This window comes from Caballeronia glathei, assembly GCF_000698595.1.
GTDB classification, from domain to species: Bacteria; Pseudomonadota; Gammaproteobacteria; order Burkholderiales; family Burkholderiaceae; genus Caballeronia; species Caballeronia glathei.
On the sequence record NZ_JFHC01000045.1, the window covers coordinates 1 to 57,529 of the forward strand.

Genomic DNA, 57,529 nt, shown 5'->3' on the forward strand with positions numbered 1-57,529 from the left:
CCAACTTTGAGGGGTCAGTTCATTGCGCCTGACGGGCTTTTTTGTCGTTCATCGATCGGCGCCTCCGAACGTCACAATGCGAGTGCCTCCGCATGACCGCGCACTGTCGTCGACCGACGCGCCGCGCGCGTGTCCGCTCGTGAAGGATTGCATCGTGCCGCGATGCGCGGCCGAAGATGCTCGCAAATGTCGCGGCGGCGCCCCGCGTCGAGCGGATTGCTGACGCGAATCGTGAGCGGCGCGGCGTCGTCCGCAGCTTCGATCGTGCGCGCGCTTGCGTGCAGGGACGGGAACGGCGGCAGACCTTCCCGGATCACCACGTTCGGCACCCCCGGAAATGCGACAGGTCGATTTGGTCGAGCCCGTGCGTGTCGATTGATCTGTGCATTGCAACGCGCCCTTGGTTCGCGGCAGGTCCGGTTCTTCGAGCCGGCTTTCTGTCGATCAAGCATCGTGTATGGCAGGCGCATGGATCATGTGCGCGCGAGCGGCGGCGCGCGCCGCGCGTCATGTATCAGCGAAAGATCTCCTCGCGACGACGCTGATTTTTTTGAGGTTCGTTAGAAGCTTGTCATCTGCGAGCAAGGCGCTGCAGAATTTCCGGTCGCGTGTACCGGCGTTTCTTCCGCCATCTGCACCGGTGCAGAAAAAAGGTCCGGCACGCCGGACCTTTCGCACAAGCGCCCAGAAGCCGCTTTTAGTTGGCGGCAGCGAAGCGCGTCTTGACGAGCGCCTTCCATTCGGTCCGCGCCTCGACCCATTGCGCGAGCGACAGCAGCGCCGCATCGCCGTGGGCGGCTCCCACCAGTTGCGCGCCGAGCGGCAGGCCCGCGGGGCCGAAGCCGGCCGGCACGGTGACGGCCGGCACGCCGAGCAACGTCCACGGCGCGCAGAACGACGCGTCGCCGGTATAGTCCAGGCCGCGCGGCGCTTCGCCCGTTGCGGGTGCGACGAGCAGCGCGTCGAGCCCCATCGTTTCCGTGAGCCAGCGATTGAAGCGGCGCGCCATGCGCAATTGCAGCTGCCGCGTCTGCGCATAGAGAGTGGCGGGCACGTTGCGCCCCTCTTCCACGAGCGAGCGCATCGCGACGCTCACCAGGTCCGGCGAGCGCTCCGCCAGGTCGCCATGCGTGACCGCCGCCTCCACGGCCATCAGCGTCAAGGCGTGGTTCGCGGCTTCCGCCAGTTCCGCATCGAGATCGACTTCGACGATCTCCGCGCCTTCACTCGCGAGCCGCGCCGCGAGCCGGTCGAGGGCGAGCTGCTGCGCTTCGTCGATGGCGCCTCCCACCTGCTTCGACAGCACGCCGATCCGCCGCGCGCCCGGCCTGCCTGCCGACGGTTCGGCGTTCAGCGCGTGCGGATCGCCCGCGTCGGTTCCGGACACGAGCCCGAGCACGTGCACGGCATCGGCGACATTCGTCGTGAAGAGGCCCACGTGATCGAGCGACCACGCGAGCGGCAACACGCCCGTTCGCGCAATCGTGCCGTAGCTCGGCTTGAAGCCGACGACACCGCAATACGCCGCCGGGCGGATCACCGACCCCTGGGTCTGCGTGCCGAGCGCGAGCGGCACGATGCCCGCGGCCACCGCCGCCGCCGAGCCGCTCGACGAGCCGCCCGGCGTATGCTCCGGGTTCCACGGGTTGACGGTCGGGCCGGGATGGCGCCACGCGAACTCCGTCGTGACGGTCTTGCCGAGAATCGACGCGCCCGCGGCGCGCAGCCGGGCGACGACCCACGCGTCGCGCTCGGGGCGCCGCCCCTTGTACGCACGCGAGTTGAATTCGGTGGGCATGTCGGCGGTGTCGATGATGTCCTTCACGGCTACCGCCACGCCGGCGAGCGGCGCGGCAGGATTGGCGGCGTTCACGGCAGGCGTGTCGGGCAGATGCACGAATGCCTGCAAGGCCGCTTGCGACGCATGCGCCGCATCGAAGGACCGGCGCACGCTCTGCTCCACCGTAAGCTCGCCGGAAGCGATGTCACTGCGGATCTGACTGATGTTCGTTGAATGGCTGGGTGCGTTCATGAGTTTGTATTCCACTTGATTCACTTTGCTGCGAGTGCGGGCTGGATGTACTTGCGAACGATGAAGGTATCGTATTTCGGCTGCTGCTTCAGGTTCCCCAGCGCGATCTGCGTGTCCATCGCCACGGTGAGCGCCTTCGGCGTGATGTCGACGCTCTTCGGATACACACCTTCGGTCAGCATGCGCTTGACCGCGGCGTCGACCACGGCTGCGTCGAGCGTCGGAAACTCCTTGCGGGCGATCGCGGCCGTTTCGGCGGGATTCGTCTGCATGTAGACGAGCGCCTTTTGCAGGCCGGCCACGAAGCGCGCCGCCGAGTCAGGGTCCACGCTGCGCTTGGCCGAGATCGACGAGAACGCATATTCGCCGTAAAGCTTCGGAAAGCCGACCACGACCTTCATCCCTTTCGCGACCGCCTGATCGAGACCGGGCTCGTACATCACGGCGATCTTCGACTGCCCCGCGACGAGCGGCCCGATCTCGGAGCCGAGCGGCACCTGGACGAGCTTCACGTCCGACGGCGACATGCCGTTCTCCTTGAGCAGCTTGAAGAAGAGCGACGTGCTCGTGGTCGGCATCTGGCCCGCGACGACGGTCTGGTTCTTCACGTCTGCGATGCCCGTGAACTTCACGTCCGGCGCGGTGGCGATCCACACCGCCGCACCGTTCACCACGTTCGCGATCACATCGACATCTGCGCCCTTCTCCGCCGCCACCGCCGTCCACTCGGGACCGTGCAGCGAGAACTCGGCGCTTCCCGAGAGCACTGCCGAAAGCGCGGCGCTCGGACTGCCCGCGGTCTGCTTCGTCACGTCGAGCCCTTCCTTCGTGAAGAATCCGCCGTCGAGCGCGACGTACAGCGGCAGATAGAGCATCGACTGGAACGCCTGTGAGATCGTCACCTTCTTGTCGGCGGCGTGGGCCGGCCCGCTTGCGAAAACCATCGTGAAAGAAATTGCGGCCGTGACGGCGGCCAGTCGTTTTCGAACGGTCATTGTCATCGTCGTGTCCTGGAGTATGGGGTTGAGTTGGAGTCGTTTTGTTCAGACGCGCAGCGTCGGCGCATTGGAAGCCTGCCGCCACGGCAGCAGCCGGCGCTCGATCAGGTCGATCAGGAAATACAGCGCGAAGCCGATCGCCATCAGCACGAAGAGCCCGGCCCACACGGTGTTGAGATCGTAGAGGCTCGACGCCGTGAAAATCATGTGGCCGAGCCCCTTCTCGGACGAGATGAACTCGCCCACCACCGCGCCGACGAGGCCGAAGCCCACGTTGATGCGAAACGTCGAGATCACGTAAGGCAGCGTGAACGGCACGACGACCTTCAGGAACACGTCGTTCTTGTTCGCGCCGAGCGTGACGAGCAGCGCCTGGAGATCGGGGTCGGCGTCCTTGGCCGCTTCGTACGCCGCGATCAGCGCGACGATCGCCGTGAGCGAGATGGCGAGCGCGACCTTCGATATCAGCCCGGTGCCGAACCAGAGGATCACGATTGGCGCGAAGGCGATCTTCGGCACGCTGTTGATCGCGACGATGAACGGCTCGATCAGCCGCGCGACGAACGGCGAATACCAGAGGCCGAGGCCGCAGACCGATCCGACCGCCGTGCCGAACACGAAGCCGAGAATGGCCTCGAAGAGCGTGTAGCCGGTATCGACGAAGAGCTCGCCGGATTGCGCCGAACGCACGAGCGCCTCGTAGATCTTCACCGGCGAGCCGACGAGAAAGTTCGACACCCAGCCCGCGCGCGCCGCGCCTTCCCAGATCGCGAAGAACGCGATCACCGCGGCGAGCTGAAGCGTGGTGCGGCCCCAGCCGCTGTCGAACATGGGTTTGCGGTGCCTGGGCTTCGCGCCGTCGCGCGCGCCGGATTTATCGACGGAGAGGGATTGCGCCATGTTCACGCCACCTCCGTCTGAATGTCGAGTTCGCCGCACAGCGCGTGAAAGTAACCCGCGAAGTTCGGATCGCTGCGGGCGCCGATCGGGGTGCGCGCGTTGATGTCGATGTCGTAGATCTTCTTGACGTGCGACGGCCGCCCGCCGAGCACCACCACGCGCTTGGAGAGGGCGACGGCCTCGTCGATGTCGTGCGTGACGAGCACGACCGTCTTGTTGAACGTCTCGACGGCCTCCATCAGCACGCCTTCGAGATAGAGCCGCGTCTGGTAGTCGAGCGCCGAGAAGGGCTCGTCGAGCAGGATGATGTCCGGGTCGTTGATGAGCGTGCGGATCAGCGCGACGCGCTGGCGCATGCCGCCCGACAGCATGCGCGGGTAGGCGTTCTCGAAGCCCGCGAGGCCGTAGGTGTTCAGATACTCCATCGCCATGTCGCGCGCCTCGCCGAGCGGCATCTTCGCGAGCTCGGGCCCGATCAGCACGTTCTGCAGCACCGTGCGCCACGGCAGCAGGAGGTCGCGCTGCATCATGTAGCCCACCTTGCCGCGCAGGCCGTCCACGCGCTCGCCGCGATACTCGATCTCGCCCTCGTCGGGTTCCAGGAGGCCTGCGATCACGTTGAAGACAGTCGTCTTGCCGCACCCCGACGGACCGATGATGCTCACGAAGTCGCGCTCGTAGATGTCGAACGACAGGCCGCCGAGCACATCGACGCGGCCCGTCTTCACCGGGAACGACTTGCGGATGTCGCGTAACGCTAGTTGTACTGCCATGCACATACCTCGGTACTGGTTGACTTGTGAAAGACTGCTGCCGCGCGCAACATGCCGCGGCATTGCTGCTAAAGCTGCACGCCGCGCGTGAGCGCGCCATCGACGACGAAGTTCGTGCCGCTCACGAAGCTCGCCGCCGGACTCGCGATGAACGCGACCGCATTGGCGATCTCCTGCGGCCGCGCCATCCGCCCGCTCGGATTGAGCGCAAGCGCGTCCGCGAAGAGCTTCGGGTTCGTGTGTTCGATGTGGTCCCACACGCCGCCTTCGAAATACACGTTGCCCGGCGAGACCGTGTTCGCGCGAATGCCCTTGCCCGCGAGCTGATGCGCGAGACCCTGCATGTAGTGCACGAGCGCCGCCTTGAAGGTGCCGTACGGCCCCGCGGCGAAGTCGATCTCGCGGCCGGACACGCTCGATATCGCCACGATCGACGCGGCCTTGCTGGCTTCGAGAAACGGCAGCGCGGCATCGACCAGATTGACCGTGCCCATCAGGTCGGTTTCGAATTCCTTGCGCCACGACTCGGCGTCGTTGCCGATCGACAGCGCACTTACGTTCGCCACCACGATGTCGAGCCCGGAGAGGCTCGCGGCCACGTCGCGGGTCCACGCCTTGAGCTGCTCGCCGTTGGCGACATCGACCGGCGCGCCGAGCGCCTTTGCCGTGCCGCCCGAATGCGCGACGAGGTCCGCGACCGTCTGCTCGACCGCCGCGCCGTCCCGCGCGCAGATCGCCACATGCGCGCCTTCCGCCGCCAGCGTGCGCGCGATCGCGAGGCCGATGCCCTTGGTCCCGCCCGTGACGATCGCCTTCAGTCCCTTCAGTTGCAGATCCATGATCGAGTCTCCTCAGGAAGCCGTTGCGAGATACTTCTTGCTGATCGCCGCGCCCACCGAATATTTCGGATCGACGAAATTGCCGAGCCGCACCTGGCCGCACTGGCTGAGCATCATGTAGGCGTCCCAGCGGTCAAAGCCATATTCCTTTTCGAGCCAGCGCACCAGTTCGTTGTAGGCGATGCGCGTCGCGTCCTCGAGCGGGCGCGCGCTGCCGATCGTCATCAGCAGCGCCTCGGTCTCGAGGCGCGGCCAGGCGATCTGCCAGCCCTTGATCAGGTCGACGTGAATCGTGGTCGTGCTCGCGAACTCCACGGCGGTGCCGCAAACTTCGCCGTCGCCCTGGCACGCGTGCGCGTCGCCGATGAAGAGCCGCCCGCCCGGCGAGCGGACCGGCAGGTACGTGATGCTGCCCGGGCCCATGTCGGGCACGTCCATGTTGCCGCCGTGGTTGTCGGGCGTGAGCGAGTTGATCGAGTCGATTTCCGGCGAAAGGCTCAGCGTGCCGATGTGCGGCTTGTAGGGCAGCGTGACGCGGCGGCTCCAGTAGACACCCTCTTCGTCCAGGTCTATCTTGCGGGTGATCTCCGGCAGCGGTTCGTTGAGCGTCGCGGTGTAATCCGTTCCGGTCAGCGCGCCGAAGCGCGGAATCAGGCAGCAGGTGCCGCGCGGATTGTCGCCGCGCGGACGCATCGACTCGATGTACACCGCCACCACGTCCCCCTTTTCCGCGCCGTCGATCATGATCGGACCGTTCTGCGGATTCAGGAACGGCACCTGCAGCTTCTGGCTCGGCAGGTCCTGCTCGGTGCGTATCTTTCCTTCGAATGCATCGCGCGTATCGACGATCACGCGGTCGCCTGGCGCGATGCTCATCACCGGGTCCGAATACGGGCCCATCGTGTAGTGAAACTTGCCCTGACGCGCTTCCGACAGTTCGTGCGTCTCCCCCACACGTCCGCGTGCGACGCCGCGCGTGTGCATGATCGATTGTTCAAGCCAGTTCATTTGCGGTCCCTTTGAAGTACGCGTTGGTCGAATTCGATGCGCCCGGTGACGCCGGTTCGCGCATCACACTGAAATCAGCTCCCTGACGCCGTTCGCCTCCATCTCGTCGCCGCGCCCCGACGAGACGACCTGTCCCCGGACCAGGACGACGTAATCGTCGGCCACGGCCTGCGCGAAATCGAAAAACTGCTCGACGAGCAGGATCGAGAGCGACCCCTTCAGCGAGCGGATCACCGCCTCGATCTCCTTGACGATCGACGGCTGAATGCCTTCGGTTGGCTCGTCGAGCACGAGCAGCTTCGGGTTGGTGAGCAGCGCGCGCCCGATGGCGAGTTGCTGCTGCTGGCCGCCGGAGAGGTTGCCCGCGATGCGCCGGCGCATGGTCTTGAGAACGGGAAAGGTGTGGAAGACGTCGTCGAACGAGAACTGCCTGGCGCTTGCGGCGCCGTTCGCTTCGCCCGCGAACGCGCCGATGCGCAGGTTCTCCTCCACGCTCAGGAGCGGAAAGATGTCGCGGCCCTGCGGGACGTAGCCGAGGCCCGCGCGCACGCGCTTGTGCGACGGCGCATGCGTGAGGTCATGGCCCGCGAGCCCGATCACGCCGGTCTTCACCGGCAGCAGGCCGACGAGGCACTTCAGGAGCGTCGTCTTGCCGACGCCGTTGCGTCCGAGCACGACCGTGCACGCGCCTTCGCTCACCGTCAGCGAGACATCGCGCAGCGTGTGGCTGCTGCCGTAGAACTGGTTGAGTCCGGAGATCGTCAGCATGCTCATCTCCCGAGGTACACCTGAATGACGCGAGGATCGTTGCGGACATGGTCCATCGATCCCTCTCCAAGCAGTTGCCCTTCGTGCAGCACGCTCACGAGATCGGCTATCTCGCCGACGAAATCCATGTCGTGCTCGATCACCACGACCGCGCGTTGCGGCGAGCGCAGGCGCGCGATCAGCTCCACCGTGCGCTCCGTCTCGTGGTCGGTCATGCCGGCCACCGGCTCGTCGAGCAGCAGCACGTGCGGATCGGCCACGAGCAGCATGCCGATCTCGAGCCATTGCTTCTGTCCGTGCGACAGCGTGCCCGCAATACGCCCGCCCTCGCTTGCGAGGCCGACCATGTCCAGCACTTCGTCGATCCGCTCGTGCTGCGGTGCAGTGAGACGCGAGCGCAGCATGTCTGCATAGCCGCGGCCGTTGCGGATGGCGAGTTCCAGGTTCTCGCGCACGAAGAGCGCTTCGAACACGCTCGGCTTCTGGAACTTGCGGCCAATGCCGAGGCGCGCGATGGAAGGCTCGTCGAGCGTCGCCAGATTGGTGACGCGGTCGAGGAAGACCTCGCCGCTCGCCGGGCGCGTCTTGCCGGTGATCACGTCCATCAGCGTGGTCTTGCCCGCGCCGTTCGGGCCGATAATAGCGCGAATCTCGCCGTAGCGAAGCTCCATCGACAGGTTGGTGATCGCCGCGAAACCGCCGAAGCTCACGGAAAGCCCGCTGATGTAGATGGCCGTGTCGTGCATGACGGAACTCATCGGCTGATGTCTCCGCGTTGGCGGCCCGCGGGCTTCACCGCGCCCCACACGCCGTTGCTGAAGTACACGACGATCACGAGCGTCACGCCCGCGAGAATGAACGGCCAGACGGCCGGGGCCTGCGCGGTGAGCCAGAACTTCAGACCATTCACCAGAATCGCCCCGACGATCGCGCCGATCAGCGTGCCGCGCCCGCCGATCGCCACCCACACCGCAATCTCGACGGAGAGTTGCGGCGACACGATGGAAGGATTCACGATGCCGACCTGCGGCACGTAAAGCATGCCCGCGAGCGCGGCAAGCACCGCCGACACGCACCACGCGATCAGCTTCACCGTATGCGTGCGATAGCCGAGAAAGCGCATGCGCGGTTCGTCGTCGCGAACGGCGATCAGCGCGCGGCCAAAGCTGGAACGCGCGAGAAAGCGTGCCCCGGCGTAGGCGGCGACGAGCAGCAGGCACGAACTCACGGCAAGGCCGATCTGGGTCGGCACGCTCGCGAGCCGGAACCCTGCGATGCGCGTGAAGCCGGTCATGCCGTTGTTGCCGCCGAGGCCCACGTCGTTGATGAAGAGAAGCAGCATCAGCGCGTAGGTCAGCGCCTGCGTGATGATCGAGAGATACACGCCGTTGATGCGCGAGCGGAACGTGACGAAGCCGAATACGCCGGCAACCAGCGCCGAGGCGATGATGGTCGCGACTATCGTGACGTCGAGCCGCGAGAGCAGCTTCCACGCCGCGGGAAAGTCGCTTGCGCCCATGTACTGCATGAAGTCCGGCAGCACGTGCGTTTCGGCATACGCGCCGTTGAGCAGGTAGATGCCCATCAGATAGCCGCCGATGCCGAAGAAGACACCGTGCCCGAGGCTCAGAATGCCCGCGTAGCCCCATACGAGATCGAGCGCGAGCGCGAGCAGCGCGAAGCACATGATCTGGCCGATCAGGTTGATGCCGAAGAGCGAGAGATGCAGCGCGTTCGTCTCGGGCACGACGAAGTACGCGAACGGCATGTAGACCGCGACCAGGATCAGCACCGGCACGAGGCCGGCTTCGAGACGCTCGCCCACCCACTTGCTGGCGAACGCGTGCAGGGTGAAGCGGCTGGCGCGGCTGGAGCCGGGTTCGGGAAGCGTCGTCATGTGCGTGTCTTCAGTGCGAAGAGCCCTTGCGGACGCTTCTGGATGATCAGCACGATGAGCAGCAGCACCGCGACCTTGGCCGCCACCGCACCGTAGAACGGCTCGATGAACTGGTTGATCTCGCCGAGCGCGAGCGACGACACGACCGTGCCCGCGAGACTTCCCGCACCGCCCAGCACGACCACCATGAACGAATCGACGACGAAGCCCGTGCCCATCGACGGATTGACGCTCGCGATCTGCGTGAGCACGACGCCCGCCAGTCCCGCGAGGCCCGCGCCGAAGCCGAACGCGATGCGGTCCACCCGTTCGGCCGCGACGCCGAGGCAACGCGCCATGTCGCGCAGCTGCGTGGTCGCGCGCATCAGGAGGCCGAGCTTCGTGAAGCGCACGATCGAGAACGTCGCGAGGAAGATCAGCAGCGCCAGCGCGATTGCGAACACGCGGTTGTACGTGACGAAGAAGCCGGGCGACACCTGCATGCCGCCGTTCAGAAACCCCGGCGTCACGAACTCCACGTTCTGCGAGCCGAAGAGCAGCTGCACGAGCTTGATCAGCGCGATGCTGACCGCCCATGTGGCAAGCAGCGTCTCGAGCGGGCGGCGATAGAGAAAGCGGATCACGAGGAATTCGAGCAGCATGCCGCACGCCGCGCAGATCACGAAGGCGACAGGGATCGCGACGAAGATGTACGCATCGAAGAAGGCGGGTAGTTGCGCCTGCATGAAGCGCTCGACGAGATACGTCGAGTAGGCGCCGATCATGATGAACTCGCCATGCGCGAGGTTGATGACCCCCATCAGCCCGAACACGATGGACAGGCCGAGCGCGGTGAGCAGCAGCACGCCCGCATAGCTCAGGCCGCTGAACAGGATGGAGAACGCCTTGCCGAAAGCAAGGGACGTATCGATGCCGCGGATCGCATGCTCCACCGCCTGCCGCAGTTCGGGGTCGCGCTTCACCGACTCCTGCGCCGCGAAATCCGCGAGTGTCGTGTGCGCGGTCTCGCTCGGCACTTCGGCTACGGCCTTGACGGCCGCAAGCCGGTCCGCCTTCACCTCGCTGGTGAGCCCGCGCTTCGCCATCGCGACCGTCAGGGCCGCGGCGATCTGCGGGTCGCTTTCATGCCTGATCGCGCGCGAGACGATCGCCGGGTCGAGCAGCGCGAAGAACTTGTCGACCTGCCTCGCGGCGGCCGCACGCGTTTCGCTTTGCGGCGCGAACATGTCGATCTCCGCCGAAGCCACCGCGAGCCTGCGCATCATGACGATGCTCGGCACATAGGGCGACGCGCCCGATGCGGCGGTATCGCTGCTGCCCAGCGGACGGAGGCTCGACGCATCGAGCGGCGGGCTTGCCTGAATGAGCGCATGCCCGTCGGCCGTGCAGACGAGCGCGCCGTCGCGTATCGCGTCGATCATGCGGCGCGACCAGGCGCGCTCCGGCACGTCGGCCGATACGCCCAGCGCGACGATCTGCGCGAGCGCGGCGGCCTTGTCGCCGTCGCTCGCGCAAAACGACGCGATCGCGGATGCGCGGTTCGCCGTCGCGGCGCATGCGATCTGCGCGAAGCCGATCGACGCCAGCACGAAACAGGCGATCGCCAGAAGGAAGTGCCTCGGATGGATCATGGAGTTCGATTCGAATCGAGCCGTATCGACCGGCGCCCGTTCGGGCGCCGGTCCCGCAGCATCACGCCTTGCCGATGAACGGGCTGAAGGGCACGGGCTTCACGATGTCCTTCGACTTCCACAGGATGTCGAAGCCCTGGTTCGCGTTGATCGAGCCGATCATGTCGCCGCGCCACAGATACTGGCTCGACGCATCCATGCTCACCTTGTAGCCTGCCGGATCGATCATCGACTGCCCCGCGAGCGCGTGGCGCACCGGCTCCGTGCCCGTCGACTTCGCTTTCGTCACGGCCTGCGCCCAGAGATTGATGCCGAGGTACGTCGACACCATCGGGTCGATCACCATGTCCGGCCTGTGCTTCAGTCCGTGCGCGCTCACGTAGTTCTTCCAGTCGCTCTTGAACTGGCGGTTCTGCGGCGTATCGACGTTCTGGAAATAGCACCAGCAGCTGAGGTGGCCGACGAGCGGCTTCGTGTCGAGACCTTCCAGATCGCTGTCGACCACGTCGAGCCCGAGGATCGGAATGTCGGTCGCGCGGATACCCTGATTCACCGCTTCCTTGAACATCGCCGGAATGGAATCGCCCACCACGGTCATGACGACGATCGCCTGCCCACCCGGCTGCGCGGCGAACTCCTTGATCTCGCGCACGATGGTCTGGAAGTTCGACTGCCCGAACGGCACGTAGCGCTCGCGCCATGCCGAGTCGGGGATGTTCTTCGTCTTCAGGTAGCCCTTGAGCATCTTGTTGATCGTGCGCGGCCAGACGTAGTCGCTGCCGATCATGTAGAAGCGCTTCGCCTCGCCGCCCTGCGCGCTCATCAGATAGTCGACCGCGGGCAGCACGGAGCTGCTCGGCGGCGAGTTCAGATAGACCACGTTCTTCGACTGCTCCTCGCCTTCGAAGTGAAGGGGATAGAAGAGCAGGCTGTCCTGCGCCTCGACCACCGGCAACACCGACTTGCGCGAGACCGACGTCCAGCAGCCGAAGAGCGCCGCGCACTTGTCACGCAGGATCAGCTGTTTCGAAAGCTGCGCGTACATGGGCCAGTCGGATGCCGGGTCCACCACGACGCCCTGCAACTGTCGTCCGAGCACGCCGCCCTTCGCGTTGATCTGGTCGATCGTCATCAACGCCGTGTCCTTGAGCAGCGACTCGCCGTTCGCCATCGTGCCCGACTGCGAGAACAGCAGGCCGAGCTTGATCGGCTCCCCGCCGCCCGCGGCCAGCGCCGTCCTGGGTAGAGCCGTGCCCGCGGCGGTCACGAGTCCCGAGCCGACCGCCGACAAGAAGGTACGCCTTTTCATTGCTTGACTCCGACATGGATGAGAGAAACGCGAAACAAAAAAAAGCCCGAAACCAGACGCGCTGGATTTCGGGCTTTTTTGGCCGGTGCTGGTCGGGACGCCTTTGTCCCGACCAGCTTAATAAGTGCTGTCGATACCCGCTGTGCACGGCGGATCGGCGAATATCACTAAGCAATGGACGTGCCAATGTTTGGGACGAATGTGCTGCGAGCCCGCGCATCAAGGCGCGAGATGCGTGGTGTGCCTTGTTTAATTTGAACGCTTACACTGCGCTCGACGCGAATGGCATGGCGATCGCGGGACACGCAACGAGGCACACGCGCATGACCTTGCACCTCGCGGCGCACGCGGACAGTGCGCGCATGCACCGCATGCGCTCAGCACGCACAAACACACGACACTCCTCCGGAGTGCCACCTTACGGCTTTGCTCAATGACCAGTGCAGATTCCGGCTGCGCGCCGGGCCCCATCAGGATAGGCGTGCTGTATTCGCGCTCCGGCGTGACATCGGCGGCCGAGCTTACGCAATTGCAGGCGACGATGCTCGCCGCCGAGGAAATCAATCTCGCGGGCGGCGTGCTCGGCCGCGAAGTGGAACTCGTCTGCCTCGATCCGCAGTGTCAGCCGCGGCGCTACGCCGATCTCGCGGAGCAGCTGATCCTCGAGCATCGGGTGCGGATCATCGTGGGCTGCTATATGTCGAGCACGCGCAAGGCGGTGATTCCCATCGTCGAGCGGCACAACGCTCTCCTCTTCTACGCCACGCCGTATGAGGGCTTCGAATACAGCCGCAATGTCATCTATACGGGCGCGGCACCGAATCAGAACACGCTTCCGCTGGCGGGCTTCATGCTCACGCACTACGGCTCGCGGGTCAGCATGATCGGTTCCGACTACGTGTGCCCGTACGAGTCGAACCGCGTGATGAGCGACCTGATACTCGAGCGCGGCGGCGAGAAGGTGGATGAAACCTATCTGCCGCTCGATGCCCGCTGGGAAAGCTATCTGGAAGCCGCGAGGCGCATCAGGCGGCTCGCACCGGACTTCATTTTCTCGACGGTGGTCGGAGAAGGCATTCCGCATCTGTATCGCGCGTTCGCTCATGTCGGGCTCGATCCGTATCGCATGCCGATTGCAAGCCACATGACGAGCGAAGCCGAAATCGCGATCATGGGCGCGGGCGTTGCTGAAGGACACATCACCTCGGCTGCGTATTTCCAGAGCATCGATACCCAGGCGAACCGGCTCGCCGTTGCCCGCTATCAGGCGCGCTTCGGCGGCGATCAGGCGACCAACATGTGCTGGGAAGCCGCCTACTTCCAGATGCATCTGCTCGCGGACGCGATGCGCCGCGTGGCCTCCGACGACCCCACGCTGCTCCTTCGCGTGCTGCCCGGACTGGAGTTCGACGCGCCGCAGGGGCGCGTGCGCATCGACGAGCACAACAATCACACGTACCTGCATCCACTGATCGGGCGGGTGAATGCCGAAGGGCGGTTCGACATCATCGGCCGCGCGCCGGAGCGCGTAAAGGCCGATCCGTATGTCGTCTCGCACCGCACGCCGCGCTGGACCACCGACGCGCGGCCGGACCTCGCGCGCTCCGGAGGTGCACGATGAAACGGCCCGCCGAGACACCGGCGATCCTGCGCGACCTGCGCTCGCTCAAGGTCGTCGTCATTCATCCGCACGACCAGGACGGCGAGGAACTGCTCGCCCAGTTGCAGCGGATCGGCTGCGAGGTGGAGGTGTTCTGGCCGCGCGTCGACTGCCTGCCCGCGGGCACCGGTCTCATCGTGATGGCGGTGCGTCCCGAAACGCTTTCGATGAACTTTCCGTGGCTCGGCGCAAGCTCGTCGCCACCGGTGATTCCCGTCGTGACCTACGAGAATCCGATCACCATCGAGGCCGTGCTTCAGTTGAATGCGTTCACCACGATACCGTCGCCGGTGCGCTCGTTCGGCTTGCTCACCGCAATAGCGGTTGCCCTCACGCAGTTCAAGGCGTCGCGTGCGCGCGACCGCTATATCGACCGGCTCGAGCAGAAGCAGGCCAAGCTGCGCCTGATCCAGCAGGCCAAGCAGATCGTCATGGAAGCGCGCGGCGTATCGGAGGAAGAGGCGTATCAGCTGCTGCGCTCGCAGGCGATGCTCAAGCGCGAGCAGATCGAGACCGTGGCCGGCGAAATCGTCAGGGCGCACGAGACGCTGAGCTTCTAGCGCAGCCGTGCTGCCCGCACGGTCATGTCCCTGACTGTCCGCCCCGCGCCTGTTCGTGCGTTCAGCGCGCGTTCACCGGGATCAGGCGGATGCCCTGATTGATGGCGCAGTTGTAGACGCCACGCGGCGTCGCGGTATCCGACGACCCCGACCGGAACGCGGTCCTCACCGTGACAGCGCCATCCGGCGTGATCTGATAGCGGATGTACTCCGTCACCGGATGATTCTGCGCGTCGAGTGTCGGATGGACGTCGGTGAACGCCACGTACTTATTGTCCGGAATCAGAAACGTTCCGATCCGCGTGCCGCCTCGCAGTTGCGGACCCGGCTTGCCGGTATCGGCCACCGTGCAGCGCCCGAGGTCCACCTGCACGCTGATGTCCTGGCCTTCGGTCAGCGCGCTCTCGAGTTGCGCATAGCCGCTGATGGACTGCGCCGCCGCTTGCGCCGGCATGGCGGCGCACAGGCATGACAACGCGACGGCGAGCGTGCCCGCGAAAAGGGTTCCACTCGGACGGCTTGCCGCCGTGCGATTCTGCTGCGCTGATGATCGTTCTGCCATTGCATGCTCCGGGCGATTGTCATTCGTTGGAAAGCCGAAAAGAGGCTTTCGGTTGAACACCCTGGCATGCCGGTTTATTCCTCATGCGAATCGATCCGGGCGATCGCATGTACAACGCAGCCTGTGACGCACGCACGCGTCAGGCGAGGTCCTCGTCGCGCTGGTTGACGAAGACGAGCACCCCGAGGACGGCGCAATAGAACCTGAATGCCGCCTCCTGTCCGTTCCATGTCTTCGACTGCCACATCGCGAACCACTCGCCGCCCACCACCATGAAGCCGAAGAACCAGACGATGAAGCCGACGCCGCACCCCGCGATCACGAAGCGCTTGGCGGCGTTGAATGCGGCGCCGTCCGAGCGCAATGCGCGGCACATCGCAACGGAGCCGATCACGAGCAGCACGCAGGTGACGCCCTCGCCGGCGACGATCAGCGCGTAGGCTGCGCTCCATGCGGTGTGATTCGTCGTCGCCCGATACATCAGGGCGTTGGCCGGAAAGGTCGTGTCCATGCTCAGCACGTGCTGCACGAACGCGTAGTTGGAAGCGGGGTCGGCGATGTTGTCGAACGTCACGATGAACGCGAACGCCGCGAGCACGAGCGCCAGCGCGATCTTCGTCTGCCGAACCATCATGGATGAAAGGCAAGCCCCGCGAGGAGCATCGAAGCCCAGGCGTCCTCGCCGTGAGGCGCTTCGATCACAGGTGTGCCTTCGGCCACCAGCGGCTCCTGCGGAGCCAGCGGAAGCGTTTCCGCCGGCGCGAACAGCAGGGCGACGACTTCGGGCGTCGCGTAACCGTGCAGCGCCACGAACGACATCGACACGTCGCCGCGCAACGCCACCACGAGCAGCATGAGAAACGCGACGATCTCGATGCCTATGAACAGAAAGAAAGGATCCAGGAGGTTCATGATCAGGGCCGGGTGTGATTCGGAAATCGGCGGGCGGCGCCGCCTCGCCGTGAAGCTGTACTCACACAACAGCCGCTCCTGCGCCTTTATTCCGGGAAGCCGCGATTCGTCTGACCCGAAGCGGGCACCGAGCCTTGCACCGTTCCAGTGCGACGAACGGATGCAAGGGATCGGGATTAGTCAGACCGCGCGTCCTCAGAAATCAAGGACCTGCCCACGAATTCGGAAAGGGGCCCGTTTCCGCGAAGCCGAATAAATCAGACATGCCGCATTGGTGACGCGAATTTGCTGGGCTTGCTGGGATGTGAGTGCGGCCATGACGAGACGATCGATGGGTATCCCGCGTAACGGAAGATGCGCGCAGAACGGACGCACAAACCAGTGCGGACATGGCCCCACCGAACAGCGGCTGTCTCCCAAAAGATGAGTCAGTGATGTCTGAATCCGGCAAAAATCGCGAAGATACTGTTCAGACGAACGGAGGGTCACCTCCGTGTTACCGGTTCGAACAATATGCTCGTAGGGGATTGCCACTGTTCATTGGTTGTCGATGCACTAGTTCCGTGATATCCGCTAACGGTTGGATCAAGTGAGATGGAGGCGCCGGAACATACGCATTTCGGTGCGCTGGAACCTACACCGGCCTTGCAGGTAGCGGTTTCGCCCAGGGCACAACTCACATTGCATATCTGGTCATCATTGTCGTTGGTCGCGGAGCACTCCGACTGCGCTGTAACGGATGGCGAAAGGGTTCCCAAACACATCAAGGCCATCAAGATAAGCGCATGCTTACAGGTCGTCTGCCGCATTTCGCCCCCATTGGCTTATGCCTTTATTTCCTTCGACAAGGCTCTGATTTTCGCGTGAGCAGAAGGGCCTCCACTGCATCCCGCTCCAACAAGCATAGTCTAGTGTCCCCTCCTCCGCCAAATGGACTTCGCAGGCTAAGAGTAAGCCTTCCTGGCGGGTTTCTGTGACAACCGTGGGTACGGGGGGTGTAAGGAGCTTGTCGCGACGAGCAACGACTGTCCGGTATCAGGAGTGCGGACTCAACCGGTCAACGCTGTGCGAACCGGATGTTACTTATGTCTTTGGCATGGGACAGCGACCGGCCAGAAGCCGACCTTCGACAACCGCTCGCGGATCGCGACGATCCGGACCGTACATTTGGATGCTGGCTGTCTTTCAACGAACCGCGACCGAGAGCGAGCTATGGCAAGTGTGTCGGAACCCTGCATCGCAGAACCTTCCGATGTTCACCGGCTGGTGATTGTCGAGGGCATCATTCATTTGTTCGCAGGCCCTCATGGCGCTGCGTACACCTGCCATTCTTCTGAAGTCGCAAAGCCTAGCGACTCATAAACGCCGCGCCCTGCCGGAGTGCAGTGCAGGAATGCTGTGCGAGCGCCTTGCGCATACGCATCTCGTAGCACCGCTGTCGTCGCCGCGCGCGCATAACCGCGTCGGCGGTATGCTGGCCGGGTTGAGATGTTGAATATTCCTACGTGGCCGTTCAAAAAAACGCCGAACGATGTCGCAACTGCGGTTCCGTCTTCCTCGACCAGATATGCGGTCATTCCTTCGGCGCTCAGAACATTTGGAGCACTCAAGCCTCTGAAAACCTGATCGGGCGCTTCGTAGCCCGCGGCCAGCGCGCTGTTATAGGTCTCGTGGTCTTCCGCAGGAACGCGCCGTACGCTTATTTTGTCGAGCGGCGATGCGTCCGTATCGTCAGCGTCCAAATGCTTGGTCATGAATGGCAGGATGAAGGACTTTGTCAAACCGCGATCGGCCGCGATCTGCGCAATGGCAGAATCGACGGGATTACCGCGCAACTGAATGCTCCATGGCAGCCCCTCATTGCGGTATGACGCAGCGAACTCGCTCAGCTCTGCTACCTCGGGTTTGCGGGTCGTGCTGATGACTGCGTTCAGAACCGGGACAGGTGTGCCGCTCATGATCGATCGCGTGCCGTGCGGACCTTCTTTCATGTAGCCATGCGGTTGCAATCGACAGAATGCTTCAATCGCGTCATGCCAGGCAGCAACGGCGAGGTCTACGGAACTAGTGGGTGTCGTCATTTTTTTCGAATCGTGGAGGGAGGCGACATGCCGAGGGCTGGATGCTGCCGGGCTTTTGGCTCACGAATGGGCTTACGAACCTGTTTCGTTATTCCTCGGCAAACACCCCGCTCGCTGATTTATTCCGGTCTGTCTCAAGCCTATTTTGATCGTCCGCTTTGGAGTGCATCGAGAGACTGTTGAGGGTCGTCAAGCGCCTCTCACCCTCCTTCAGCAAGGCCGCATCAGCAAGCTGCCGGGGCGCGAACTGCGCCGCCCGGTGGTCCTCGATTTCCGCGTTTTCCCGGCAGTCCAGTCAATTTCGTGCTTTCGAGTCTAGCTAACTGCGCGGCCCGACACGCCGGGCGTTTTTGTCGGCAAGGGCATTCGCTTCGTATCGCGGGTATCGCGGGTATCGCGGATATCGCGGTCTTTCGAAACGAGCAAAAGCTTCAGGCCCTCCTCTGTGCCGTCAGCAGCCACCCCTGGACGCGACCCTCGCGCACGCCATGTTCGACATCAAACCTGCATTCGTCTTCGTTCATGGTGCCTGGCAAGCTGCCGCAGTCTGGCGCAAGCTGATGCCGCTACTCGAAGCGCGCGGCCACGCGGTACGCGCGCTCGATCTGCCGGGAGCAGGCGCACATGCCCGGCATCCTGTCTCGTTCGACAGGCGTCCGCTCGACACGCACGCCTTCGCGTCGGAAGCGTCGCCCAACGCCGCGACGACACAGGATGACCGCACGCGGGCGGTCATCGATCTTGTGGAGAGCACGAGGAAGCACACGGGCGCACCCGTCGCACTGGTGGGGCATTCGGTGGGCGGCCTGCCGGTCACCGCGGTCGCCGAGGCCATTCCCCAGCGATTGCATGCGGCGGTCTATCTGTGCGCATATATGGTCGCGCCGGGGATGTCCGCGCTGGCCCTGCGTCAGCATCCGGTGATGCACGGCTCGCTGATTCCGACGCTTCAGAAGGCGAACCCCAGGCAGACCGGCGCGTTGCGCATCGATCCACGCTCGGATGATCCGGCGTATCGGGAACAGATGAGGCTCGCCTTCTGCGGCGACATGAGCGCGGACGATCTCGCACGGGAACTCGTCCACATGCACAGCGACGAGGCGGCCGGGCAGCTGCTCCTGCCGTCGCCGATGACGGCGGAGCGCTTCGGCCGCGTGCCGCGCCACTACGTCCGAACGCTCGACGACCGCGCAATACCCGCTGCCGCACAGGACTTCATGATTGCCGGCGTCGATGGCGCGATGGGCAACCGGACCCATACGCACACGCTGGCGGCCGCCCATATGTCTCAGCTTTCACGGCCCGAGGCACTGGCCGGCGTGCTGTCCGCCATAGCCGCCTGACGAAGCGCCGCTGAACGTTACGCGTTCACGCGCGGGCTCTCGCCGTACATGTCGTCCGAATCGTGAAGGGGCCGTGACGCGGGCGCCGCTTGCGGCCCGCTCTCGCCGGCCACGCCGGGTATGCCGCGTCCGCGCAGCGAACATCCGGCCGTCTCCGTCACGAAGATGAGCGCCACCGCTCCGACCACGCAAGCGGCCATCATGTAGTAGGCCGGCACGAGCGTCGAGCCGGTGTGGCCGATCAGCCAGTCGCTGACCATCGGCGCGGTGCCGCCGAAGATTGACGTCGATACGTTATAGGCGATCGCCATGCCTGCGTAGCGCGCCTGCGTGGGGAACATCGCTGGGAACATCGCCGAGATGCTCGCAAGCTGCGGCACGTAGAGCACGCCCAGCACCGCGAAACCAATCAGTGCGCCCGCAACGCCGTGGGACATCAGCATGAACATCGGCACTGCGGCGACGAAGAGCCCGGTCAGCGAAATCCACCAGACGTTCTTGCGGCCGATGCGATCGGACAGCGCGCCGGCGAAAGGCAGCAGGGTCATCATCGCCAGCATGCCGATCAGCGGCACGAGCAACGACATGTTGTCGCTCATGCCGAGCTGCTGCTTCATGAACGTCGGCATGTAGGCGAGCAGCACGTAGTTCACCACGTTCAATGCAACGACGAGCCCGGCGAGCAGCACGAGCGGCTTCCAGAACTGCGCGAGCAATTGCGCGAGCGGCAAGCCCGCGCGCTCGTCGCGTTCCGCTGCCTTCGCCATCTCGCGAAACACGGGCGTGTCTTCCATCTTCGATCGCAGATAGAGGCCGATCAGACCGAGCGGCGCAGCGACGAGGAACGGCAGGCGCCAGCCCCACTCATGCATCGTTTCGCTGCCGAGCGCCACCGAGCAACCCAGCATCAGGAACGCGCCGAGCGAGAAGCCCGCGAGCGTGCCGAACTCGAGGAAGCTGCCGCAAAAGCCGCGTTTCTCGTCGGGCGCGTACTCCGCCATGAAAGTGGCCGCGCCTCCATACTCGCCGCCCGTCGAGAAGCCCTGGATCAGGCGCAGCAGGATCAGAAGCGCGGGCGCCCACCAGCCGATGCTCCCGTAGGTCGGCAGCAAGCCGACGATCAGCGTCGCGACCGACATGATGATGATGGTCAGCGCGAGCACATGCTTGCGCCCGAGGCGGTCGCCGAGCGGGCCCCAGAAGAGGCCGCCGAGCGGGCGGACCAGGAACGAGATGGCGAAGGTGGCGAGCGCGAAGAGCGTCGCTTCGGCCGTGCTGCCCGGGAACAGCGCCGCGGAAATGTAGGTGAGGCCGTAGGTGTAGATGCCGTAGTCGAACCATTCCGTGGCGTTGCCGATTGCCGATGCGGCCATCGCCCGCCGCATCGGGCCGGACGAAGTGCGTCGGACCGCGTCCTGTGTCGACGGTTGCGCGTAGTTCATGATCGTCTTCCAAAATTCCAGAATGACCGGTGCCGAATCCGGCACCGTCGTTCATTCAAGATACAGATCAGGAACGCCGCGTCACGTGTCCTAGGACGATGCGGACGCTGGGGTTTTCCCGCACAAATGCCCGGGAAAGGCAACAATTACGGAGCTGTAATCGGCATGACGGCCGTTTCTGCCTGTGTGTTTCCACGATGCGGAAAGTACCGCGCACGCAGCGCAGACGCAGTCATTTTTGACGCGCCTGCACAAGATCGAGCCTTACCACGCGGTATCGGCATCCAGCGGATAGACGGGCCGTTTCAGCTTGCCGAATTCGAACAGCCCGTAGTCCGAACTCGTCACGCCGCGGCTGTCGCATTCCACGAGCGCCCCCGCAATCGGCACGAACACCGGCCGGCAATACATCCTCGACTTGAGGATCAGGAACCTCGCACCGCGCGGATCGATGCCGACGCTCTCGAACACGCCCAGGTCCCACGGCTCGTGCGTGCGCTCCGTCACGAGCACTTGAGCCGCGCCGGTATCGAGCACCGCCGCGCGGCCCATGAATGCGCGCTGGCCCGTGTAGGTCGGACCGCTGATGATGTATTCGCCGTCGGTGAGCGCGCGCACCGTTCCTGTCAGCCGCACCGGGGGCCGCGGACTCGCGGCGTTGCCTGCCAGCTTGTTGCCGACGTAAAGCGTGACCGTCGCGCCCACGCCAGCGGCATAGAGCGCGGCAACCGCCTCGGGATCGCACAACGGACCGGTGACCATGCCGTCGAGCCCCTGCTTCAGCGCTTCCACGAACACGTCCATCGTGTCGCAGGTTCCGCCCGACATGCAGTTGTCGCCGTGATCGAGCAGCAGCACGGGCTTGTCGGTGTCGCGCGCCAGCGCGGCGCCCTTTGCCACCGAGTCCGCAAGCGGTTCGCTGCGATAGACGAACGCGTCACGCTCGTCCCAGATCTGCTGCGCGATGCGCTTCGCGACGCGCTGCGCCGCCTCGCGATCGCCGTCGCCCACGACCACCACGCTGATGCACGGCGCTTCGATATCCGCGAGCGAGAAGCCCGACAACACCGACACCGCCAGCATGCCGTCGCGCTCCGCCGCGCTCGCCGCTTCCACCGCGCGCTTCATCGCGCCTTCGGCGGTCGTGCTGCGCAGCGTGTGCGTGAGAAGCGGCGGCTGCGACCACGCGATCACCGGACGCGCCCGCCCGTGCACGCGATCGAAGAGCAGCCGCGCCGCGTGCTCGCCGGACTCGTACATGTCCACGTGCGGATACGTCTTGAAGCTCACGATCACGTCGGCGTTGTCGATCATCTTCTGCGTGACGTTCGCGTGCAGATCGAGCGAGACCGCGATCGGCGCCTCGGGCAGCGCAGCACGCACGCGTTCGAGCAGGTCGCCCTCGCCGTCGTTCGAATTCTCCGCGACCATCGCGCCGTGCAGATCGAGCATCACCGCATCGCAGCCGCTCGCCGCATCGACGATCGCGTTGCAGATCGCATCGTATGCGGCGGCGGCGACCGGCCCGCTCGGATTGGCCGACGCCGATATCGGCGTGACGATCTGCGCGCCCTCGTGCCGGGCCGCGTCGATGAACGCGGACATCGCGGTGCGCATGCCCTTGTTCTCGCGATACGCGTCCTCGCCGTAGCACGGTCCGTTGCGGCCGAACGCGTCGAGCGGGGTCGCGACCGGCGAGAACGTATTGGTCTCGTGATTCATCCGCGCGATGAGGATCTTCATGCTGACTTCACTCCTGTGGGGTTCGCCGCGCGCAGCATCGCCTGCAGGAGCACGTTGCATCCTGCTTCGAGATGATCGGCGCGCGCATCCTCGATTTCGTTGTGGCTGATGCCGTCCTTGCACGGCACGAAGATCATCGCGGCGGGCGCGACGCGGGCAAGATACACGGCGTCGTGGCCCGCGCCGCTGATCACGTCCATCGACGACAGCCCGAGTGCCTCCGCGCTGTCGCGCACCGCTGCGACGAGCGGCGCCGCGAACGGCTGCGGAGCAAAGTACACCACCTGCTCGACATCGACCGGCAGCGCGGCGGCGGCACATGTCGCGCGCAACGCGGCATCCATCGCGGTGAGCGCGGCATCGTCGGCGGCACGCAGGTCGACCGTCAGCGTGACCCGACCCGGAATCACGTTGCGCGAGTTCGGATGCACGTCCACCCAGCCGACCGTGCCGCGACCATGTGGCGCGTGATCGAGCGCGATGCGGTTCACGTCGCGGATCAGATCGGCGGCGACGAGCAGCGCGTCGCGGCGCAGCTCCATCGGCGTAGGCCCCGCATGCGCCTCCATGCCGTGAACGGTGACGTCGTACCAGCGCTGGCCGAGCGCACCCTCAACGACGCCTATCGTCGTTTCGTTCGCTTCGAGCACAGGGCCCTGTTCGATATGCGCCTCGAAATAGGCGCCGACCGCATGCGGCGGCTGCTCGCTGCCGCCGTAGCCGATGGCCGCGAGCGCCTCGCGCACCGACACGCCCGCGCGGTCGCGCTGCGCGAGCGCGTGATCGAGCGTGAATGCCCCGGCGAACACGCCCGAACCCATCATGACCGGGACGAAGCGCGAGCCCTCTTCGTTCGTCCATACCGCGACTTCGAGCGGCGCCTCGGTGCGCACGTTCGCATCGGCGAGCGTGCGCAGCACTTCCAGCCCCGCCAGCACGCCATAGTTGCCGTCGAACTTGCCGCCGGTCGGCTGCGTATCGATGTGGCTGCCGGTCATCACGGGCGGCAGGTCGTCGCGCGTTCCCGCGCGGCGCGCGAAGATATTGCCGATCGCGTCGACGCGGACCGCGCAGCCGATCTCCTTCGCCCACGCGACGAACAGGTCGCGTGCCTGCCGGTCGAGATCGGTGAGCGCGAGACGGCACACGCCGCCCTTGTCGGTCGCGCCGATCTGCGCGAGGTCCATCAGGCTGTTCCAGAGACGCGCACCGTCGATGCGCAGACCGGCGTGCGCCGGCAAATCGTGAGCTTGCATGCGGAGTCCTTGCGATGAAAAGGCGTGGGTCAGGCAACGCCCACGCCGAGGTAGCGGTCCTTGATCGATTCGTCTGCGGCGAATGCGACGTTGCCGCCCTCGTAGACGATCCGGCCCTGCTCGATGATGTAGTGGCGATCGGCGAGCTGCGTGCAGACCTCCAGGTTCTGCTCGACCAGCAGGATCGCGACGCCCGCCTGCCTGATGAGCTTCAGCTGCGCGACGATCTCCTCGACGATCACGGGCGCGAGCCCTTCCACCGGCTCGTCGAGCATCAGGAGGCGCGGATGGTTCATCAGCGCGCGGCCGATCGCGAGCATCTGCTGTTCGCCGCCCGACAACTGCCCGCCGCCGTTCGTGCGCCGTTCTTTCAGGCGCGGAAAGATGCGGTAGATATCGGCGAGTTGCCACGGCGAGCCCTTGCGCGCGCCGAGCCGCAGGTTCTCCTCCACGCTCAGCAGCCGGAAGATGCCCCGGTGCTCCGGCACGAAGCACACGCCGCGCGCCGCGATGCGGTGCGGCGCGAGCCTCGCGACATCGTCGCCCTTGAACACGACGCGCCCCTTCTGGGGCGCCACGACACCGGCGATGCTCTTGAGCGTGGTCGACTTGCCCGCGCCGTTGCGCCCGAGCAGCGTGACCGTCTCGCCCTCGCCCACCGTGAGCGACACGCCCTGAAGGATGTGGCTCTTGCCGTAGTAGCCGTGAATGTCCTGCACGTCGAGAATCATGCGCGGCCTCCGGTAATCATGTTGCCGAGATACGCGCTGCGCACGCGCTCGTCGCCGCGGATGTCGTCGGGACGTCCTTCCACCAGCACGCGGCCCTGCTGCATGACGGTGATCGTGTCGGAGATGTCCATCACGATGCCCATGTTGTGCTCGATCAGCACCACCGTGTAATCGTCGCGCAGGCCGCGGATGAGACGCTTCATGTCGTCGAGATCGTCGATGCCCATGCCGGAAGTCGGCTCGTCGAGGAAGATCGCCCTCGGCTTCGCCGCGAGCGCCATGCCGACTTCGAGACGCCGCTGCTGGCCGTGCGAGAGCACGCCCGCGAGCGTGCCCGCAAAGCGCTGCAGCGCGAGCCGTTCGAGGATGGCATCGACCGTGTCCGCGTGGTCCAGCGCGCCGTGCGGCGGCGTCCATGCATTGAGCGCCCGCTTCGAATCGACGCCCTGCGCCGCAAGGCGCAGGTTCTCGCGCACGCTCAGGTTCGCGAACAGGCTCGTCACCTGGAACGAGCGCGCGATGCCGCGCCGCACGCGCCGGTAGTCGGGCTCGTGCGTGACGTCGTGGCCATCGAACACGATGGTGCCCGCCGTGATCGGCACCGTGCCGGTCAGCACGTGGAAGAGCGTCGTCTTGCCGGCGCCGTTCGGGCCGATCACCGAATGCACCGTGCGCGCCCGGATATTCAGATTGACGTCGGCGAGCGCGGTGAATTTGTTGTAGCGCTTCACCACGCCTTTCGCCTGAAGAATCGCTTCGCTCATGAGGCCTCCCGGTTGCGGCGCGCGGCCTGCCAGATGCGTTCGCCGAGGCCCCACAGCCCGCGCTGCATGAAGAGGCTCACCGCGATCAGCACGAGGCCGAGCAGCAGCAGCCAGCGTGGCCACAGCGTGGAGAGCCAGTCGGCGAACAGCACATAGAACGCGGCGCCGAGCACCGACGAAAAGAGATTGCCCGTGCCGCCGATCACCGTCATCACGAGGATCATCTCGCTCGTGTGATAGTCGATGTTGGACAGCGGCGCGATGCCCGTCATCAACGCGTGCAGCGCGCCGGCGAGCCCCGTCACCGCGCCCGACACGACGAACGCCGCGAGCTTGAAACGCTTCACGTCGTAGCCGACGGCGGCGGCGCGTGCCTCGTTGTCGCGGATCGCGAGCAGCGTGCGGCCGAACACCGAATGCGAGACGCGCATCATCAGCCAGAACGCGATCAGGAACAGCACCGCCACGAAACCGTAGTACTGCCACGGCGACGCGATCGGCACGAGCGTCCTGCCAAAGAGCGAGAGCGCCGGACGCGGGATGTCGAGCAGGCCATTGTCGCCGCCCGTGAGTTCCGGTGTCGTGTAGGCGAGGAAGTAGAACATCTGGCCGAAGGCGAGCGTGAGCATGACGAAGTAGGCACCACGCTGGCGGATCGAGAACCAGCCGACCACCGCAGCCGCGGCCGCGCCGGTCACGATTGCGGCAAGGAGCGCGACGCTCATCGGCATGGCCGCCTTCGTCAGCACGAGCCCTGCGCTGTAGCTGCCGAGGCCGAAGAAGATGCCCTGTCCGAAGGAAAGCAGCCCTGTGTGCCCGAGCAGCAGATTGCAGCCGAGCGCGGCGAGCGCGAACACCAGCACTTCGGTGGCGAGCGAGCCGGAACGCATGGTGACCGGCAGGATGCAGACGACGAGTGCCGCGAGCAGGATGAACCGATAGTGAAAGAGCCGCGTCCTGAACGAACGCGGTGCCGGGCTTGCTGCGAGCGTCTTCGAGTTCACGCGGTTCTCCCGAGCAGTCCGTTCGGACGCAGCAGCAGCACGGCCGCCATGGCGACGTAGATCATCAGGCGGGCGCCCTCGGGCCACAGCGTGCTCATCACGCTCTGCACGATGCCGACCAGCAGTCCGCCCACCAGCGCGCCCAGAAAGTTCCCCATGCCGCCGACCACGACCACCACGAACGCGACGCCGAGCGCCTCGATGCCCATGAACGGATCGACGCCGCGAATCGGCGCGGCCAGCACGCCCGCGAGCGCCGCGGTACCCGCGCCGAGCGCGAACACGAGGCTGAACACGCGCACCACGTTGATGCCGAGGAGCGACACCATCTCCGATGATTCGCTGCCGGCGCGCACCGCGCTGCCGAGCCGCGTGCCTTCGAGGATCCACCACAGCAGGAACGCGAGCACGGCGGTGAAGCCGATCACGAAGAGCCGGTACTTCGGGTAGATGAAGCTGCCCCACATCACGACGCCGTTCAGCACGTCGGGCACCGGCACGTTGTCGCCGAGCGGCCCCCAGATGAGGATCGCGCATTCCTGCAGGACGAGCGCGAGACCGACCGTCGCGAGAATGTGGAACTCGTGCTGTTGCGCATAGACATGCCGCAGGATCGCCTTTTCGACCACCCACGCGAGCGCGCCGACCACGACCGGCACCACGGCGAGCGCGGCCCAGAAGCTCATCGACCACTGCATCGCCTGATAGCAGAAATACGCGCCCAGCAGATAGAAGGCGCCGTGCGCGAAGTTCACGAAGCGCAGCAGCCCGAAGACGATCGACAGACCGACCGCGAGCAGGAAGTACAGCATCCCGACACCGATGCCGTTCACGACCTGCAACAGATAAACGTTCATGGCTTTTCGTCCGAAGTGAACCGGCGCGGACGCGTTCGACACGCGGCCCGCGCGCGAGCGGTCAAGCCAGCTTGCACTGCGTCTTGTCGAGCGGCAGGAACGACTGGCCGGAACTCACGATGTCGGCGTAGTCGTCGGCGTTCTTCATCTTGTTCTTCGCCTTGCCCTTGAGCAGGTAGTAGTTCTTGAGCACCTGATGGTCGCCGCCGCGGATCTCCTCGGCACCCGTGAGGCCCGCGTACTTCATGCCTTCGAGCGCCGCGACGACCTTCTTCGGGTCTGCGTTGCCGGCCTTGACGATGCCGTCCAGCAGGATCTTCGTGCAGATGTACGAGCCCGCCAGGCTGTAGTTCGGGTTCGTCTTGTACGCGGCGTTCACGCGCTTGACGAGGTCGTTGTTGAGCGGCGAATCGATTGCATGCCAGTATTGCGCGCCGAAGTACACGCCATCGCACAGGTCCGGCCCGAGCGCCTCGAACTGTTCGAGCCCCGAGGCCCACGCGAGCAGGATCGTGCAATTGTTCTTCATGCCGAAGCTGACCGCCTGGCGCAACGTATCCGACGACTGCGAGCCGAAGTTCAGGATCAGCAGCACGTCGGGCTTCGCGGCGACCGCATTGGTCAGATAGCCGCTGAATTCCTTTTCGTTGAGCGAGTGGTAGCTGTTGCCCACGTGCTCGATGCCCTTTTCCTTGAAGATCGCCTTGGCCGCCGACAGCAGACCGTCGCCGAACACGTATTGCGGCGTGATGGTGTACCAGCGCTTCGCCTTGGGCATCGTCTGGATCAGCGGGCGCACCGTCTGCTCGATCGCGCCGAAAGTCGGCACCGACCAGCGGAACGTCGCGCTGTTGCAGTCCTTGCCGGTGATCTCGTCGGCGCCCGCCGTCGTGATGAAGATGCCGCCGGCCTTCTCGGCTTCCTTGCCCATCGCGAGCGATTCCGACGACAGGATGCCGCCCGCGAAGAAGCGCGCATTCTTCTGCTGCGCGATTTCCTGCACGCGCCGCACGGCGGTCGCGGGCTTGCCTTCGGTATCGAGCGCCGTGTAGGCGAGCGGCTGGCCGAGCACCTTGCCGTATTGTTCGATCGCGAGCTTCATGCCGAGGTCGGCGTACTTGCCGTTTGCCGCGAACGGGCCCGACATCGGCACCGGACAGGCGAACTGGATCGGCGCGCCCTGCGCGAAGGCGCTCTTCGCGACGAGCGACCCGAGCGATCCGGGAACGGCCGACAGCGCGGCCAGCTTCAACATGTTTCGGCGATTCAAATTGGTGCTCCTTGTCATGAAAACCCCGCGTGTGACCGGCTCTGAAACCCGTTGGCAAGACCTGCGGACCGCCGCCTGCATGATCGGCTGGCCTTGTTCTATTTATCATGATAAATAGAATGAACCAGATCCTAGGTACAATAAATTCCTGTGTCAATCGGGCAAAATTCCCGGTTGTGTAAAGCCCGGGCGCTTCGCGCGAACGGCTACGAGAGGAGCATCGAGATGGTTATGGATCGGGCAAGGCCTGGCGCGGCGATCGAGATCAAGCAGCAAAAGCGCGCCGATCTGGTCGCTGAGGAGATCAAGCGGCTGATCACGGAGAAGGACCTGAAGCCTGGCGACCGGCTGCCGCGCGAGGTCGAATTGCAGCAGCTGTTCTCGGTGAGCAAGAGCACGATTCGCGAGGCGCTCAAGTCGCTGGAGGTGCAGGGACTCATCAAGGTGACGACCGGTCCGAGCGGCGGCGGGACCATTGTCGAAGTGCCCCTCGACCGCACGCTGCAACTCCTGCAGAACTACCTGTTCTTCAAGGACGTCACGATCGACGACATCTACACGGTGCGTCAGCTGCTCGAACCCGAGCTTGCCGCCGGCGCCGTGCCGCACCTGACCGAGGAGGATTTCGGCAGGCTGGAGGCGAGCATCGCGTGCTGCGACAGACCGGCGTCGGCCCACGCGGGGGGCGACATCGTCAGGCAGCGTCAGGAGGACGTGAACTTCCACGACATCCTCGCGGCCGCCAATCCGAATCCGTTCCTGCGCTTCAGCTGCGAGCTGATCAACGAGATGATCCGCCAGCTCATCGAGTTTCGTAACGACACGCCGCAGTCCGAGCACGAGCGCTTCGGCCAGGCGAACGTGAAGATCCACAAGGCGATCACGAAGGCGGCGCGCGAACGCAATGTCGAGAAGGTGCGCGAACTGATGGTGGTCCACATGACCGAAGCGCCGCGCTACGTGAAGCGGATGAAGGGCAAGCTGCGCGGGCGGCTCATCCTCGACTCGGAGATCAGGAAGCGCATGAAAAGCGGAACGCCGTAAGCGGGACCGTCGTGCGATGCCGCGCTCAGCGCAAGCCGAACACCGCCACGCCGTTCTTCGTTCCCACGTACACCTTGCCGTTCGCGATCATCGGCGTGATGAACTTGTTGCCGGGGCCGAACTGGTCGCGCGCGCCGGCCTGATTGCTGTTGTAGAGCTCCCTCGCGAGATTGGCCGCGTCGTAGGCGTGCAGCGCCGCGATCACACCGTTTTCCGCTGCCCACACGATGCCGTTCGACGTCCCGTTCGCCGATACGCTGGGCGTCGCCCCCGGTGAGCCGAAGTTGTTCGGCGTCTCGCTGACGGGCGCCACGGAGAGGAGCGCCCCGCTGATGCGAAACGCCTTGATGGGGTCGCCGATCGATCCGAAGTACACCATGTTGTTGAAGTACGCGGGCATCCCGAACTCGGGTCCGCCGAGCTGGCCGGGCACTTCCTGGTAGACGTGATTCGTGGCCGGGTCGAACTTGCCCATCGCATCGCGGTTGACGACGTAGATGTTCGAGTTCTTGCCCGCGCCCACCGCGAGGCGGCGCAGCACGCCGTTCGCGTCGGTGAAATCGGGCAGCACGAGCGCGCCGCCCGAGCCGAGGTCGATATCGGCGGCCGATTCCTGCACCGTATTGAAGGTCTGGAAGTAGTCCGCCACCGAGAGACCGGGCGCCGTGGCCAGCTTGAGAAACGCGTTGCCGTAATTGCCCGATGACGGCGCGCCCGAGGCGTCGAGCGTGGCATCGAATGTGCCGTTCGCATCGAGAAAATAGATCGACGTGCCGTCCGACGCCATCCCCGCGCCGCTCATCCAGATCGCGCCGCCCGAGCCGTTCGGCGTGAGATTGAGCACGCTCGTCTGCCTGAGCGTGTCGGCGCTGTAGGCGATGACCCAACCGCTATAGGGCTGGAAGTCGCAATGCGAGGTCCAGCCGGTGTAGATCACGCCGTTCAGCAGCAAGAGCGACTGCCGCTCGGCATATTGCTTCGGATCGAACACGACGCGGCCGTTCACGCTGTTCGCGCCGTTGCCCGGAAACGATGCGGCGATCTCCGTCGGACCGCCGAACAAGGGCGCGCCGGTCGTGAGGTCGAGTGCATGAATTCGCTGATGGTAGCCGCCCGATCCGTCCTTGGACATCGCGACGACATAGATCGCGCCATGCGGCCCGCGCGAGCGGTCGATGACGGGTGTCGCGGTGATGCCGATGGTCGGGGTGATCTGCGGGCAGCTGTGGTCGTCGCTCGGCGTTTCGCCCGCTCCGAGCGTGGAGACCTGCCACAGGGTCGCGCCTGTGTCGGCGTCGAGCGCGTAGACGCTCGCGTTCTCGGTCGCGACGTACAGCACGTTGTGCGTGCCGCCCGCGATCGGCAGGCCGGCGAGATAGAGCGGCTCGGCGTCGACGGCGCCGTCCACCGCATAGAACCCGAGCTTGCCGAACAACGTCGCGTTGACGTTCGCCGGCGTGAGCACGGTCTCGTTCAGGTACTGGCCGGTGCGCGCGATGTCGTTGTGATAGGTGGTGACGTCCTTGGCATTCGCGGCGGGCAGCGTTCCGCCGCCTGTGCCACCGCCTGTGCCGCCTCCGGTGCCAGCGCCGGTGCCACCACCTGTGCCGCCTCCTGTGCCACTGCCGGTGCCGCCACCTGTGCCACCGCCGCCCGCGTCCGATCCAGTTCCCGATCCGCTGCCGCTATCGCCGCCCGATCCGGTTGACCCGCCCGCCGGTGAGCTTGCGCCGGACCCCGTCCCCGATTCGCTCGCCGGACTGCTGCCGCCCGTCGCGGACGATTCGCCGCCTGGACTCGAACTGCTTCCGCCGCTGCACCCGGCAAGCATCGTCGCGAGCAGCAGCGCGAAGAGCCAATTCGAAAGACGCGCGTAGTTCATGTGCAATCCCCTTTGTCGGGCGAGTGCGTCAGTGATCCGGTGCGGCCTCGTGATTATCTTTCCATGGAGCCGCGCCGACGCGGCGGCGTCGGCGGGAAGCTAGCTGTTGGCTGAAAAAGAAGCACAGCCGTTCGAATCGCGCATGATCGGCGGCTGCGCTGCGTGCAGGTCAGGAGAGCTTCGGCGGCAGTTCGCCGAGTTGCCTGAATACGCTCAGCCAGTCTTCGAGGTGCCAGGTCTTCACGATGCGGCCCTCGCGCAGTTCGTGAAAGGAGTGGATCGCGAAATCGATCTGCTTGGACGTCGCCGCGATGCCCATCAGCGGCCCGGACTGCGTACCCGTCACGCGCGCCCGCACGGCAACCTTGTTGCCGTGTATCAGCACATCCAGCAAATGGATGTCCATGTCCGGAAGCGCCGACGTGAGGTCGGCGAAGATGGGGACCATCACGTCCGGGCCCGTTTGCGGCCCGGGCGGCGCGGGAATGTATTCCCAGTCCGGTGTCACGACTTTCCGGAACAGCGCGATGTCCTTCAGGGCGACCGCCTGATAGAAGAGCTTGATTGCCTGCTGTACCGAGGTGTCCGTTATCGCGTCGTTCGTGTCCATGTCATGCCCTTTCGTCGCTGCACCGCTGCACCGCTGCGCCGCTTCGTTGCCTGCCGCCTGTTCGTTCCAGCATACAGCCCGGGCGGGCGCGTGGCAACGACCGGCCTCGACGGCCGGCTGCGCAGGCAGCGAGCCCGTCGGGCGCCTGCGGATCGCGGCGCCGAACGCCGGTCTGTCGTCGCGCTATCGCGGCTTGAGCAGCACCTTGATCGACTCCAGCGAATCCGCGATCCTGATCGCCTCCGACCATTCCTCGAGACTGAAGCCGTGCGTCACGATTCCCTTCGACGTCACGAGCCCCCGCGCGAGCAGATCGATCGCGATCGGATAGCAATACGGCCCCAGATGCGCGCCGCGCACGTCCAGCTCCTTGCGGTCGCCGATGATCGACCAGTCCACCGTCGTGTCGCTGCCGAACACCGAGAATTCGACGAAGCGCCCGAGCTTGCGGATCATGTCGAGACCCTGCGACACCCCCACCGGCGCGCCCGTCGTTTCGATGTAGACGTCGCAGCCGTATTCGCCGGTGATCGACTTCACGATCGCCTGCGCGTCTTCCGTCTTCGGGTTGATCGTGAGGTCCGCGCCGTACTCGCGGGCGAGCGCGAGCCGCTCTTCCACCGGATCGATCACGACCAGCTTCTTCGGTGTCTTCAGATGCGCGACCTGCGTCATCATCAGGCCGAGCGGGCCCGCACCCGCGATCACGACGACATCATCCAACTGGATGTCGCCGCGGTTGACCGTGTGGATCGCGCAGGCGAGCGGCTCGATGATCGCGGCGTCCTCGAGCGATATGCCATCGGGGATCCTGTGGACGATCGCCGTCGGCGGAATGCGCATGTAGTCGGCCATGCCGCCGTCGGCGACTTCGCGCTGGAAGCCGAAGATGTTGTGCACTTCGCACATCCAGTACTGGCCCGACTTGCAATAGCGGCACTTGCCGCACGGCACGATCTGCTCGGCGATCACGCGCTCGCCGAGCGTCACGCCGAAATGCTCCGCGGCGCCGTCGCCGAGTTCCTCGACGTAGCCGAAGAACTCGTGGCCCGGGATCACGGGCGCCTTCACCCACGGGCTCGGGCCGCCCCAGAACATCTTCGCGCCGGAGTGGCACTTGCAGTCGCTCGCGCAGATGCCGCAGGCCGCTATGCGGATCACCAGTTCGTTGCGGCCCGCTGTCGGTCGCCGCACGCGCTCGACCCGGTAGTCCTTCGGCGCGTGGCAGACGATCGCCGTCATCTGCGTCGGGTTCTCTTCGGTTGCGCTCATGATGCTCTCGCTCGGGTTGCGGTATTCGGCTTGCGGTGGTTGGCATGCACGGCATGCGGCGGCGCGCTACTCCATCACGATCTGCACCTTGACGTCCGAGGGATTGCCGCTCGCCGCTTCCTCGAATGCCTTGATGCCGTCCGCGAAAGCGAACGAGCGCGAGATGAACGGCTTCACGTCGATGCGGCCCGACGCGATCAGCTGAATCGCCCGCTCGAACATGTTGGCATAGCGGAACACCGACTCGATGCGCGCCTCCTTGATCTGGACGGCGACGACATCGATCGGCACCGCCTTCTGCGGCATCCCGACCAGCACGAGACAGCCGCCCGGGCACAGCAGGTCGACGATGCCGTCGAACGCCTTCTCGTTGCCGCTCGCCTCGAACACGACGTTCGCGCCCCATCCGCCCGTCAGCTCCGACACTACGTCACGCACGCGCCGCTCGCGGATATCGACAGCGGTCACGCCCTGCACGCCCGCGATCAGGTCGAGCTTCTCGGGCACGAGATCGCAGACGATCGCGCGGCTGCATCCCCCGGCGAGCGCAGCCAGCGCGCACATCATGCCGATCGTTCCCGCGCCGAGCACGACCGCCACATCGCCCGGCCTGATCGCTGCCTTGGTCGCCGCCTGCATGCCGATGGCAAGCGGCTCGACGATCGCGCCCTCGGCAAAGCTCACGTTGTCGGGCAGCTTGAACGTGAAAGCCGCCGGATGCACGACGAACGGCGCGAGGCAGCCATGCACCGGCGGTGTCGCCCAGAAGCGCACGCTCGGATCGAGGTTGTACATGCCCTCGCGCGATGCGCGCGACTCCATGTCGGGCACGCCCGGCTCCATGCAGACGCGGTCGCCCGCCTTCAGATGCTTCACTTCCTCGCCGACCTCGATCACGGTGCCCGCCGCTTCGTGACCGAGCACCATCGGCTCGTTGACGACGAACGGACCGATGCGGCCATGCTGGTAGTAGTGAATGTCGCTGCCGCAAATGCCGACCGTGTGAACGCGAATGCGCACATCGCGCGGACCGGTTACCTGCGGCAACGCGAAGGGTCGCAGGCTGATGCGGCCCTTTTCTTCGAGAACCAACGCTTCCATGATTGAAGCCCTCTGATAGGGTGATGAATACGTGCTCAGCCCGCCTGAAAGCCGCCGTCCACGGCAAGGCTGACCCCGTTGACCATGCTCGAATCGCTGCCGAGCAGGTAGGCGATCGTGCGCGCCACTTCCTCGGGTTGCACGAATCGTTGCAGCGGAATCCGCGCGAGCATCGGCCCCGATTTCTCCGGCTCGCTCCAGACTTTCTCGGCCATCGGCGTAAGCGTGACGACGGGGTTGACCGTGTTCACGCGAATGCCGTGCACGCCGAGTTCGACCGCCATGACCCGCGTGAGCGCATCGAGCGCGGCCTTCGACGCGCAGTACGCCGCGTGCAGCGGTGTGCCGACCTGGGCCGCGACGCTCGACACGTTGACGATCGCCCCGCCCGCGCCGCGCGAGATCATCGAGCGCGCGCATGCCTGCGCGACGATCATCGCGGCGCGTACGTTCACCGCCATGATTCGGTCGAACGTCTCGACCGTGGTGTCGAGAAACGGCTCCAGTTCGACGATGCCCGCGCAGTTCACGAGCAGATCGACGGGTTGCGCCTGCTGCGCCGCTGCGCGCGTGGCGTTGGCATCGCCCAGATCGGCGACGATCGTCCTGCATCCGGTTTCGGCGCAAAGCGCATCGAGGTCCGCTTTCGAGCGGCTCAGCGCGATCACGACGGCGCCGCGTTCTGTCATCAGGCGCGCGGTCGCGAGCCCGATGCCCTTGCCCGCGCCCGTCACGAGCACCGTCTTGCCGGCGAATTCCCGATTGCGGTCTGTGCTCATCGCGCGCCTCCCGCCTCGTCGCACAGACGCCGTGCGGTCTCCTCGTCGGTCACGAGCACCGACGGATAGCGCCCGCGCAGCGCCGCCCGGGTCACGTCGAACTTGTTCGCGCCGCCGCTCACCAGCACCACGTGGCGAATCCTGCGCAGATCGTCCAGCGTGATCGCCACGGTCCGGCGGTTCAGCGGATGATCGATCGCCTCGCCATCGGCATCCATGAAGTGGCCGAGCATGTCGCCCACCGCACCCGCGTTCTTCAGCGCGCGCACCTGATCCGCATTGTTGATGCCGTAGGTGACGACGAGCGACTCCGCGAGATCGCCGCACGTCAGCAACGCGAGATCGGCGCGCCGGGCGCGGTCATAGGTCTCGCGCACGGCGTCTTCCTGAAGCAGCATGTCGCGTACTTTCTGGCTGCTCACGTGGATCGGCGCGGCGAACAGAAATCCGTCCGCCTGGCAGAGGTTCGCGAAGTCCGACACGATGTCGAACGTGTTGATGCTCGGGCAATGCGACAGCCCGCCTTGCAGCGACACCGCCGAGACCCGCTTGTACGCGCGCTGCGGCAGCGCGCGCAACACGGCGCGAATGGTGCGGCCCCAGCCGAGGCCGACGGTCTGCCCGGCCTCGATCCGCTGCGACAGATAGCCTGCCGCGCCGATGCCGAGCGCGGAGCGCGTCGCCTCGATATCGGCGCCGGTCGGCACGACGACTGCCGCTTCGAGTCCGAAGCGCTTCACGAGCGCCTCCTCGAGCGCGACGCATGGCGCCATCCTGCTGTTGATCGTGATCTGCACCATGCCCGATTCACGGCTCGCGGCGAGCAGGCGATTGACCCGCACCCGGTTGCTGCCGATGCGTTGCGCGATCTCCTGCTGCGTGAGGTTGCCTACGTAGTAATGCCACGCCACGCGTGCCTGCAGCTCCTCCTCCATGTCGACGTAGGATTCGGCAAGCGATGTCACGGCGGGCGGCGCTGATTTGTTCATGATGTTCATCAAGTCGGTTGAGGCGAGTCGAATGTCCCGTTCCCGCTCACTTCACCGCGCCCATCGTGAGTCCCTGCACGAGCCGCCCCGACACCGCGAGCGCGAAGACGACCATCGGCAGCACGATCAGCGTGCCCGTCGCCATGATTTCGCCCCACGGCAACTCGTAGCCGCTCATGTAGCTCGTCGCCGCCACCGGCGAGGTGATCGCGTCGCTGCGCGTGAGCACGAGCGCGTACAGCAGGTCGTTCCACGAAAAGATGAACGCGAAGATCGCCGAGACGACGATGCCCGGCATCGCGAGCGGCAGGTTGATGCGCCAGAAGATCCGCCAGGGCGACGCACCGTCGAGACGCGCCGCCTCGTCGAGCTCGACGGGAATGTTGCGGAACTGGTCCGTGCAGATCCACACGACGATCGGCAGCGAGAAGGTCAGATACAGCAGGATCAGCACGATATGCGTATCGACGAGGTCGAGCTTTGTCGCGATGAGGAAGAACGGCACCGCAAGCACGACCGGGCTCACCATCCGGTTCGAGATGAACCAGAACCACAGGTCCTCCTTGCCGCGGAACTCGAAGCGCGCGAGCGCGTACGCGGCGGGCGTGCCGAGCATGATCGAGAGGACCGTCGTGCTGCTCGCGACAATCAGCGAGTTCAGCAGGCTCTGCGCGACGTTGTGCTCGAAGAGCGCATCGGTGTAATGGCTCAGCGTGGGCGTGAAGAACCACACCGGCGGCATCGCGAGCGCGTCGGCCTGGCTCTTCAGGCTCGTCGTGACCATCCAGTAGAACGGAAACACCGACGAGAGAAACACGACGAGCAGGCCGAGAACATGCCACACGGTCGCGCGCCGGCGCGCATTGCGGGCACGGCGGGCGCGCTCCGAAACCGGCGCTGAAGGCGCGACGGCGAGTTCGGCTGATGTGTTCACACGGCCTCCCGATAGACGAAGCGGATATAGAGGCGCGAGAGCACGATCGTCATGATCAGCAGCAGGACCGCCTGCGCGGACGCCATGCCCTGGTCGAAGAGACGAAACGCGACGCGCTGGATATAGATGCTGATGAATTCCGTCGCGGTGCCCGGGCCGCCACGTGTCATGGTGAACACGGCGTCGAACATCTTGAGCATGTCGGCGGAACGCAGGATCAGGATGGCGGTGAGGCCCGGCAGCAGATAGGGCCGCTGCAGATGCCAGAGGATTTTGGTCCACTTCGGCGTTTCCAGGCGCGCGGCCTCCTCCGCTTCGCTCGGCACCATCGCGAGGCCGGCGAGCAGGATCAGCGCGCAGAAGGGAGTCCATTGCCATATGTCCATGATCATCACGGACACGAACGCGAGCGTGGGGTCCGCGAGCCAGTCGAGCGGCTCGATGCCGACCAGGGCGAGCAGCGCGTTGACCACGCCGAACTGGCGGTTGAAGATCAGCCGGCCGATCAGGCCCACCACGGCGTAGGTCGTCGCCATCGGGATCACGAGGCCGACGCGCGCCACGGAGCGCAGCCACGGCAAGGCGGTGCGATGCAGCATCAGCGCGGCGAACAGGCCGAACGCGATCTCGATGGGCAGCGTCACGCACAGAAAGAGCACGGTGCGCCCGAGCGCGCCCCAGAACGAAGGATCGCTGAGCGTGGCGATGTAGTTGTCGAGTCCGACGAAGGGCGTGCCCGATGCGAGATCCGCGAGCTTGTACTGATGAAACGAGTTATAGACCGCGAGCAGCAGCGGATAGATGCCGATGATCGCAAGCGCCGCCACTGCCGGCAGCAGAAACCAGAACGCAGGAGAACGCGGCACCACGCCAAAGCGGCGCCGCGGGCGCGGCCGCATCGCGCCGGTTGCTGGGGGAACCGTGGTCTTGAGCATGAATCGTCTCCGCCGGGTCGGCCTTCACGACGTTATCTTCGCAGGCGCGCAGCGTGGCATCGCGCGCGATGCCACGCTGCGCGGCGCTTACTTCAGGAGCGGCTTCTTGCCGTCGTAATAGCCCGCCTTCTTCAGGATCTCTTCGGTCTTGGTGCCGATGGTCTGCGCACCCTCCTTCACCGTCACCTGGCCGAGCATCATCTTGCTGCCCCATTCGCCGATCACCTCGGACACCGCCGGCCATTCCGGGAAGCGCGGCCGGTAATCCGGCACGCCGCCCTGCCACGACTCGACCATCGGCTTGACGAACGGGTACTTCTCTTGCACGGCCGGGTCCTTGTACACCGACATGCGCGCGCTCACGCCGCCCGCTTCGAGATACGGCTTCGCCTCCTCTTCGGATGTGATCCACTGGATGAAGAGCCACGCAGCCGCCTGCTTCTTCGCATTGGACTTCGCGTTCACTGCGAGCGAGAAGCCGCCGAGCGCCGGCTTCAGGCCCGCCGGCCCCTTCGGCTCGGTCGTGACCCCGAGGCAGTTGCCGATCTTCGACTTCTCCGGATCGGTGAGCGTCGGATAGAACGCCGACCATTCCGTGATCATCGCGACGCGGCCCTGCGCGAGCGCGTTCACCGCTTCGGCATGGTCATAGTCGACGATGCCCGGTGGCATGAACTTCATCAGCTTCTGCCGGTATTCGAGGCCCGCCTGCGATTGCGGCGACATCAGGTTCGATTTGAACTTCGCGTCGAGCAGCGACCCGCCGTTCGGCCACAGCACGCGCATGAAGCTGTCGGCGGATTGCGTCTCGCCGCGACGCGATTGCAGCGCAAAGGCGAACTGGTTCTTGTCGGCCTTGGTCAGCTTCGGCGCGTAGACGTTGAGCAGCTCGTCCCAGGTCTTGGGCGGCTCGCTGAAGCCCGCGTCCTTCAACATGCACTTGTTGTAGAACATCAGGCCGGAGTAGTTGTCGAACGGCAATCCGTAGGTGGTCTTGTCCCAGGTGCCGAACGAGTCGAGCAGGATCGGGAAGAAGCCCGGCAGGTTGAGCTTCGGATCGGCGAGCTTGGGGTTGTCCGTGAAGGTCTTGATCGGCACGAGCCACTTGTTGCTCGCGAACTCACCGATCCACACGACGTCCACCAGCACGACGTCCTGATCGCCGCCGCCCACGAAGTTGAGCACTTCCTTTTCCCGCGTGCTTTCGTACGGAATCACTTCCGTGCTCACCTTGATGCCGGTCTCCTTCTCGAACTGCGGGATCAGTTTTTGCGCCGCCTTGTAGCCCGGCCGGTCGAGAAAGATGGCCTTGATGGTGGTGCCCGAATAGGGCGCCGCCGCCTCCTTCAGCGTCCACGCGGACGCATTCGATACCGAGATCAACGATGCCGTGACGCCCAACATCGCCAGTGCGGTGGCCTGCGTGTAACGCTTCTTCATGCCTGTCTCCCAAGCAAGTTATTTTTCAGAACGCGCGATAAACAGTCGAACGGTTCGTCATGCCAAGCCGTTTCGTGTTGCAGTGCTTCCTTGATTCCCCGGCTTTCACCGACACCGTTTCACTTGTAATTCTGGTTTTACAATTGTATATTTGGGCGCAAAGCGGTTGTCAAGAATTAATTGTCGAGCGTCGCAAGCAGCGCCGCAGAAGCGCACCCATGCGACGCGAACTTCATCGCGGCACGCGCTCACGGCGCGGGCACCTGCAGGAGACAACGCATGAGCGCAGTTCAGTTGCATCAGGTTCGCAAGGCGTTTGCCGGCACGGAAGTCCTGAAGAGCGTGGACATCGCCGTTGCCGACCGCGAGTTCATGGTCTTCGTCGGACCGTCGGGCTGCGGCAAGTCCACGCTGCTTCGCACCATTGCCGGACTCGAGCGCAGCGATACAGGGCAGGTGCTGATCGGCGGCGAGGACGTGACCGATCTCGAGCCCTCGCAACGAGGCGTTGCGATGGTGTTCCAGTCGTATGCGCTCTATCCGCATATGTCGGTGTACGAGAACATCGCGTTCGGGCTGCGCATGATCAAGCTGCCGGAAACGCAGATCAAGGAGCGCGTGCAGCGCGCGGCGAAGATCCTGCAGATCGAGCAGCTGCTCGAACGCAAGCCTCGCGCGCTTTCGGGCGGACAGCGCCAGCGCGTGGCGATCGGACGGTCCATCGTGCGCGAGCCGAAGGTGTTCCTCTTCGACGAGCCGCTCTCCAATCTCGACGCGGCACTGCGGGTGCAGATGCGCCTCGAGCTCATCAAGCTGCACAAGCAACTCAACGCAACGATGATCTACGTCACGCACGATCAGACGGAAGCCATGACCATGGCCGACCGGATCGTCGTGCTGAATCACGGCAAGGTCGAGCAGATCGGCTCGCCGCTCGAGCTTTATCGAACGCCGGTGAATCGCTTCGTGGCGGGCTTCATCGGCTCGCCGAAGATGAACTTCCTGAACGTTGCGGTGCAGCGCGCCGACGCGTCGGGCGTGACTGTCGGCCTGCCCGGAGCCACGTCGATCACGCTGCCGGTCAGTTCGACCGATGTGAAGGCGGGCGACGCACTGGTCCTCGGCATCCGTCCGGAACATTTGACCGAAGCGGCAGGCGCGGACGCGGACGGAAGGCTGTCAGGAAAGGTGATGGTGGTCGAGCATCTCGGCGGCGAGACGCTGCTGCACGTGAGCCTCGACGACGGCGCGCTGATACAGGTGAAAGGCTCGGGAGAATCCGCGGCTGTCGACGGCCAGGTTCTGAACGCGGGCTTCGGCGTGCGTCATGCGCATCTGTTCCGCGAGAACGGCGAGGCGCTCAAGCGCACGCATCCCGTCTCGGCCGCCGCGGCCGCGCTTTGACGCGGCACGACCAATACCGCCGTCAGCCCATGCGCAGCCTGAACGAGTCCATCGTCGACGCTGCCGCATCGACGGCGGCGATCCGGTTCCTGCCGTTCTCCTTCGCGCTGTAGAGCTGCGCGTCGACGAGATTGATGAAGGCCACCGGCTCGGTCTGATCGGACGGAACGATCGTGCCGACGCCGAAGCTTGCTGTCACCTGCTGCCTGTGCGGCGACCGGTGGTGCGCGATCGCCTCGTCGGCGATCAGTTCGCGGCATCGTTGCGCCACCTTGAGCGCCGCCTGAGCGCCCGTGTCCGGCAATACCAGCACGAACTCCTCGCCGCCGAAGCGGCCAAGGAAGTCGTTCTGCCGGATCGCGGCCTGCAGCACGCGTGCGATGCGCTTCAGGCATTCGTCGCCCTGCACGTGCCCGTAGTAATCGTTGTAGGACTTGAAGAAGTCGATATCGAGCATGACGAGCGAAAGCGCCGAGCCGGAGCGCTCGCAGGCTCTCCACTCGCGCTCGATGACGGAGTCGAACATGCGGCGGTTGCCCGCGCCGGTGAGGCCGTCCTTGAACGACAGCTCCTCGAGCTCCCTTTGCAGCTTCGCCACTTCTTCTTCGGCCTTCTTGCGCTCGCTGATGTCGAACATGAAGCCGATCAGCGACTCCACCTCGCCCTCTGCGTTGCGCACCACGTGCACGACATCGCGCAGCCAGACATAGCCGCCGTCGCTCGTGAGCGCGCGGTAATCGGCTTCGTGATCGGAGCCCTCCTTCGATTGCGCGACACAGAACGCGACCACCTGCTCGCGATCGTCGGGGTGCATGCGCTCCACCCAGTCCTGCACGGTCTTCCAGCTCGAAGGCGGCCAGCCGAGCAGCGCTTCGATCTGCGGGCCGATATACGCGAACGTCATCGTGTTCCAGTCGATCTTCCAGGGGATCGCCCGGGTCGATTCCAGCAGCGTCCTGTAGACGGCGCTGTCGTGCTCCATGTCGCTTTCGATGTTGCCGCCCGACGCCGCGTCCTCGTGCCGGAGGAACTGCGCGGCGAGCAAGGCGTCGGTGCTTTCGATGTTGTTCATGACGATGACGGACCCGGTGATCGCGGCCGCGAACGGATTTTCGCGGTGCGAGTCTTACCGGGTGTTTACGGCGGCGCGTGCGTAATCTTGAGGCCCTCGCCGAGCCCCTCGCTCACACGTCGGAGTGCTCGCCGGTCAGTTCCGCCATGGTCGCGTCCCTCGGCGAGACGCCATAGTGGTCCTTGAATGCGCGGCTGAAATGCGCCGGCGTGGAAAACCCGCAGCGGTACGCGATTTCCTGTATCTGGATCCGGCTTTCGTTGCATTCTTTCAGCAGGCGCGCGGCAAGTTCGAGGCGGCGCATCCAGACATAGCGCATCAGCGAAATGCCTTCCGACTTGAAGAGCCGGTGCAGGTGCGCCTCCGACGCGCTCACCGCGGAGGCGATCAGCGTCGCCGTGAGATCCGCGTTGCGCAGGTTCTGCGCGATGAACCGCTTGGCGCGAAAAAGCGTGGCATCGCCGCTGCGCGCGCGCATCAGGACGGAGGGATCGTCCAGCACGATATCGATGAGATCGAGCAACTGCTCGCCCTGCCGGCGCCGCATGCGCGCGCTCGTCGCCCCGGCCTGGTCGGCCATCGAAAGGATGAGGTCGCTGACGGCGTGAACATCCGGCGCCGCCGCGTCGGGCGCGTGCAACCCGCGCAGGTCATGCCTGAAGCCGCGTTCGCGCAGCATCACCTTCGGAATGCGCAACGCGATCAGTTGCGTCGTCTCGTTGAAGCTCTGGCGGTACGGCCGCTTCGGATCGAGCAAGATCAGCTGGCCGGACTGGAACACGCGTGCCTGCCCGCCCTGCTCGATCATCATCGTGCCCTCCCTGACGAGCTTCAGGTACAGGTAGCCGTCGCCGGGCCAGTGGGGATCGCCCGGCGCGAGCGTCGAGAGGGACTGGTTCGCGATTGCAACCTGCAGCAGGTCCAGCTGGCCCAGGTTCCAGCTGGCGGAAGTCGAGCACACCGAACGGCCCGGCGCGTATTCGCATTTCAGACCATAGAAACGCGCCGTTGTCTGACGCCAGATTTCCCTGCTCTCGGGCGTGTCGTCGAGGACATGCTTCAGGGGTCCGGGTGAGGTCTGTGCCGAAAGCTGCATCGAGGTACCTGCGCGAAGGTCGCGGGCCGGTGCGGTAACCGCACGTTGTGTGCGGGCACGGGTGGCCCCACGAACTAATGAACAGTTCCCGACCGGCAGTTATTCCCGCCGCAGACAAACGAACAGCAAACGTGCGGCTTGCGCGCGACAGCGGCCGCCGCGACCCGGCCGCTTGCTTTCAGCTTCATTCGCGCATGCGCCCGCCACGCGACGCATCGCGCATCGCGGCATGCGCAAGAGCGCGGATCAGGGAAACGGCACCTGCTCGAAACCTGCCGCGAGCGCCGACACGATCGCATCGATCTGCGGCGTCTCGATGACGAGCGGCGGCGCGATCGCGATGAGCGGCCCCATCGGGCGAACGAGGGCGCCATGCTCGCGGGCGACGTCGCACACCGCATTCGAGTAACCCGACATCGCGTCGATGGGCGCGCGCGTCGACTTGTCGCTGACAAGATCGAGGCCGACCAGGAGCCCCTTGCCGCGCACGTCGCCGACCGCCGCGAAGCGGTCGGCGAACGGCCGCAGCGCATCGAGAAGGTAGGCGCCCTCTTTCGCCGCCTTTGCGGGAAGATCCTCGCCGGTCACGATGCCGAGGTTCGCGATCGCCGCCGCGCACGAGACCGGATGTCCCGAGTACGTGTAGCCGTGCATGATCGCGCCGGTGAAATCGCGGTTGGTCATGAAGGCCTGTTCGATGCGTTCGTTCACCGTCGTCGCACCGAGCGGCAGGTAGCCCGACGAAAGCCCCTTGGCGAAGCACATCATGTCGGGGCTGACGCCCCAGGCGCGGCAGCCGAACAGCGTTCCCGTGCGTCCGAATCCGGTGACGACTTCGTCGGCGATCAGCAGCACGCCGTGCCTGTCGCATATTTCCCGCACGAGCGGCCAGTAGTTGGCGGGCGGCACGATCACACCGCCCGCGCCCTGAATGGGTTCGGCGATGAACGCGGCGACGGTGTCGGGTCCCTGAAAGACGATCTCGCGCTCGAGCAATTCGGCGCACAGGCGCCCAAGCTCCTCCGGGTCCTGCGTGAAGGGATTGCGGTAGAGCCAGGGCGTATCCACGTGAAAGCAGCCCGGCAGGTTGGGTTCGTAGCTGCGCCGGAAAGCCGTGTACCCGTTCACCGCGCCCGAGCCGAAATGCGTGCCGTGATACGCCATCCTGAGGGATATGAACTTCGTGCGCTCGGGCTGCCGCTCCACCTTCCAGTACTGGCGCGCGAGCTTCAGCGCGGTCTCCACCGCATCCGAGCCGCCGAGGCTGAAGAACACGCGGCGCATGCCCTCCGGCCCGAGCATGTCGATGAGCATCTCCGACAGTTCCTCTGTCCGGGGATGCGATATCCCGCCGCCGAACAGTGTCGAATATTCGAGTTCGTCGAGCTGGCGCGCGATGGCATCCTTGACCTCCTTGCGATTGTGTCCGACGTTCACGCTCCAGAGCCCCGACGAGGCGTCGACGAGCCGGTTGCCCCGGTCGTCGAAGAGATAGCAGCCTTCGCCGCGCACGATCCTGAGCCGCGGGCTCAGACTCTCCATTCCGGGATGCGTTTCGGGGCACCAGAAATGCGACTTCATGACGTTCATTGCAAGTCCTCCTGAAGTGATGACCGGCACGCGACAAAAGCGGCAAAGCACGGGGGCGGTCGGGGTTCAGGCAGTCTAGGTGCGCAGTCGGCGCGCAAGTGTTCCAGAGCCCGCACGTCGATTGTCTGAACCGCGCTTTCCCATCAGGAGATTCGTGCCTGTGTAAAGCAAGCGAGAACGAAGCCGGAGGCGGGATGCTCACGCATCACATGAGACGCGTGACGTGCTCGCCCGACTGCGCGGCGTGCTCGACGCGTCGTGCGATCGACCTGCATTGCGGGGCCGTCAGTCCGAACGACACATGAAACGCGTCGGGGGTGCCGAGCGTCACGATGTAGACGTCGGGATCGCTGGAACGCTCGACGAGCGCCATGCTGGCGGGATAGACGATGCGCAGGCTGTCGTCGTCGTGGCGCAGCCTGAGCGCCTTGTCGGCCACGTGGGGCAGCGACAGGACGAGTGCGGAGAGGCACTCCGTCGGCACGTTGAGCACGACCTCGCGGCCGCTCGTGTCAATGTATCCCATGCGGATGCATGAGCCGTCGGCTGCAACGTCGAGACGTCCCAGCGCGGTTACGTCGATATCGGCAATCATTCGAACTGATCCTCGCAGCGTGTTCGAGGGGTTGGCGCGAAAAGTATAGAAGCGCACGTTCGGCTCGAGTTGTCCGGGACGCGGCTTTCAATTGACCCGGACCTGCTTTCGACGGCTCATTGACACCCGTGCGCGGGGCAGCGGCGCGGGCATCGCCCGACGACGTGAACGGATGTCCGGTATGCGCGCTGCATCAGGACCGTGCCGGACGGCTCGTGCATGGGCACGCGTGCGGCAAGCGCCTCCGCGCTTCATGGCGCCGTGGCGGCGCTTGCGGGTGTGTCGAGCGGATCGGGTGTCGGTGCGATGTCGTCCGGGTGCATGACATCGGGCGCAGGCTCGCCCGCCTGCGGCCCGCTCGCCTCGGAGGCGAGCGGGTATATCGGCGGCTGCGCCGGTGCCGACGCAGCGGTCTCCTGCGGCGGCGGGGCATCCTGAACGGCGGGCCGGGGCGCGGTGCGGCGCACGGCGCTGCGCGGTTCGGGCGCCGCGTGCGGTTCAGGCGCCGGCGCAAACCAATGCCCGAACCAGTCGTGCAGCTTCGTGCGCAGCAGCGAGTCCGCAAAGCCCGGTTCGGTCTCGATCGCGAACCGGGCGCGCGGATCGACGATGCGCGAGCGCAGCGAACGCTGAAAGAAATCTCCGACGATCGGCAATGCGCTGTGCGCCCCCTGCCCCCAATAGTCGCTGCGCAGCGTCACACGGCTGTCGTTGAAGCCGACCCACGCCCCCGCCACCAGTTGCGGATGCATCAGGATGAACCAGCCGTCGGCGTTGTCCTGCGTCGTGCCGGTCTTGCCGGCGACATCGCCGCGGATGCCGAAGCGGCTGCGGATGCTCGTGCCCGTGCCGCGATCGATCACGGCGCGCATCGCATCAAGCAGTTTCACCGTGGCGTTCGCAGAGAGCACCTGCTCCGGCGGCACGGGATCGAACTGCGCCAGCACTTCGCCCTTGCGGTCCTCGATGCGCGTGACGAGCACCGGCTCGACATGACCGCCGCCGTTGGCGATCGTGCCATAGGCCGAGACCATCTCCTTGAGCGTCACCGGGCTCGTTCCGAGCGCGAGCGACGGCACGACGTCGAGCTGGCTTTCGCGCACGCCCATCGCGCGCGCGAGTCTCGCGACCCGGGCCGGGCCGACGTCCTGCATCAGCTGCGCGGTGATGCGGTTCTTCGAATAGGCAAGCCCGTCGCGCAGGCTCACGGCGCGGCCGCTGGGCGGCGAGTCGTCGGTCGGCCGCCAGATTTCGCCGCCCGCGAGGGGAATTTCCACCGGCTGATCGATGAAGGTGTCGTCGGGGTTCGCGCCCTGCTCGAAAGCCGCGCCGTAGACGAACGGCTTGAACGTGGAGCCCGGCTGGCGGCGTGCCTGCTGCACGTGATCGAACGGATCGTTGACGAAGTCGCGGCTGCCCACCCACGCGCGGATCTGGCCGTTGCGCGGGTCGAGCGCGAGAAACGCGGCCTGCACGCGGGTCTTCGTCTCGCATAGCGTCTTCATGAACGGGCGGTCCGACGACAGCCGCTTTTGCGCTTCCTCCTCCGTCAGCCCCGCGTCCCTCGCCGCGCGATAGTCGGGCGTCTCGCGCACGAACGCACGCACGATGTCCGGATTCCCCGCGGCGCAGCCGGCGCGCGCACCCCACGCCGCATTGGCGATGGACTGCAGCTGGTTGCCCTGCCACACCACCGCCTGCGTCGCCATGGCCTGCAGGCGCGAATCGATGGTCGTGCGCACGACGAGGCCGTCGGAGTAGATGTTGTAGTCGTTGGCATCGGCCCAGGCGATCAGCCATTTGCGCAACTGCTGCGCGAAGTGCGGCGCGCGGCCGGGCGCCTCGGTCTGCCGTTCGAAATCGATCCTCAAGGGACGGCGCTTCAGCGATTCATAGGTTGCAGGCGCGAGGTGTCCGAACTTCACCATCTGCGCGAGCACGGTATTGCGCCGCTGCAACGCGCGCTCGGGGTTGATCACCGGGTTGTAGTAGCTGTTGCCCTTCAGCATGCCGATGAGCGTCGCGCTTTCGAGCACGTCGAGACGGCCGGCGGATTTGTCGAAGTACGTGCGCGCCGCCATCTCGATGCCGTAGGCGTTGTACAGGAACGGCACCGTGTTGAGATACGTTTCGAGAATCTCTTCCTTCGTGTAGACGGCCTCGATCTTGAACGCGGTGACCGCTTCCTTGAGCTTGCGCGTGAGCGTCGCCGAGCGGCCGACTTCATCGGGGTAGAGATTGCGGGCAAGCTGCTGGGTGATGGTCGAGCCGCCCTGGCGGTCGCCCGAGAACGTGTGCAGCGCGGCCGATGCCGTGCGCCGCCAGTCGAGACCGTGATGCTGATAGAAGCGGTGATCCTCGGTGGCGACGAGCGCCTCGACGACGTGCGGCGATATCTGCGGCAGTCCGACCCACGCACGGTTGGCCGGCTTGAATTCAGCGAGCAGCTTGCCGTCCGCCGACAGCACCTGCGCGGGCTGCTCGACCTTCGCCTTGCGGATGTCGCCGATGCCCGGAGTAAAGGGGATCAGGATGAGCACGTAGGCCAGGAAGAACGCGGGCACGGCAGCCATCGTCCACATGACGCCGCGGCGCGTGGGATGGCGCAGGTGGTGCAGGCCGCTTGCGACGAGGGGCCTCACGCGGGCCAGCCCGGACGAACAACGGGCCTCTATGGATGCTAGGTCTGGGCGCTTCACACTGGCTTACCGACTGCTGAAAAGGGTGAATCCTATCAAACGTGAGCGGCAGGCCTGCGATTTTGGGGTTCGGGAATGCGGCGAACAGACGGGAAAAGCGCCAGCCGTTGTGACGCTCGTGAATCGCTTTCGGGGAGGGTCCGGTATTGAAGGCCGTGGCTCAAGAGAGCCGGATGGCCCGTGCAGGCGGAGATACGCCGCCCGCCGGGCTACCTGCGGCCTACAGGCTCATCGAAGAGGGGTGGCGATACGGATACTGAAGATCCGGCTCACAAGCCCGACATCGATCACGGACACCGATTTCTATCAAGCAGCCTTTCGCCCCTCGGAGGCCAGATACGCCGCCGTCGATAAAACGTCCGCGTAGCCGAAGCTAAGTGCAGCCATGAATGCTGCATGTACCTGCGATGCGGGCACGCTCACGCCATTGAACTCGAGATCGTGCGTGGCGCACGCATCGTGAATGACCGTCGTGTTGTAGCCGAAATCGTCTGAGGCGCGAGTCACCGCGTCGATGCACATATGGCTCATGTTTCCGACTACCACGACATCTTCGATTCCATGAGCGTCCAGAACCTGCCGGAGGTCGGTCTCGCGAAAGGGATTCATGTAATGTTTGACGATCACACGCTCGTGGGGCAGGTTCGCGGTCTTCGGGTGCAGCTGAGCGCCGTCGGTATTGGGTACGAAGAACGGAGCATCCTTCGCCAGGGTTTCATGGCGGATGTGTACGATGAGGTCACCGTTCGTTCTTGCCGCATTGATCACATGGCGGGCGTTATCCGCCGCTGCGTCGACGCCGTCGAGTACCCATTTACCTCCTGGGAAGTAGTCGTTCTGGATATCGACCACAATAATTGCCTGCTTCGTCATCTTGCCTCCACTCGGGATGTGCGTGAAATCCGGGCGCCATGGGCGATCCGGGAATGTGCCAAACGCGCTTGCACGCCTTTCGCGGGCGCAGCACCGTTGCCGCACCGTTGAGCGCTATATTGCTTTAATCACGCGACCGGCGGAACGAGCGAATTGCAGAATGCACTGTTCGCACAATGAGAGGAATGCCATTGATTGCCGCTGCACCAGGCGGCGCCTGGCGTGACTTTATTTATGCCCGCGCATGCTCTCGGGTCGAGAGCATGCGGTCACTCGAAGAACGCGTCGTCGATCGGAACGTTCCGGGTCTGCCACCGCCGTTGTGCTGCCAGAACCTTCTCGCGGCTATGGAAATAGGGGCTCATCCACCATGGAGCGCTGATTCCCCGGTGCCTTTCTCCCGTTGCACTCTCCGCGTTCAGCTTGTCGATATGGTGATACAGCACGTGGTCGACTGCTTTCTTGTTGTCATCCAGCACGCCGATGGATGACACCTGCATGATTCGAGGAATGACCGAATTGTGGAACGCAATTTCGCACTCGGAACAGCTGGCCCACGCAGCGGGCCGATACAGCGCCGGCCATGCATTCTGGATCAGGCCCGTCAGATCGCCGCCGACCCGAACGACACCCTGGTCGATTTCAGTCACGGACTTGTTCCTGAACTTGCGCTCGACCGGATGCCAATATTGGAAAAGATAGTTTGCCGCGAAAAAGCAGTGGACATCCTGCGTCAGTGTCAGCTGGACCACGCGGCGGAAATCGTTTGCATGCGTACCGGCCCTGCCCTTGTTCTCCAGCGTGAAGAAACTGTAGTCATCCTCGATGTGCCCGCCGACCATCTGCCTCGTCACCCAATCGGCGCTGCTGGTGACGTGCAGAAGGCGAGTTCCCTTCATCAGCACGCCCACCGGCACGTGACGAATGAAATCGTTTATGTTTCGGCGCTGAAGTTTGCTGATGTCGCGATTCGCACCGGTGCGCTCGATCAATGCCTTCTTCCAGTCCCCGGCCACAACCGTGCCGCCCTTATGGGCAAATCCCCCGGGAGTCGCATCCTTCGCGTCGCTCCCCATAAAGGCACATTCTTTGCAACCGACGCACGCCTCAGTCAGTGTCGTCGTACCAATCTTTTCGGATGAAGCAATCCAGGATGTACTCATGCGTTGATCATTTTTCCTTGGGGTTGAACAATGCGTGAACTTCATTTCCGCAATTCTCGCTACTCGTCCAAGGACAACAACCGAGCAATCCGGATTATTCCATGCTCTTCCAAAGGCAAGCGTTGAATGGGACACACCGCGCGATGGTCACGACCGCGAAGGGGCGCGCACGAGCGAGGTTGATCGCCGCGCTCTTCCGCGTCGAAACGCTTGACGGCAATGTTTGGCGTTTGTGCTTCTCGCCGGCGCTCGTTCAGTCGCCTGATCGTTTCATGGGCGGGACGTCGGGTGTGCGAATCACGCCACGGGGCCAAGGCGTACCTTCATGACCGCTGGCACAGCATCCCGCCGCCGGGATCATGGTGATCCCGGCACCCGGCCCGCGCCCTCATCGACCTCAATTCCCCGCCCCCCGATACAACTGCTCCATACGCCGCGCACTTGCGGTATCGCGGGAATCGGCAAGGTCCTGATAAACCTGCGCACGCGTCTTGCCACCGGCGGCGGGCGACCCCGACTGTGACTTCGAAGCGGACGCCCCGCCAATCGAGGTATCCGTCATGGAATTCTGCTGCGACGAGGGGGCCATGTAGGCCGTCTGCGCGCATACCGCGAGGGAGGCGGCACCCATGATGCCACCGACGAGTAACCGGGCGACTGTCATTTCCAGCTCCTTTCAGCATGCTGCGCTGCGGGCGCACGGCAAGCGCCTGCCTTCGCCCGACGGCAAAGGTTCAATGACAATTCTAGGTAAACGCCGTCCGGGCGAAACGCCTATTTCCGCGTCAATGCGGTGCAGGCCGGCGTGCTCCCGCGCACGCGCAGGCTCAGCGCGACAATCCGCGCGCGTCGATCGGCCACAGCGTCTCCACGCGCTCGCCGCGAAAGCACACGTACTCGTCGTAGAGGTTGGCCGTCGGGTCGCAATGGCCAGGAACCAGCAGGACCCGCTCGCCCAGCAGCGCGCCCGCCGTCACCCTCGCGGTCGCGCACTGCCATCACGCCGTGCTCGTCGTTCGCCGCGATGTAGTCGAGCGGGGCCTCGGCGCGGTCCGCGAGCCACGCGACACGCTTCGGCAATCCCGAATCCACCGCCACGCCCTTCAGCCCGGCATCGCAGACCGCACGGCCCGGGTGCGTCGCGCTCATGATGGTAGACGCGATATACAGGCTCTGCCGCGGCCTTCGCATGCCCGACCATTCGAGCGACCCGTAATCGCCGTCCATGAAGATGTAGGAACCGGGCTGAAGCTCCGTGTAGACGCCGCTCCTTGCGTCGAATTCGACCGTGCCGGTGCCGCCGCCCGTCACCACCTCGCAGCGCACGCCGCGCGCCTCCAGCGCGCGCAGACTCGCGGCGGCGCGCCCGGCGGCCAGTTGCGCGGCCTGCCGCCGCTCCGCGTGCGCGGCCACGTGCTGCGCGCCACCGTGATACGCCTGAATGCCGCCAAAGCGCAGCGCCGGCTGCGCCGCGATCGCATCCACGAGCCGCAGCAGTTGCGTGTCGTCCGTCACGCCGCAACGGCCCTGCCCGACATCCACCTCCGGCAGCACGTCGATCCGCACGCCTGCCCTCGCCGCCGCCGGGCCGAGCGCCTCGACCTGGGCAACAGCATCGACGCACACGCTCAGGCGCACATGCGCCGCGAGTTCGACCGCCATCGCCGTCTTGTCGGCGCCGATGAATTCGTTGCTCACATGAATGTTCGCGATGCCCGCCGCAGCGAACGGATACGCCTCGCTGAGCTTCTGGCAGCACACGCCCTTCGCGCCGGCCGCGATCTGGCGCTTCGCGATCTCGCTCGACTTGTGCGCCTTCGCGTGCGGCCTGAGCGTGACGCCTGCGGCGGCGGCGAACTCCGCCATCTGCCGCACGTTGGATTCGAACGCGTCGAGATCGATGACGAGCGACGGCGTGCCGATCGCATCGAGCGGGTCGCCGGGTCGCGCCGGCGCGGGAGGAACGAGCTTCAAACGATATCTCCTGGTTCAGGCAGGCCTGCGGTCAAAGCGCGAGCGCCAGCACGCGCGCGACGTGAAGCGCCTCGGTCTGCGCGCCGTCGTGAATCTGATGGCGGCAGCTCGTGCCGTCGGCGACCACGATGTCGGCGGCATCGGCCTGCCGGACGGCGGGCAGCAGCGACAGCTCCGCCATCGCCTTCGACGCCTCGTAGTGCTCCGCCTCGTAGCCGAAACTGCCCGCCATACCGCAGCACGACGATTCGATCGTCTTCACCTCCAGCTGCGGAATCCAGCCGAGCACCGTCTGCACGGGGCGGAATGCATCGAACGCCTTCTGGTGGCAGTGTCCGTGGACCCACGCGCGCGGCGCGTCAAGCGGCCTGAGCGTCAGCTGGAAGCGGCCCTCGGCCCGCTCGCGCACGAGAAACTCCTCGAAGAGAAATGCCTGCTTCGAGAGCGCGAGCGCGTCTTCGCCGTAGCCATATTGAAGGAACTCGTCGCGCAGGGTCAAGAGACAGGACGGCTCCAGCCCGACCACCGGCACGCCGCGCTGCACGTACGGCCTGAACGTGTCGAGCATGCGGCGCGCTTCCTGCTTCGCCTCGTCGACGAGGCCCGCGGCGAGGAACGTGCGGCCGCAGCACACCGGCCGCTCGCCCTCGCGCACGTTGAAATGCACCTTGTATCCCGCGGCTTCGAGCACCTTCTGTGCGGCGCGCGCGTTCTCGGGCTCGAAGTTGTCATTGAAGGTATCGACGAACAGCATGACCTCGCGCACGGCCTGCGGAGTTGCGCGAGACGCGGCATCGGCGAGAAACGACTTGCGAAAGCGCGGCAGCGAGCGTTCGCGCGCAAGACCGATCCTGCGCTTGACGAGGTTCGAGAGCACCGGGATACGCTCGGCAAGCGCCATGAGCGCCGGCACGCGTGCCACGTAGCGCGCATACCGCGGCATGAACGCGACGAGCCGCTCCCGCACTCCGATGCCGTGCCGCTTCGTCCACGCGGCGCGCGCCTCGATCTTGAACTTCGCCATGTCGACGCCGGTCGGGCAGTCGCGCTTGCAGCCCTTGCACGACACGCAAAGATCGAGCGTCTCCTTCACGTCGGCGCTCGCGAGACCCTCGTCGCCGAGCTGCCCGGAGATCGCGAGGCGCAGCGTGTTCGCCCGTCCTCGCGTGACGTGCTGCTCGTCCTTCGTCACGCGATAGCTCGGGCACATCGTGCCCGCGTCGAACTTGCGGCAATGACCGTTGTTGTTGCACATCTCGACCGCTTTCGCGAGGCCGCCGCTCAGGTCGCCGCCCGTGCCGGGCGCCGTTTCCTCGCCCGTCAGCGGATCGCGCCTCACGTTCCACGCCGACCAGTCGAGCGACGGCGTGAACGCCTTTTCCCGGTAGCCCGGCGCAAAGCGGAAGTTGCGCGCGTCGTCCATTTTCGGCGGACGCACGATCTTGTCGGGATTGAGCCGGTTGCCGGGGTCGAAGAGACTCTTGATCTCGCTGAACGCCTGATTGATGCGCGGCCCGTACTGCCACGCCACCCATTCGCCGCGGCACAGGCCGTCGCCGTGTTCACCGGAATAGGCGCCCTTGTACTCGCGCACGAGCTCGGCGGCCTCTTCTGCGATCGCGCGCATTTTCGCGGCGCCGTCGCGGCGCATGTCGAGAATCGGCCGCACGTGCAGCGTGCCGACGCTCGCGTGCGCGTACCACGTGCCCTCCGTGCCGTGCCGGTGAAAGACCTCGGTGAGACGGTTCGTGTATTCGGCGAGATGTTCGAGCGGCACCGCGCAGTCCTCGATGAACGACACCGGCTTGCCGTCGCCCTTCATGCTCATCATGATGTTCAGGCCCGCCTTGCGCACGTCCCACAACGCCTTCTGCTCGTTCGCATCGGGCATCTGCACGACCGAGCCCGGCAGCCCGAGATCGCTCATCAGCTCCGCAAGCTGCGCAAGACGCTGCAACTGCGCGGCGCGATCGTCGCCGGCGAACTCGACGAGCAGGATCGCCTCGGGACGGCCGACCAGCGCCTTCTCGATCACCGGCCTGAACGCGGGGTTGCCGATCGCGAGGTCGATCATCGTGCGGTCCACCAGTTCCACCGCCGACGGCGCGAGCCTGACGATGTGCTGCGTCAGGTCCATCGACTGATAGAAGGTCGGGAAGTTGACCACGCCGAGCGTCTTGTGCCGGGGCAGCGGCGAGAGCCTGAGCGTGATCTGGCGGCTGAACGCGAGCGTGCCCTCCGAGCCGACCAGAATGTGCGCGAGGTTGGCCGTGCCGTCGTCGGTGTAGGCACGCGGGTTCTGGCAGTCGAACAGATCGATGTTGTAGCCCGCCACGCGCCGCAGCACCTTCGGCATGCGCTCGGCGATCTCGCTTGCCTCGCGCGCCGCGATGCCCCGCAGGCCATCGACGATCCGCGTGAGCCGCTCGCCCTGCGGCGCCTCGCGCAGCGACGCGAAGCGCGCCTCGGTGCCGTCGGCGAGGATCGCGTCGATCGCCGCGACGTTGTGCACCATGTTGCCGTACTCGATCGAGCGCGAGCCGCAGGAATTGTTGCCCGCCATGCCGCCGATCGTGCATTGCGCGCCCGTCGAAACGTCGACGGGAAACCAGAGCCCGTGAGGCTTGAGCCACGCGTTCAGATGATCGAGCACGACGCCCGGCTCGACGGTCACGGTGCGCGCCGCCTCATCGAAGTCGACGATGTTGTTCAGCCACTTCGACGTATCGACGACGAGCGCCTCGCCCACCGTCTGGCCGCACTGGCTCGTGCCCGCGCCGCGCGCGAGGAGCGGCACGTTCTCGCTCCTCGCGACGTCGAGCGCGACGCGCAGGTCGTCCTGGTCGCGCGGCACCACGACGCCCACCGGCGTGATCTGGTAGATCGACGCATCGGTGGCGTAGCGCCCGCGGCTCGCGGCATCGAAGAGCACTTCGCCGCGCATCGCCTCGGAGAGGCGCCGCGCAAGCGGTGTCGACAGACGGCTCGCCGAGGGCACCAGATGGATCGGCTTGACGAGCAGATGTGAAGTGGGGTTCGTCATGTTGCAACCTGCATTCGATGTGTGAAGCGAGCCCGCCTTACGGCTTGACTCCGAGTCCCGGCGCGGGGCGTGTGTTGTCGGCGGCGCCGAGCGCGAACCTGCTCTCCGGCTGCATGCGGAATGCGAGCACCACGCCGAGCGCCATCAGCAGCATGCTGCCGACGAAAGGCAGCTCCCAGCTGCCGAAGCGGTCGATCAGAAAGCCCGACAGCACGGGCGAGATGATCGCCGCGAGCGCGGAGCCGGTGTTCATCATGCCGCTCGCGGTGCCGGAATATTCGGGCGCGATGTCCATCGGGATCGCCCACATCGGGCCGATCGTCATCTCCGCGAAGAAGAAGCCGGCGGCGAGGCACGTCATCGAGAGATAGAGGTTGTGCGTGAACATCAGCGGCACGAGCGAAACGAGCGTGAGCAGCATGCAGACCGACACCATCACGCTGCGCGCGCGCCTCAAGTTGCCGGTGCGCTCGAAGATGCGGTCCGTGACGACGCCGCCGAGCGTATCGCCGATGACACCCGCGAAGAACACCGCCGAAGCAAATATCGCCGACTTCTTCAGGTCGAGGTGATAGCTGTGCAGGAAGTACTGCGGAATCCAGGAGAGAAAGAGCCACAGCGTCCAGCCGTAGCAAAAGTACACGATCGTGACCGGCATCATGCGCTTGAAGAGCGCCTTCCACGGCACGTTCGCGGCTTTCGGCTTGGGCTGCGGCAGCATGTCGAGCTCGTCCTGCGTAATGCGCCGGTGGTCCTTCGGATGCTCGGTGAACGTGAAGCACCAGACGAGCACCCACACGAGGCTGATCGCGCCGCAGATATAGAACGACTCGCGCCAGCCGTACGTCGCCATCACGAGGACGATCGCGCCCGGCGCGACCGCGTTGCCGATGCGCGCCGCCGCGTGCGTGATGCCCTGTGCGAAGCCGCGCTTTTCCTTCGCCACCCAGCGTGACATCGCGGCGGTGGCGGCGGGAAACGTCGCGCCTTCGCCGAGTCCGAGCAGCACGCGCGCCGCGAGCAGCGACGCGAGGCCGCCCGCGAAGCCGGTGAGGAGTGTCGCGAGCGCCCAGAGCGCACCGCAGAAGATCAGCGTGCGCTTCGCGCCGAAGCGGTCGCTCACCCAGCCGCCGATGATCTGGAACACCAGGTACGGATACGCGAACGCGGAAAACACCAGACCCACTTCCGTGTTCGAAAGATGGAACTCCTTGCCGAACCCCGCCGCCGCCGTGCTCACGTTCACGCGGTCGAGGTACGTGATGAAGTACATGATGCAGAGCATGATTAGAACGATACTGGTCGCACTCGTGATACGAAACCGTTTCATCGTCTGTCTCCGTGATTTTTATCGCTTGACTGTGCGCCGGGAGCGGCGCGCTTCTTCGTCGTGCGTCGCGCCCGGGCCGCCGCGTTCTGTGCGCGGCTTGCTCCGGACGGGGATGAGGGTCTAGGGTTCGAGGGCCCGGCCGGCGGCCGGGCGTGCCGCTTCAGGCCGCGGCCTTGAGCGCCGCCTTCGCCTCGGACGTGAGATAGGCCATCGCCGCGGGCAGTCCGCTCGCGGCAAGCGGCACGCCCGCGAGCCGCAGGCCCATCTCGCAGCCGGCGAGCGTCGCCATCAGCGTGAGATCGTTGCAGTCGCCGAGATGCCCGATGCGGAACATGCGGCCCTTCATCTTGCCGAGGCCCGTGCCGAGCGACATGTCGAAGCGCTCGTAGATCACCTTGCGCACGGCGTCGGCGTCGATGCCCTCCGGCATCATCACGCCGGTCAGCACCGGGCTGCAGACGGCCGGATCGGCGCACTGGATGTCCAGCCCCCACGCGCGCACCGCGCGGCGGCACGCTTCGGCGAGCCGCTCGTGGCGCGCGAACACGTTGTCGAGCCCCTCGTCGAGGATCATGTCGAGCGCTTCCGACAGCCCGTACAGCAGGTTCGTGTTCGGCGTGTACGGCCAGTAGCCGGTCTTGTTCATCTCGATGATCTCGCCCCACGCCCAGAAGCTGCGCGGCAGCTTCGCCTGCGCGCTCGCCGCGATCGCTTTCTGCGACACCGCGTTGAAGCTGATGCCCGGCGGCAGCATCAGGCCCTTCTGCGAACCGGAGACGGTGACGTCCACGCCCCATTCGTCATGTCGATAGTCGGCGCAGGCAAGGCCGGAAATCGTATCGACGAGGAAAAGCGCCGGGTGGCCCGCGGCGTCGATCGCGCGGCGCACCGCGGCGATATCGGAGGTGACGCCGGTCGAGGTCTCGTTGTGCACGACGCACACCGCCTTGATCGCGTGCTGCGTATCGGCGCGCAGGCGTTCCTCGATCAGCTGGGGCTGTACGCCGCGCCGCCATCCTTCGATGCCCGGCAAGCCCAGGAACTCGGGCTTGAGCCCGAGGCTCTCGGCCATCTTCTTCCAGAGCGTCGCGAAGTGGCCGGTCTCGTACATGAGCACGGTGTCGCCCGGGCTCAGCGTGTTGGAAAGCGCCGCTTCCCACGCGCCCGTTCCCGACGCCGGATAGATCACCACCGGCTGCTGGGTCTTGAATACCTTCTTCACGCGCTCCAGCACGTCAAGACCGAGCGCGCCGAATTCGGGGCCGCGATGGTCGATGGTCGGATAGCTCATCGCGCGCAGGATGCGGTCGGGCACCGGGCTGGGTCCGGGAATCTGCAGGAAGTGTCGGCCAGCGGGGTGAAAG

At 65.3% G+C, this 57,529-nt stretch carries 49 protein-coding genes and 1 pseudogene (1 of these 50 cut by a window edge); 6 read left to right on the forward strand and 44 right to left on the reverse strand.

The genetic code is table 11. The features are described 5' to 3' along the window. Window positions 1-697: 697 nt before the first annotated feature. From BG61_RS24675 to BG61_RS24725, 11 genes are all read right to left on the reverse strand, one after another. On the reverse strand, window positions 698-2,032 hold the full coding sequence (locus BG61_RS24675) for an amidase (RefSeq protein ID WP_035934200.1): 1,335 nt from the start codon (window positions 2,030-2,032) through the stop codon (window positions 698-700). A 20-nt stretch (window positions 2,033-2,052) separates the two neighbouring features. Beyond that, a complete protein-coding gene (locus BG61_RS24680; protein WP_051672770.1) occupies window positions 2,053-3,033 on the reverse strand; it encodes an ABC transporter substrate-binding protein in 981 nt (326 codons plus the stop codon). Between the two features lie 42 nt (window positions 3,034-3,075). Beyond that, entirely contained in the window at window positions 3,076-3,930 is an 855-nt protein-coding gene (locus BG61_RS24685) for an ABC transporter permease (protein WP_035934063.1), read from the reverse strand. Between the two features lie 2 nt (window positions 3,931-3,932). Beyond that, the gene (locus tag BG61_RS24690; RefSeq protein ID WP_035934064.1) at window positions 3,933-4,703 is read right to left on the reverse strand and encodes an ABC transporter ATP-binding protein; all 771 of its coding nucleotides are present in this window, start codon (window positions 4,701-4,703) and stop codon (window positions 3,933-3,935) included. A 68-nt stretch (window positions 4,704-4,771) separates the two neighbouring features. After that, on the reverse strand, window positions 4,772-5,542 hold the full coding sequence (locus tag BG61_RS24695) for an SDR family NAD(P)-dependent oxidoreductase (protein ID WP_035934066.1): 771 nt from the start codon (window positions 5,540-5,542) through the stop codon (window positions 4,772-4,774). A gap of 12 nt (window positions 5,543-5,554) precedes the next feature. After that, entirely contained in the window at window positions 5,555-6,550 is a 996-nt protein-coding gene (locus BG61_RS24700; protein ID WP_035934068.1) for an acetamidase/formamidase family protein, read from the reverse strand. Between the two features lie 63 nt (window positions 6,551-6,613). After that, a complete protein-coding gene (urtE, locus tag BG61_RS24705) occupies window positions 6,614-7,318 on the reverse strand; it encodes an urea ABC transporter ATP-binding subunit UrtE (protein ID WP_035934204.1) in 705 nt (234 codons plus the stop codon). A gap of 2 nt (window positions 7,319-7,320) precedes the next feature. Continuing rightward, window positions 7,321-8,076, reverse strand: a complete 756-nt coding sequence (gene urtD / locus BG61_RS24710; RefSeq protein WP_035934070.1) for an urea ABC transporter ATP-binding protein UrtD — start codon at window positions 8,074-8,076, stop codon at window positions 7,321-7,323. Continuing rightward, window positions 8,073-9,215 (reverse strand): urea ABC transporter permease subunit UrtC, encoded by a 1,143-nt coding sequence (gene urtC, locus BG61_RS24715; RefSeq protein ID WP_081868177.1) that lies wholly within the window; start codon window positions 9,213-9,215, stop codon window positions 8,073-8,075. Before urtC ends, urtD begins: the two co-directional genes overlap by 4 nt. Next, window positions 9,212-10,846 carry an urea ABC transporter permease subunit UrtB gene (gene urtB, locus BG61_RS24720; protein WP_081868178.1) on the reverse strand — a complete coding sequence of 545 codons (1,635 nt, stop codon included), beginning with the start codon at window positions 10,844-10,846 and terminating at the stop codon, window positions 9,212-9,214. Before urtB ends, urtC begins: the two co-directional genes overlap by 4 nt. Before the next feature lie 61 nt (window positions 10,847-10,907). Continuing rightward, window positions 10,908-12,155 carry an urea ABC transporter substrate-binding protein gene (locus tag BG61_RS24725; protein ID WP_035934071.1) on the reverse strand — a complete coding sequence of 416 codons (1,248 nt, stop codon included), beginning with the start codon at window positions 12,153-12,155 and terminating at the stop codon, window positions 10,908-10,910. Between the two features lie 433 nt (window positions 12,156-12,588). On the opposite strand from BG61_RS24725, the gene BG61_RS24730 reads away from it, so the two are divergent. Next, window positions 12,589-13,776, forward strand: coding sequence for a transporter substrate-binding domain-containing protein (locus tag BG61_RS24730; protein WP_035934072.1), 1,188 nt, complete (start codon window positions 12,589-12,591; stop codon window positions 13,774-13,776). Next, window positions 13,773-14,375, forward strand: a complete 603-nt coding sequence (locus BG61_RS24735) for an ANTAR domain-containing response regulator (RefSeq protein ID WP_035934074.1) — start codon at window positions 13,773-13,775, stop codon at window positions 14,373-14,375. The genes BG61_RS24730 and BG61_RS24735 overlap by 4 nt, the downstream gene beginning before the upstream one ends. A 61-nt stretch (window positions 14,376-14,436) precedes the next feature. On the opposite strand, the gene BG61_RS39380 is transcribed toward BG61_RS24735, so the two are convergent. The 3 genes from BG61_RS39380 to BG61_RS24750 form a co-directional block, all read right to left on the reverse strand. Beyond that, complete coding sequence (locus BG61_RS39380) at window positions 14,437-14,937, reverse strand: VirK family protein (RefSeq protein ID WP_051672771.1); 501 nt, start codon at window positions 14,935-14,937, stop codon at window positions 14,437-14,439. Between the two features lie 139 nt (window positions 14,938-15,076). Beyond that, window positions 15,077-15,571, reverse strand: coding sequence for a DUF2165 family protein (locus BG61_RS24745; RefSeq protein WP_035934077.1), 495 nt, complete (start codon window positions 15,569-15,571; stop codon window positions 15,077-15,079). Continuing rightward, window positions 15,568-15,849 (reverse strand): hypothetical protein, encoded by a 282-nt coding sequence (locus BG61_RS24750; protein WP_035934080.1) that lies wholly within the window; start codon window positions 15,847-15,849, stop codon window positions 15,568-15,570. The genes BG61_RS24745 and BG61_RS24750 overlap by 4 nt, the downstream gene beginning before the upstream one ends. A 594-nt stretch (window positions 15,850-16,443) precedes the next feature. On the opposite strand from BG61_RS24750, the gene BG61_RS24755 reads away from it, so the two are divergent. Next, complete coding sequence (locus BG61_RS24755; RefSeq protein ID WP_035934081.1) at window positions 16,444-16,716, forward strand: hypothetical protein; 273 nt, start codon at window positions 16,444-16,446, stop codon at window positions 16,714-16,716. Between the two features lie 437 nt (window positions 16,717-17,153). Here the strand turns inward: BG61_RS24755 and BG61_RS24760 are convergent, their stop codons facing one another. Then, window positions 17,154-17,930, reverse strand: coding sequence for a GNAT family N-acetyltransferase (locus BG61_RS24760; RefSeq protein WP_035934082.1), 777 nt, complete (start codon window positions 17,928-17,930; stop codon window positions 17,154-17,156). A 488-nt stretch (window positions 17,931-18,418) separates the two neighbouring features. Here BG61_RS24760 and BG61_RS24765 point away from each other — a divergent pair, with 488 nt between their 5' ends. Next, window positions 18,419-19,273: an alpha/beta fold hydrolase gene (locus BG61_RS24765; RefSeq protein WP_035934084.1), complete on the forward strand. Its 855-nt coding sequence runs from the start codon at window positions 18,419-18,421 to the stop codon at window positions 19,271-19,273. Between the two features lie 17 nt (window positions 19,274-19,290). Here the strand turns inward: BG61_RS24765 and BG61_RS24770 are convergent, their stop codons facing one another. The 8 genes from BG61_RS24770 to BG61_RS24805 all read right to left on the reverse strand — a co-directional run bounded on the left by BG61_RS24770 (window position 19,291) and on the right by BG61_RS24805 (window position 28,340). After that, window positions 19,291-20,715 (reverse strand): MFS transporter, encoded by a 1,425-nt coding sequence (locus BG61_RS24770; RefSeq protein ID WP_081868181.1) that lies wholly within the window; start codon window positions 20,713-20,715, stop codon window positions 19,291-19,293. Between the two features lie 264 nt (window positions 20,716-20,979). Beyond that, window positions 20,980-22,458, reverse strand: coding sequence for a M81 family metallopeptidase (locus BG61_RS24775; RefSeq protein WP_035934086.1), 1,479 nt, complete (start codon window positions 22,456-22,458; stop codon window positions 20,980-20,982). Then, a complete protein-coding gene (locus BG61_RS24780; RefSeq protein ID WP_035934088.1) occupies window positions 22,455-23,714 on the reverse strand; it encodes a Zn-dependent hydrolase in 1,260 nt (419 codons plus the stop codon). Before BG61_RS24780 ends, BG61_RS24775 begins: the two co-directional genes overlap by 4 nt. A gap of 29 nt (window positions 23,715-23,743) precedes the next feature. Beyond that, the gene (locus BG61_RS24785; RefSeq protein WP_035934090.1) at window positions 23,744-24,445 is read right to left on the reverse strand and encodes an ABC transporter ATP-binding protein; all 702 of its coding nucleotides are present in this window, start codon (window positions 24,443-24,445) and stop codon (window positions 23,744-23,746) included. Next, window positions 24,442-25,209: an ABC transporter ATP-binding protein gene (locus tag BG61_RS24790; protein WP_035934091.1), complete on the reverse strand. Its 768-nt coding sequence runs from the start codon at window positions 25,207-25,209 to the stop codon at window positions 24,442-24,444. The genes BG61_RS24785 and BG61_RS24790 overlap by 4 nt, the downstream gene beginning before the upstream one ends. Then, window positions 25,206-26,213, reverse strand: coding sequence for a branched-chain amino acid ABC transporter permease (locus BG61_RS24795; protein ID WP_035934093.1), 1,008 nt, complete (start codon window positions 26,211-26,213; stop codon window positions 25,206-25,208). The genes BG61_RS24790 and BG61_RS24795 overlap by 4 nt, the downstream gene beginning before the upstream one ends. Next, entirely contained in the window at window positions 26,210-27,070 is an 861-nt protein-coding gene (locus BG61_RS24800) for a branched-chain amino acid ABC transporter permease (RefSeq protein WP_035934094.1), read from the reverse strand. Before BG61_RS24800 ends, BG61_RS24795 begins: the two co-directional genes overlap by 4 nt. 61 nt (window positions 27,071-27,131) lie before the next feature. Then, the gene (locus BG61_RS24805; protein ID WP_035934096.1) at window positions 27,132-28,340 is read right to left on the reverse strand and encodes an ABC transporter substrate-binding protein; all 1,209 of its coding nucleotides are present in this window, start codon (window positions 28,338-28,340) and stop codon (window positions 27,132-27,134) included. A gap of 225 nt (window positions 28,341-28,565) precedes the next feature. Here BG61_RS24805 and BG61_RS24810 point away from each other — a divergent pair, with 225 nt between their 5' ends. Beyond that, window positions 28,566-29,384: a FadR/GntR family transcriptional regulator gene (locus BG61_RS24810; RefSeq protein ID WP_035934098.1), complete on the forward strand. Its 819-nt coding sequence runs from the start codon at window positions 28,566-28,568 to the stop codon at window positions 29,382-29,384. Between the two features lie 25 nt (window positions 29,385-29,409). Here the strand turns inward: BG61_RS24810 and BG61_RS44670 are convergent, their stop codons facing one another. The 9 genes from BG61_RS44670 to BG61_RS24855 form a co-directional block, all read right to left on the reverse strand. Next, window positions 29,410-31,266, reverse strand: a complete 1,857-nt coding sequence (locus BG61_RS44670) for a PQQ-binding-like beta-propeller repeat protein (protein WP_267908540.1) — start codon at window positions 31,264-31,266, stop codon at window positions 29,410-29,412. Window positions 31,267-31,435: 169 nt separating this feature from the next. Further along, window positions 31,436-31,876 carry an ester cyclase gene (locus BG61_RS24820; protein WP_035934099.1) on the reverse strand — a complete coding sequence of 147 codons (441 nt, stop codon included), beginning with the start codon at window positions 31,874-31,876 and terminating at the stop codon, window positions 31,436-31,438. Between the two features lie 183 nt (window positions 31,877-32,059). After that, window positions 32,060-33,148, reverse strand: coding sequence for an alcohol dehydrogenase catalytic domain-containing protein (locus BG61_RS24825; protein ID WP_035934100.1), 1,089 nt, complete (start codon window positions 33,146-33,148; stop codon window positions 32,060-32,062). A 66-nt stretch (window positions 33,149-33,214) separates the two neighbouring features. Next, window positions 33,215-34,249: an NAD(P)-dependent alcohol dehydrogenase gene (locus BG61_RS24830; protein ID WP_035934101.1), complete on the reverse strand. Its 1,035-nt coding sequence runs from the start codon at window positions 34,247-34,249 to the stop codon at window positions 33,215-33,217. 35 nt (window positions 34,250-34,284) lie between these two features. After that, window positions 34,285-35,028, reverse strand: coding sequence for an SDR family oxidoreductase (locus BG61_RS24835; RefSeq protein WP_035934104.1), 744 nt, complete (start codon window positions 35,026-35,028; stop codon window positions 34,285-34,287). Beyond that, the gene (locus BG61_RS24840) at window positions 35,025-36,017 is read right to left on the reverse strand and encodes a sugar-binding transcriptional regulator (protein WP_035934216.1); all 993 of its coding nucleotides are present in this window, start codon (window positions 36,015-36,017) and stop codon (window positions 35,025-35,027) included. The genes BG61_RS24835 and BG61_RS24840 overlap by 4 nt, the downstream gene beginning before the upstream one ends. Before the next feature lie 46 nt (window positions 36,018-36,063). After that, entirely contained in the window at window positions 36,064-36,951 is an 888-nt protein-coding gene (locus tag BG61_RS24845) for a carbohydrate ABC transporter permease (RefSeq protein WP_081868179.1), read from the reverse strand. Continuing rightward, entirely contained in the window at window positions 36,948-37,886 is a 939-nt protein-coding gene (locus BG61_RS24850; protein ID WP_051672772.1) for a carbohydrate ABC transporter permease, read from the reverse strand. Before BG61_RS24850 ends, BG61_RS24845 begins: the two co-directional genes overlap by 4 nt. A gap of 87 nt (window positions 37,887-37,973) precedes the next feature. Beyond that, on the reverse strand, window positions 37,974-39,326 hold the full coding sequence (locus tag BG61_RS24855; protein WP_035934106.1) for an ABC transporter substrate-binding protein: 1,353 nt from the start codon (window positions 39,324-39,326) through the stop codon (window positions 37,974-37,976). Window positions 39,327-39,605: 279 nt separating this feature from the next. On the opposite strand from BG61_RS24855, the gene BG61_RS24860 reads away from it, so the two are divergent. After that, on the forward strand, window positions 39,606-40,730 hold the full coding sequence (locus tag BG61_RS24860) for an ABC transporter ATP-binding protein (RefSeq protein WP_035934108.1): 1,125 nt from the start codon (window positions 39,606-39,608) through the stop codon (window positions 40,728-40,730). A 22-nt stretch (window positions 40,731-40,752) separates the two neighbouring features. On the opposite strand, the gene BG61_RS24865 is transcribed toward BG61_RS24860, so the two are convergent. From BG61_RS24865 to BG61_RS24920, 12 genes and pseudogenes are all read right to left on the reverse strand, one after another. Next, window positions 40,753-41,802 (reverse strand): sensor domain-containing diguanylate cyclase, encoded by a 1,050-nt coding sequence (locus tag BG61_RS24865; RefSeq protein WP_035934109.1) that lies wholly within the window; start codon window positions 41,800-41,802, stop codon window positions 40,753-40,755. A gap of 112 nt (window positions 41,803-41,914) precedes the next feature. Then, window positions 41,915-42,898: a helix-turn-helix domain-containing protein gene (locus tag BG61_RS24870; protein WP_051672773.1), complete on the reverse strand. Its 984-nt coding sequence runs from the start codon at window positions 42,896-42,898 to the stop codon at window positions 41,915-41,917. A gap of 246 nt (window positions 42,899-43,144) precedes the next feature. Then, entirely contained in the window at window positions 43,145-44,488 is a 1,344-nt protein-coding gene (locus BG61_RS24875; protein WP_035934112.1) for an aminotransferase class III-fold pyridoxal phosphate-dependent enzyme, read from the reverse strand. Between the two features lie 205 nt (window positions 44,489-44,693). Beyond that, the gene (locus tag BG61_RS24880) at window positions 44,694-45,083 is read right to left on the reverse strand and encodes a hypothetical protein (protein WP_051672774.1); all 390 of its coding nucleotides are present in this window, start codon (window positions 45,081-45,083) and stop codon (window positions 44,694-44,696) included. A gap of 251 nt (window positions 45,084-45,334) precedes the next feature. After that, the gene (locus tag BG61_RS24885) at window positions 45,335-47,665 is read right to left on the reverse strand and encodes a penicillin-binding protein 1A (protein ID WP_081868180.1); all 2,331 of its coding nucleotides are present in this window, start codon (window positions 47,663-47,665) and stop codon (window positions 45,335-45,337) included. Window positions 47,666-48,088: 423 nt separating this feature from the next. After that, window positions 48,089-48,655, reverse strand: coding sequence for a cysteine hydrolase family protein (locus BG61_RS24890; protein WP_035934113.1), 567 nt, complete (start codon window positions 48,653-48,655; stop codon window positions 48,089-48,091). A gap of 269 nt (window positions 48,656-48,924) precedes the next feature. Then, on the reverse strand, window positions 48,925-49,818 hold the full coding sequence (locus tag BG61_RS24895; RefSeq protein WP_129572174.1) for a hypothetical protein: 894 nt from the start codon (window positions 49,816-49,818) through the stop codon (window positions 48,925-48,927). Between the two features lie 397 nt (window positions 49,819-50,215). Further along, complete coding sequence (locus BG61_RS24900) at window positions 50,216-50,482, reverse strand: hypothetical protein (RefSeq protein ID WP_035934115.1); 267 nt, start codon at window positions 50,480-50,482, stop codon at window positions 50,216-50,218. A gap of 163 nt (window positions 50,483-50,645) precedes the next feature. Next, window positions 50,646-51,792 (reverse strand): annotated as a pseudogene (locus tag BG61_RS24905) (DSD1 family PLP-dependent enzyme). Window positions 51,793-51,823: 31 nt separating this feature from the next. Beyond that, complete coding sequence (locus BG61_RS24910; RefSeq protein ID WP_035934116.1) at window positions 51,824-54,835, reverse strand: FAD-binding and (Fe-S)-binding domain-containing protein; 3,012 nt, start codon at window positions 54,833-54,835, stop codon at window positions 51,824-51,826. Between the two features lie 37 nt (window positions 54,836-54,872). Next, a complete protein-coding gene (locus tag BG61_RS24915; protein ID WP_035934119.1) occupies window positions 54,873-56,165 on the reverse strand; it encodes an MFS transporter in 1,293 nt (430 codons plus the stop codon). Window positions 56,166-56,325: 160 nt separating this feature from the next. After that, a protein-coding gene (locus BG61_RS24920) for a pyridoxal-phosphate-dependent aminotransferase family protein (RefSeq protein WP_035934120.1) crosses the window boundary here: on the reverse strand, window positions 56,326-57,529 show its 3' portion. It continues 14 nt past the right edge of the window; only the last 1,204 of its 1,218 coding nucleotides appear in the window; its start codon lies beyond the right edge, outside the window; its stop codon occupies window positions 56,326-56,328.

Excerpts from the sequence above, each read along its gene's own strand:
- BG61_RS24675 (WP_035934200.1), bottom strand. The coding sequence starts at position 2,032 with ATGAACGCACCCAGCCATTCAACGAACATCAGTCAGATCCGCAGTGAC.
- BG61_RS24680 (WP_051672770.1), bottom strand. The coding sequence starts at position 3,033 with ATGACAATGACCGTTCGAAAACGACTGGCCGCCGTCACGGCCGCAATT.
- BG61_RS24685 (WP_035934063.1), bottom strand. The coding sequence starts at position 3,930 with ATGGCGCAATCCCTCTCCGTCGATAAATCCGGCGCGCGCGACGGCGCG.
- BG61_RS24690 (WP_035934064.1), bottom strand. The coding sequence starts at position 4,703 with ATGGCAGTACAACTAGCGTTACGCGACATCCGCAAGTCGTTCCCGGTG.
- BG61_RS24695 (WP_035934066.1), bottom strand. The coding sequence starts at position 5,542 with ATGGATCTGCAACTGAAGGGACTGAAGGCGATCGTCACGGGCGGGACC.
- BG61_RS24700 (WP_035934068.1), bottom strand. The coding sequence starts at position 6,550 with ATGAACTGGCTTGAACAATCGATCATGCACACGCGCGGCGTCGCACGC.
- urtE (WP_035934204.1), bottom strand. The coding sequence starts at position 7,318 with ATGCTGACGATCTCCGGACTCAACCAGTTCTACGGCAGCAGCCACACG.
- urtD (WP_035934070.1), bottom strand. The coding sequence starts at position 8,076 with ATGAGTTCCGTCATGCACGACACGGCCATCTACATCAGCGGGCTTTCC.
- urtC (WP_081868177.1), bottom strand. The coding sequence starts at position 9,215 with ATGACGACGCTTCCCGAACCCGGCTCCAGCCGCGCCAGCCGCTTCACC.
- urtB (WP_081868178.1), bottom strand. The coding sequence starts at position 10,846 with ATGATCCATCCGAGGCACTTCCTTCTGGCGATCGCCTGTTTCGTGCTG.
- BG61_RS24725 (WP_035934071.1), bottom strand. The coding sequence starts at position 12,155 with ATGAAAAGGCGTACCTTCTTGTCGGCGGTCGGCTCGGGACTCGTGACC.
- BG61_RS24730 (WP_035934072.1), top strand. The coding sequence starts at position 12,589 with ATGACCAGTGCAGATTCCGGCTGCGCGCCGGGCCCCATCAGGATAGGC.
- BG61_RS24735 (WP_035934074.1), top strand. The coding sequence starts at position 13,773 with ATGAAACGGCCCGCCGAGACACCGGCGATCCTGCGCGACCTGCGCTCG.
- BG61_RS39380 (WP_051672771.1), bottom strand. The coding sequence starts at position 14,937 with ATGGCAGAACGATCATCAGCGCAGCAGAATCGCACGGCGGCAAGCCGT.
- BG61_RS24745 (WP_035934077.1), bottom strand. The coding sequence starts at position 15,571 with ATGATGGTTCGGCAGACGAAGATCGCGCTGGCGCTCGTGCTCGCGGCG.
- BG61_RS24750 (WP_035934080.1), bottom strand. The coding sequence starts at position 15,849 with ATGAACCTCCTGGATCCTTTCTTTCTGTTCATAGGCATCGAGATCGTC.
- BG61_RS24755 (WP_035934081.1), top strand. The coding sequence starts at position 16,444 with ATGGAGGCGCCGGAACATACGCATTTCGGTGCGCTGGAACCTACACCG.
- BG61_RS24760 (WP_035934082.1), bottom strand. The coding sequence starts at position 17,930 with ATGACGACACCCACTAGTTCCGTAGACCTCGCCGTTGCTGCCTGGCAT.
- BG61_RS24765 (WP_035934084.1), top strand. The coding sequence starts at position 18,419 with ATGTTCGACATCAAACCTGCATTCGTCTTCGTTCATGGTGCCTGGCAA.
- BG61_RS24770 (WP_081868181.1), bottom strand. The coding sequence starts at position 20,715 with ATGAACTACGCGCAACCGTCGACACAGGACGCGGTCCGACGCACTTCG.
- BG61_RS24775 (WP_035934086.1), bottom strand. The coding sequence starts at position 22,458 with ATGAAGATCCTCATCGCGCGGATGAATCACGAGACCAATACGTTCTCG.
- BG61_RS24780 (WP_035934088.1), bottom strand. The coding sequence starts at position 23,714 with ATGCAAGCTCACGATTTGCCGGCGCACGCCGGTCTGCGCATCGACGGT.
- BG61_RS24785 (WP_035934090.1), bottom strand. The coding sequence starts at position 24,445 with ATGATTCTCGACGTGCAGGACATTCACGGCTACTACGGCAAGAGCCAC.
- BG61_RS24790 (WP_035934091.1), bottom strand. The coding sequence starts at position 25,209 with ATGAGCGAAGCGATTCTTCAGGCGAAAGGCGTGGTGAAGCGCTACAAC.
- BG61_RS24800 (WP_035934094.1), bottom strand. The coding sequence starts at position 27,070 with ATGAACGTTTATCTGTTGCAGGTCGTGAACGGCATCGGTGTCGGGATG.
- BG61_RS24810 (WP_035934098.1), top strand. The coding sequence starts at position 28,566 with ATGGTTATGGATCGGGCAAGGCCTGGCGCGGCGATCGAGATCAAGCAG.
- BG61_RS44670 (WP_267908540.1), bottom strand. The coding sequence starts at position 31,266 with ATGAACTACGCGCGTCTTTCGAATTGGCTCTTCGCGCTGCTGCTCGCG.
- BG61_RS24820 (WP_035934099.1), bottom strand. The coding sequence starts at position 31,876 with ATGGACACGAACGACGCGATAACGGACACCTCGGTACAGCAGGCAATC.
- BG61_RS24825 (WP_035934100.1), bottom strand. The coding sequence starts at position 33,148 with ATGAGCGCAACCGAAGAGAACCCGACGCAGATGACGGCGATCGTCTGC.
- BG61_RS24830 (WP_035934101.1), bottom strand. The coding sequence starts at position 34,249 with ATGGAAGCGTTGGTTCTCGAAGAAAAGGGCCGCATCAGCCTGCGACCC.
- BG61_RS24835 (WP_035934104.1), bottom strand. The coding sequence starts at position 35,028 with ATGAGCACAGACCGCAATCGGGAATTCGCCGGCAAGACGGTGCTCGTG.
- BG61_RS24840 (WP_035934216.1), bottom strand. The coding sequence starts at position 36,017 with ATGAACAAATCAGCGCCGCCCGCCGTGACATCGCTTGCCGAATCCTAC.
- BG61_RS24850 (WP_051672772.1), bottom strand. The coding sequence starts at position 37,886 with ATGCTCAAGACCACGGTTCCCCCAGCAACCGGCGCGATGCGGCCGCGC.
- BG61_RS24855 (WP_035934106.1), bottom strand. The coding sequence starts at position 39,326 with ATGAAGAAGCGTTACACGCAGGCCACCGCACTGGCGATGTTGGGCGTC.
- BG61_RS24860 (WP_035934108.1), top strand. The coding sequence starts at position 39,606 with ATGAGCGCAGTTCAGTTGCATCAGGTTCGCAAGGCGTTTGCCGGCACG.
- BG61_RS24865 (WP_035934109.1), bottom strand. The coding sequence starts at position 41,802 with ATGAACAACATCGAAAGCACCGACGCCTTGCTCGCCGCGCAGTTCCTC.
- BG61_RS24870 (WP_051672773.1), bottom strand. The coding sequence starts at position 42,898 with ATGCAGCTTTCGGCACAGACCTCACCCGGACCCCTGAAGCATGTCCTC.
- BG61_RS24875 (WP_035934112.1), bottom strand. The coding sequence starts at position 44,488 with ATGAACGTCATGAAGTCGCATTTCTGGTGCCCCGAAACGCATCCCGGA.
- BG61_RS24880 (WP_051672774.1), bottom strand. The coding sequence starts at position 45,083 with ATGATTGCCGATATCGACGTAACCGCGCTGGGACGTCTCGACGTTGCA.
- BG61_RS24885 (WP_081868180.1), bottom strand. The coding sequence starts at position 47,665 with ATGTGGACGATGGCTGCCGTGCCCGCGTTCTTCCTGGCCTACGTGCTC.
- BG61_RS24890 (WP_035934113.1), bottom strand. The coding sequence starts at position 48,655 with ATGACGAAGCAGGCAATTATTGTGGTCGATATCCAGAACGACTACTTC.
- BG61_RS24895 (WP_129572174.1), bottom strand. The coding sequence starts at position 49,818 with ATGAGTACATCCTGGATTGCTTCATCCGAAAAGATTGGTACGACGACA.
- BG61_RS24900 (WP_035934115.1), bottom strand. The coding sequence starts at position 50,482 with ATGACAGTCGCCCGGTTACTCGTCGGTGGCATCATGGGTGCCGCCTCC.
- BG61_RS24910 (WP_035934116.1), bottom strand. The coding sequence starts at position 54,835 with ATGACGAACCCCACTTCACATCTGCTCGTCAAGCCGATCCATCTGGTG.
- BG61_RS24915 (WP_035934119.1), bottom strand. The coding sequence starts at position 56,165 with ATGAAACGGTTTCGTATCACGAGTGCGACCAGTATCGTTCTAATCATG.